The sequence below is a fragment of the Enterococcus sp. ZJ1622 genome (assembly GCF_011038845.1).
Lineage (GTDB): Bacteria > Bacillota > Bacilli > Lactobacillales > Enterococcaceae > Enterococcus_B.
In genome coordinates this window covers 1-57,671 of the sequence record NZ_JAAKDW010000012.1, presented here as the reverse complement: position 1 = coordinate 57,671, position 57,671 = coordinate 1, and the positions used below count along the sequence as shown (strand labels likewise).

Annotated in this window: 48 protein-coding genes, 3 tRNA genes, 1 rRNA gene, 4 pseudogenes and 1 other annotated feature (1 of these 57 running past the window's edge); of the genes and pseudogenes, 7 read left to right on the top strand and 49 right to left on the bottom strand. The window is 38.0% G+C overall.

Going from position 1 to position 57,671, the window contains the following annotated elements:
- The 19 genes and pseudogenes from G7Y42_RS11750 to G7Y42_RS15030 form a co-directional block, all read right to left on the bottom strand.
- Nucleotides 1–507: the beginning of a hypothetical protein gene (locus G7Y42_RS11750; protein WP_165038257.1), read on the bottom strand. The gene continues 609 nt to the left of window position 1, outside the view; only the first 507 of its 1,116 coding nucleotides appear in the window; it begins with the start codon at nt 505–507; its stop codon lies beyond the left edge, outside the window.
- Between the two features lie 17 nt (nt 508–524).
- Nucleotides 525–755 (bottom strand): hypothetical protein, encoded by a 231-nt coding sequence (locus G7Y42_RS11745; RefSeq protein WP_108145554.1) that lies wholly within the window; start codon nt 753–755, stop codon nt 525–527.
- Nucleotides 756–777: 22 nt separating this feature from the next.
- The gene (locus G7Y42_RS11740) at nt 778–1,584 is read right to left on the bottom strand and encodes a hypothetical protein (RefSeq protein ID WP_165038255.1); all 807 of its coding nucleotides are present in this window, start codon (nt 1,582–1,584) and stop codon (nt 778–780) included.
- 9 nt (nt 1,585–1,593) lie between these two features.
- The gene (locus tag G7Y42_RS11735) at nt 1,594–2,238 is read right to left on the bottom strand and encodes a hypothetical protein (protein ID WP_165038253.1); all 645 of its coding nucleotides are present in this window, start codon (nt 2,236–2,238) and stop codon (nt 1,594–1,596) included.
- Nucleotides 2,239–2,253: 15 nt separating this feature from the next.
- Nucleotides 2,254–2,943 (bottom strand): annotated as a pseudogene (locus G7Y42_RS11730) (M23 family metallopeptidase); the annotation flags it as partial.
- Nucleotides 2,944–3,056: 113 nt separating this feature from the next.
- On the bottom strand, nt 3,057–4,856 hold the full coding sequence (gene ltrA, locus G7Y42_RS11725) for a group II intron reverse transcriptase/maturase (RefSeq protein ID WP_165038251.1): 1,800 nt from the start codon (nt 4,854–4,856) through the stop codon (nt 3,057–3,059).
- Nucleotides 4,857–5,567: 711 nt separating this feature from the next.
- Nucleotides 5,568–6,083: pseudogene (locus G7Y42_RS11720) on the bottom strand (glucosaminidase domain-containing protein); the annotation flags it as partial.
- Nucleotides 6,083–8,107, bottom strand: a complete 2,025-nt coding sequence (locus G7Y42_RS11715; RefSeq protein ID WP_165038249.1) for an ATPase — start codon at nt 8,105–8,107, stop codon at nt 6,083–6,085. The gene G7Y42_RS11715 and the pseudogene G7Y42_RS11720, both read right to left, overlap by 1 nt.
- Nucleotides 8,107–8,280 carry a hypothetical protein gene (locus G7Y42_RS11710; protein ID WP_165038246.1) on the bottom strand — a complete coding sequence of 58 codons (174 nt, stop codon included), beginning with the start codon at nt 8,278–8,280 and terminating at the stop codon, nt 8,107–8,109. Before G7Y42_RS11710 ends, G7Y42_RS11715 begins: the two co-directional genes overlap by 1 nt.
- A 121-nt stretch (nt 8,281–8,401) precedes the next feature.
- A complete protein-coding gene (locus tag G7Y42_RS11705; protein WP_165038244.1) occupies nt 8,402–9,316 on the bottom strand; it encodes a hypothetical protein in 915 nt (304 codons plus the stop codon).
- Between the two features lie 17 nt (nt 9,317–9,333).
- Complete coding sequence (locus G7Y42_RS11700; protein ID WP_002332281.1) at nt 9,334–9,582, bottom strand: hypothetical protein; 249 nt, start codon at nt 9,580–9,582, stop codon at nt 9,334–9,336.
- A gap of 59 nt (nt 9,583–9,641) precedes the next feature.
- The gene (locus G7Y42_RS11695) at nt 9,642–10,235 is read right to left on the bottom strand and encodes a hypothetical protein (RefSeq protein WP_165038242.1); all 594 of its coding nucleotides are present in this window, start codon (nt 10,233–10,235) and stop codon (nt 9,642–9,644) included.
- Nucleotides 10,236–10,568: a hypothetical protein gene (locus G7Y42_RS11690; RefSeq protein ID WP_165038240.1), complete on the bottom strand. Its 333-nt coding sequence runs from the start codon at nt 10,566–10,568 to the stop codon at nt 10,236–10,238.
- Nucleotides 10,569–10,618: 50 nt separating this feature from the next.
- Complete coding sequence (locus tag G7Y42_RS11685; RefSeq protein ID WP_165038238.1) at nt 10,619–12,994, bottom strand: pLS20_p028 family conjugation system transmembrane protein; 2,376 nt, start codon at nt 12,992–12,994, stop codon at nt 10,619–10,621.
- Nucleotides 12,991–15,606 carry a VirD4-like conjugal transfer protein, CD1115 family gene (locus tag G7Y42_RS11680; protein ID WP_165038236.1) on the bottom strand — a complete coding sequence of 872 codons (2,616 nt, stop codon included), beginning with the start codon at nt 15,604–15,606 and terminating at the stop codon, nt 12,991–12,993. The genes G7Y42_RS11685 and G7Y42_RS11680 overlap by 4 nt, the downstream gene beginning before the upstream one ends.
- Entirely contained in the window at nt 15,606–17,669 is a 2,064-nt protein-coding gene (locus G7Y42_RS11675) for a hypothetical protein (RefSeq protein ID WP_165038234.1), read from the bottom strand. Before G7Y42_RS11675 ends, G7Y42_RS11680 begins: the two co-directional genes overlap by 1 nt.
- A 70-nt stretch (nt 17,670–17,739) precedes the next feature.
- The gene (locus G7Y42_RS11670; protein ID WP_165038232.1) at nt 17,740–18,042 is read right to left on the bottom strand and encodes a hypothetical protein; all 303 of its coding nucleotides are present in this window, start codon (nt 18,040–18,042) and stop codon (nt 17,740–17,742) included.
- A gap of 17 nt (nt 18,043–18,059) precedes the next feature.
- Nucleotides 18,060–18,260, bottom strand: a complete 201-nt coding sequence (locus G7Y42_RS11665; protein ID WP_165038230.1) for a DUF5415 family protein — start codon at nt 18,258–18,260, stop codon at nt 18,060–18,062.
- Between the two features lie 55 nt (nt 18,261–18,315).
- Nucleotides 18,316–18,516, bottom strand: a complete 201-nt coding sequence (locus G7Y42_RS15030) for a hypothetical protein (RefSeq protein WP_241161954.1) — start codon at nt 18,514–18,516, stop codon at nt 18,316–18,318.
- Nucleotides 18,517–18,848: 332 nt separating this feature from the next.
- On the opposite strand from G7Y42_RS15030, the gene tnpA reads away from it, so the two are divergent.
- Both tnpA and G7Y42_RS11655 read left to right on the top strand, forming a co-directional pair.
- The gene (gene tnpA, locus G7Y42_RS11660) at nt 18,849–19,292 is read left to right on the top strand and encodes an IS200/IS605 family transposase (protein WP_165038227.1); all 444 of its coding nucleotides are present in this window, start codon (nt 18,849–18,851) and stop codon (nt 19,290–19,292) included.
- Nucleotides 19,276–21,348: a CAP domain-containing protein gene (locus G7Y42_RS11655; RefSeq protein WP_165038225.1), complete on the top strand. Its 2,073-nt coding sequence runs from the start codon at nt 19,276–19,278 to the stop codon at nt 21,346–21,348. Before tnpA ends, G7Y42_RS11655 begins: the two co-directional genes overlap by 17 nt.
- 45 nt (nt 21,349–21,393) lie before the next feature.
- Here G7Y42_RS11655 and G7Y42_RS11650 read toward each other — a convergent pair whose 3' ends face one another.
- The 14 genes and pseudogenes from G7Y42_RS11650 to G7Y42_RS11585 all read right to left on the bottom strand — a co-directional run bounded on the left by G7Y42_RS11650 (nt 21,394) and on the right by G7Y42_RS11585 (nt 35,437).
- Nucleotides 21,394–21,630, bottom strand: a complete 237-nt coding sequence (locus G7Y42_RS11650) for a hypothetical protein (protein ID WP_165038223.1) — start codon at nt 21,628–21,630, stop codon at nt 21,394–21,396.
- 73 nt (nt 21,631–21,703) lie between these two features.
- Entirely contained in the window at nt 21,704–23,788 is a 2,085-nt protein-coding gene (locus G7Y42_RS11645) for an isopeptide-forming domain-containing fimbrial protein (protein WP_241161953.1), read from the bottom strand.
- 20 nt (nt 23,789–23,808) lie between these two features.
- The gene (locus G7Y42_RS11640) at nt 23,809–24,723 is read right to left on the bottom strand and encodes a hypothetical protein (RefSeq protein ID WP_165038219.1); all 915 of its coding nucleotides are present in this window, start codon (nt 24,721–24,723) and stop codon (nt 23,809–23,811) included.
- Nucleotides 24,724–24,748: 25 nt separating this feature from the next.
- Nucleotides 24,749–25,027, bottom strand: a complete 279-nt coding sequence (locus G7Y42_RS11635; protein WP_165038217.1) for a hypothetical protein — start codon at nt 25,025–25,027, stop codon at nt 24,749–24,751.
- Complete coding sequence (locus G7Y42_RS11630) at nt 25,020–25,787, bottom strand: pilin N-terminal domain-containing protein (RefSeq protein WP_165038215.1); 768 nt, start codon at nt 25,785–25,787, stop codon at nt 25,020–25,022. Before G7Y42_RS11630 ends, G7Y42_RS11635 begins: the two co-directional genes overlap by 8 nt.
- A gap of 15 nt (nt 25,788–25,802) precedes the next feature.
- On the bottom strand, nt 25,803–26,552 hold the full coding sequence (locus G7Y42_RS11625) for a class C sortase (RefSeq protein ID WP_165038213.1): 750 nt from the start codon (nt 26,550–26,552) through the stop codon (nt 25,803–25,805).
- A 6-nt stretch (nt 26,553–26,558) separates the two neighbouring features.
- On the bottom strand, nt 26,559–28,535 hold the full coding sequence (locus G7Y42_RS11620) for a SpaA isopeptide-forming pilin-related protein (RefSeq protein WP_165038211.1): 1,977 nt from the start codon (nt 28,533–28,535) through the stop codon (nt 26,559–26,561).
- A 52-nt stretch (nt 28,536–28,587) separates the two neighbouring features.
- A pseudogene (locus G7Y42_RS11615) lies at nt 28,588–29,129 on the bottom strand (class A sortase).
- A 77-nt stretch (nt 29,130–29,206) separates the two neighbouring features.
- Nucleotides 29,207–30,292, bottom strand: a complete 1,086-nt coding sequence (locus G7Y42_RS11610) for a toll/interleukin-1 receptor domain-containing protein (RefSeq protein ID WP_165038209.1) — start codon at nt 30,290–30,292, stop codon at nt 29,207–29,209.
- Between the two features lie 155 nt (nt 30,293–30,447).
- Nucleotides 30,448–31,137 (bottom strand): class A sortase, encoded by a 690-nt coding sequence (locus G7Y42_RS11605; RefSeq protein ID WP_165038284.1) that lies wholly within the window; start codon nt 31,135–31,137, stop codon nt 30,448–30,450.
- A 58-nt stretch (nt 31,138–31,195) separates the two neighbouring features.
- The gene (locus G7Y42_RS11600) at nt 31,196–31,468 is read right to left on the bottom strand and encodes a hypothetical protein (RefSeq protein WP_165038207.1); all 273 of its coding nucleotides are present in this window, start codon (nt 31,466–31,468) and stop codon (nt 31,196–31,198) included.
- Nucleotides 31,469–32,328: 860 nt separating this feature from the next.
- Nucleotides 32,329–32,625, bottom strand: coding sequence for a type III secretion system protein PrgR (locus G7Y42_RS11595; protein WP_165038205.1), 297 nt, complete (start codon nt 32,623–32,625; stop codon nt 32,329–32,331).
- 59 nt (nt 32,626–32,684) lie between these two features.
- Entirely contained in the window at nt 32,685–34,163 is a 1,479-nt protein-coding gene (locus G7Y42_RS11590; RefSeq protein WP_241161956.1) for a primase C-terminal domain-containing protein, read from the bottom strand.
- A gap of 104 nt (nt 34,164–34,267) precedes the next feature.
- The gene (locus G7Y42_RS11585; RefSeq protein WP_165038200.1) at nt 34,268–35,437 is read right to left on the bottom strand and encodes a glycerate kinase; all 1,170 of its coding nucleotides are present in this window, start codon (nt 35,435–35,437) and stop codon (nt 34,268–34,270) included.
- Nucleotides 35,438–35,572: 135 nt separating this feature from the next.
- Between G7Y42_RS11585 and G7Y42_RS11580 the strand changes: the two genes are divergently transcribed.
- Nucleotides 35,573–36,514, top strand: a complete 942-nt coding sequence (locus G7Y42_RS11580) for a 2-dehydropantoate 2-reductase (RefSeq protein WP_165003879.1) — start codon at nt 35,573–35,575, stop codon at nt 36,512–36,514.
- A gap of 235 nt (nt 36,515–36,749) precedes the next feature.
- Here G7Y42_RS11580 and G7Y42_RS11575 read toward each other — a convergent pair whose 3' ends face one another.
- Nucleotides 36,750–39,053, bottom strand: coding sequence for a glycosyl hydrolase family 18 protein (locus G7Y42_RS11575; RefSeq protein ID WP_165003881.1), 2,304 nt, complete (start codon nt 39,051–39,053; stop codon nt 36,750–36,752).
- A gap of 363 nt (nt 39,054–39,416) precedes the next feature.
- On the opposite strand from G7Y42_RS11575, the gene G7Y42_RS11570 reads away from it, so the two are divergent.
- Entirely contained in the window at nt 39,417–40,493 is a 1,077-nt protein-coding gene (locus G7Y42_RS11570) for a helix-turn-helix domain-containing protein (protein WP_165003883.1), read from the top strand.
- Complete coding sequence (locus tag G7Y42_RS11565) at nt 40,483–40,902, top strand: hypothetical protein (protein WP_165003885.1); 420 nt, start codon at nt 40,483–40,485, stop codon at nt 40,900–40,902. The genes G7Y42_RS11570 and G7Y42_RS11565 overlap by 11 nt, the downstream gene beginning before the upstream one ends.
- Nucleotides 40,903–40,926: 24 nt before the next feature.
- On the opposite strand, the gene G7Y42_RS11560 is transcribed toward G7Y42_RS11565, so the two are convergent.
- The 8 genes from G7Y42_RS11560 to G7Y42_RS11525 form a co-directional block, all read right to left on the bottom strand.
- Entirely contained in the window at nt 40,927–43,572 is a 2,646-nt protein-coding gene (locus G7Y42_RS11560) for a valine--tRNA ligase (protein WP_165003887.1), read from the bottom strand.
- Between the two features lie 47 nt (nt 43,573–43,619).
- Nucleotides 43,620–43,833, bottom strand: a binding site (T-box leader).
- 181 nt (nt 43,834–44,014) lie between these two features.
- Nucleotides 44,015–44,662, bottom strand: a complete 648-nt coding sequence (locus G7Y42_RS11555) for a redox-sensing transcriptional repressor Rex (protein WP_165003889.1) — start codon at nt 44,660–44,662, stop codon at nt 44,015–44,017.
- Nucleotides 44,663–44,957: 295 nt separating this feature from the next.
- Nucleotides 44,958–46,169, bottom strand: coding sequence for a tRNA uracil 4-sulfurtransferase ThiI (gene thiI / locus G7Y42_RS11550; RefSeq protein WP_165003891.1), 1,212 nt, complete (start codon nt 46,167–46,169; stop codon nt 44,958–44,960).
- Nucleotides 46,170–46,184: 15 nt separating this feature from the next.
- Nucleotides 46,185–47,327 (bottom strand): cysteine desulfurase family protein, encoded by a 1,143-nt coding sequence (locus G7Y42_RS11545; protein ID WP_165003893.1) that lies wholly within the window; start codon nt 47,325–47,327, stop codon nt 46,185–46,187.
- Nucleotides 47,328–47,501: 174 nt separating this feature from the next.
- A complete protein-coding gene (locus G7Y42_RS11540; protein WP_165003895.1) occupies nt 47,502–49,223 on the bottom strand; it encodes a septation ring formation regulator EzrA in 1,722 nt (573 codons plus the stop codon).
- 211 nt (nt 49,224–49,434) lie between these two features.
- Nucleotides 49,435–49,983 (bottom strand): HAD family hydrolase, encoded by a 549-nt coding sequence (locus G7Y42_RS11535; protein ID WP_165003897.1) that lies wholly within the window; start codon nt 49,981–49,983, stop codon nt 49,435–49,437.
- 27 nt (nt 49,984–50,010) lie between these two features.
- Complete coding sequence (locus G7Y42_RS11530) at nt 50,011–50,850, bottom strand: Cof-type HAD-IIB family hydrolase (protein ID WP_165003899.1); 840 nt, start codon at nt 50,848–50,850, stop codon at nt 50,011–50,013.
- Nucleotides 50,851–50,886: 36 nt separating this feature from the next.
- Nucleotides 50,887–51,720, bottom strand: a complete 834-nt coding sequence (locus tag G7Y42_RS11525) for a DUF72 domain-containing protein (protein WP_165003901.1) — start codon at nt 51,718–51,720, stop codon at nt 50,887–50,889.
- A 126-nt stretch (nt 51,721–51,846) separates the two neighbouring features.
- Between G7Y42_RS11525 and G7Y42_RS11520 the strand changes: the two genes are divergently transcribed.
- The gene (locus tag G7Y42_RS11520) at nt 51,847–52,815 is read left to right on the top strand and encodes an asparaginase (RefSeq protein ID WP_165003902.1); all 969 of its coding nucleotides are present in this window, start codon (nt 51,847–51,849) and stop codon (nt 52,813–52,815) included.
- A 91-nt stretch (nt 52,816–52,906) separates the two neighbouring features.
- Here the strand turns inward: G7Y42_RS11520 and G7Y42_RS11515 are convergent, their stop codons facing one another.
- The 4 genes and pseudogenes from G7Y42_RS11515 to G7Y42_RS11500 all read right to left on the bottom strand — a co-directional run bounded on the left by G7Y42_RS11515 (nt 52,907) and on the right by G7Y42_RS11500 (nt 56,444).
- Nucleotides 52,907–53,644 carry an acyl-ACP thioesterase domain-containing protein gene (locus G7Y42_RS11515; RefSeq protein WP_165003904.1) on the bottom strand — a complete coding sequence of 246 codons (738 nt, stop codon included), beginning with the start codon at nt 53,642–53,644 and terminating at the stop codon, nt 52,907–52,909.
- Nucleotides 53,645–53,659: 15 nt separating this feature from the next.
- Nucleotides 53,660–54,493: pseudogene (locus tag G7Y42_RS11510) on the bottom strand (fructosamine kinase family protein).
- Nucleotides 54,494–54,733: 240 nt separating this feature from the next.
- Nucleotides 54,734–56,062 (bottom strand): C1 family peptidase, encoded by a 1,329-nt coding sequence (locus G7Y42_RS11505; RefSeq protein WP_165003906.1) that lies wholly within the window; start codon nt 56,060–56,062, stop codon nt 54,734–54,736.
- Nucleotides 56,063–56,370: 308 nt separating this feature from the next.
- Nucleotides 56,371–56,444, bottom strand: a tRNA-Asn gene (locus G7Y42_RS11500).
- A 207-nt stretch (nt 56,445–56,651) separates the two neighbouring features.
- Between G7Y42_RS11500 and G7Y42_RS11495 the strand changes: the two genes are divergently transcribed.
- Nucleotides 56,652–56,724: transfer RNA gene (locus tag G7Y42_RS11495), tRNA-Thr, on the top strand.
- A gap of 243 nt (nt 56,725–56,967) precedes the next feature.
- Here G7Y42_RS11495 and G7Y42_RS11490 read toward each other — a convergent pair.
- The 3 genes from G7Y42_RS11490 to rrf all read right to left on the bottom strand — a co-directional run bounded on the left by G7Y42_RS11490 (nt 56,968) and on the right by rrf (nt 57,660).
- On the bottom strand, nt 56,968–57,345 hold the full coding sequence (locus G7Y42_RS11490) for an iron-sulfur cluster biosynthesis family protein (protein WP_165003908.1): 378 nt from the start codon (nt 57,343–57,345) through the stop codon (nt 56,968–56,970).
- Nucleotides 57,346–57,461: 116 nt separating this feature from the next.
- A tRNA-Asn gene (locus G7Y42_RS11485) sits at nt 57,462–57,535 on the bottom strand.
- A 9-nt stretch (nt 57,536–57,544) separates the two neighbouring features.
- Nucleotides 57,545–57,660, bottom strand: a 5S ribosomal RNA gene (gene rrf / locus G7Y42_RS11480).
- Nucleotides 57,661–57,671: the final 11 nt, after the last annotated feature.

The window sequence follows — 57,671 nt, the reverse complement described above, 5'->3', positions numbered from 1 at the left end:
ACTTAAAATAAACGCGAATACTATAACAATCGATGTCATTAGCACTGTAAAAATATCTGACGGCGAAATCCAATTTGGATCTCTTATCAGGTAATAGGTTGTTCCTAATATCCCAAACAAGTAAATAGCTAAATCGAAAACAAGACGAGCAACATAACTACAAATTTTTCCAAATGGCCATAATTGTAATGTCCAAAACTCTTTTCGCTTGATATTCGCTTTCAATGGAAACCAAGTGTGTTCCATCCAGTCATTGGATTTTATTTCGATTTCTTCTTTAATTTCCTTCTTCATTTCTTGCCAATGTGACGGCACAAATTTGCGGATCTTTAAAAATGAAAACATCAACACAATGCACGATAGGAAACTCATAAACAAAAATGACAAATCTTTATTGATAAACCAAAAGAAAATTGGGGCGACAATCACAGCGAGACTAAAGAAAAAAACAGCTATACCTACGGTGATATAGCTGATCCATAAACATTTTTGATATACTTTTTTCACATAAAACCCTCCTGTTTTTATTTACTGTCAGCTGTAAAATATTTTTTTGCAGCCAAATAAAGAGCCTCAAAAGATCTGAATTTTAAGGTATCTATATTTTTTCTACCGTTCTTCAACTCAGATATTGTCGTGTTTGATAAATTCACTTCCTGACATATTTCTTTAACATTTACTACTTTGAGATAGGCGTTAATCAATACTTTTTGCTCAATGAAAGTATCTTTGCCAACCAAGTTCGCTCGCTTCATTTCCTTCACTCCACCTGTTCTTCTAAATATTTTCTTTTGACATACGATCAATTTTTTCTTGAATCTTTTGAATGATCTCTTCTTGATCTTTCATTTGTGTTTTCGATGTTTCAATTTCTTGCTGGTAACCATTAATCTTGTTTTCAGTATTTTCCTGATCCTCTGCGATTTGATAAGGCAATTGATCTTTTAATTTCTTTACTAATTCTTCATTTAAATCAATGGTTGCTTGTAAGGTTTCCATCTGTTGTTGTGCTGCTTTTTGTTCTTTCTTGTATCCTTTCACTTTGTAATTGATCACATGTTGCTCGTAATCTTCATCTTTCACTTGATCCTTGACCTTATCTTCGTGAACATAATAAATCAGATCTTGCGGTTCTTGCATATCCACCTTTGGATCAATTTTTTCAGGAATAATCGTTAAGCGCATAGCGATATATTCTTCTGGTACATGCGTTAGCTTCACCGCAAAATAGTCATCAGACACCTTAATCACTTTGGCTTTTATTGCTTGATAATCGCCTTTGGCTGTCTTTACTTCTACTCGATAATTTAGATTAGCGAGTTCTTTTAACAAACTTTGATCGTCATCGTCGATCGCAAATTCAAAAACTAATTGTTGATTCGCTCCTTTTTCTTTTGAAACCATTGTCAGTTCTTTCGTGTTTAAAAATGCGTTTGTACTTACTTCATCGGGTACGTCTACTTTCTTATGCGTATAAATCGGACTCGCAAGGATTAAAAGGCCGAGAATCGTCAAAATTCCCAGCCATCGAAGATAACTTTTTCGTTTTTTAAACCGTTGTCTTGCTCCTTTTTTCTTACTCATTTTCTCCTCCTACCGAGTGAAATAACTAAAGTCTGTGACTTTCCATTGTCCATCTACTTGTTTTTCAGTCACAGTCACTCCACCTTTTATTTTTTGTGGTTTGACATCTTTGAATTGGGGATTGCCAATCGTATAGTCCACAAAGACCACAAAATTTTGTTCTTCATTCTCACTGCTTGTTTGAGCGTAAGTTTCCACATCACCTAATGTAAAAGAGTAACTGCCGTAGTCATCATGTTGGTGACCATCGTCTACAGGACTTAATTTGTCGATCACTTCTTGGGTTGCGACATCTTTTAGTTTCTCTGTTACTTCATTCTTGCTTAATGATTTATCAATGGCTAATTGACCAAATGTTTCAGCCGTCTTTCTTTGTGCTTCAGTGACTTCTTCTTTTCCTTTTGTGCCGTCTTGTTGCTTCAGCTGATCGATTTCTTGGTTTTTCTCATGAATGGTTTGATTTAACTTGTCGATCTTCGCCTGTGCCTCAGAGGAATTTTTTTTGAGCGTCTCAGACGCGTTTTTAGCCACTTCTTCTGTTTGATAGGTATTTGTTGCTTGTTCCTCTTTCAGCTGCCAAAACAACGCAATATTGCCGATTAAACTAATACTAATTGCGGCTGTTAAGACGATTTTTAACGTTTTATTTTCCATTGTTTTTCTCCTAAATTATTTTTTACTGCTGTTTAAAAATGGTAAGGGATCAATCCACGTCCCATCATCTATAAAGGCATGGCCTTGTGCTTGACGCCAATCCATTCGGGTAAATCCTAAGTGTAAGTGTTCCGTATCTCTAGTTTCGATGACTTGACCCACTTTCACTTGATCCCCCACTTTCACACGAGAGTTCCCTGTACTATTTGCAAATTCTTGATACACCATATTCAAGCCGTCGTAATTAATCACGATCACACACGCACCTAAACCTGAAATACCAGGATTGCCAACGTACACGACTTTCCCTCCATGCACCGCGTGAATTTCACTTCCTGGATGATCGACTGAACCAAAATCTAATCCGTCATGAAAACCATTTGGTCGGAACTCTCCCCCTGGATTCGTTCCAAATAATTGCCCACCGCTAAAGGAACTTTTATCTAAACTGCTACCAGGGAACGGGTTCGTCCATTCACCAGTAATTGGACCATTATTATTGCCACCTTCACCCCAATGTTTGATGGCGAATTCATCATATTCAGTTAATTGATTGGAATTAATAATCGACATACAATTTTTATAATACGCACTATCTTCCGTAATTCCCGCAGCGGCATACCCCCCTCGACCTAAGATCAATAGGCTCGCCCCAGGGCTTTTATTACCAACGCAAGCATTAAAATTGGACTGTGTGGCTACCAATAGCAATAGGTAAGTCTTTGAAATTCCAGTAGGAATTCTCCAACTTTTCCCCTGCTCCACACCGTACGTGAGACTTTCGCCTCATACGGCGTTCCAACTTGTTTTATTTCCAATTAAATGAATGTTAAATTACATTTCTCACGATATTTGTTTACTTTTTCAATTTGCTTTTTATTTAATTTGAGTAAGCACAAATACTTATCGATTGTCTTTGAATCATTTGAATGTATCAATTGGTGCACCCAGGGGTGTATAATTACTAGATTTGAAAATTCATCCGTTCCACCCAAGTATTTTGGGATTATATGGTGACAGTGAATCGTGTCTGCCTTCAAAAACTCCCCTGTAACCGCACATTTCCCATTTTGCATAGAATATTTAGAAATACGATTATCTGTAAATTCTAAATTATATCCTTGCTTAGATATAGTTAATAGTTTGCTCAATTCTACAGAAATCTTTTGTTTCAGTCTGTTAAAGGTTATTGACCGTCCGTTTTCTGTATAGTTACAGATTTCTTGATTAAACTGTGGAACCATTTGCCATTTAATATCTGCTATAGGATATAAATATTCTTTTCCAATTTTTATAGTTCTACATTTTCCACGATACAATTTTTGATAAGTTTTTGGAGGATCTCTTGGAACTCCGAATTTACCTACCTGACTTAATCGATTTTTGATCGTATATAAGAGTGAATAGGCTACTTTTGAGAAATCAACATTGACATGTGTTGCATATCTATAATAATTCTGAACGCCCAACACGTAAGTGTTGTAATCATAAATACTTCGTCTTATTGGGTTATATTGAATCTTTTTGATATAGATTTTTAGCTGATTTCTTATTCGTTTTATATTCTTCTTGGATACATGTGTATTTGCCACATATCTATTTCTTTTCGGAACAGCTTTTATTTCAAAACCTAAAAATTCCGAACTTCGTTTTCTCAAATTAGTAATTTTTGATTTTTCAGGTGATATGCTTAGCTTTAAATGATTTTCTAAATATTCTTTTACTGCATGATATACTTTTTTAGCTTGTTTGAAATCACGAGTAAATATTTTAAAATCGTCCGCATATCTGACTATATACATACGTTTTAGATTTGTTGTTGTTCGTAGAGTTCCTAATTTAGAGGATAAATTTCTAAATCTTTTACGTGTTCTAATTGTTTCCCATTGGCTACTTATCCACCAGTCTAAATCATTCAATACTACGTTAGACAATAAAGGAGATAAAATTCCTCCTTGTGGAGTACCCTTTGAAGGAATAGTTCCATTTGATAAAGGTGATTTTAATATTTTACTAATTACAGCAAGAACTCTTCTATCCATTACACCAATGGTGTATAGCTGACTCAATAACTTTGAATGATTAACGTTATCGAAAAATCCTTTAATATCCATATCTACAACGTGTTGATAACCTTGGTTAATTAGAAAATTACTACGAGCTATTGCATGATACGTAGCTCGATTTGGACGAAATCCATAGGAATGTTTATAAAACTTCGCTTCACAGATAGGTTCTATTACTTGAAGGATCATTTGTTGAATTAATCTATCTCGCATAGTCGGTATTCCTAATGGTCGTTTATCTCCATTTGGTTTAGGAATCATGACTCTTTTTACCTCATCTGGATGGTATTTTCGTAGATCCTCACGTATATCATTGATAAACTGGATTTTATTTTGATATTTGTAATTATCAATCGTAAGTTTGTCACAACCAGCTGTCTTTGAACCAGTATTAGTTTTGATTATCCTATATGCAAGTAAAATATTGTTTTCCGACAAAATAATGTCGTATAAATTAATACCTTTCGTTGCATTGCTTAAACTTCTTTGATACAACCAATCAAACGTACTTTGCATATTATAGTATTCGTTATATCGCAATCTTGTACTCACCGATGGTTTGTTTCTCCTATTCTAATAGTCCCATCATCTTACTCGACCCTGTGAGTTTCATTTAACTTAAAATTTAATTGTTCATACAAGTCTTGGGGCTATCCCTCCACGTTTATTAGACGTTTCATCGGTACTGTGCCCCTACTCTCACGAGAACTAAGGAATTTCGAATAATTCTATTATTCTTATATCCACCATTTCTGAAAATCAGTCAGTTTAATCAATGTTTCTCGCTTTCCACGTTCCGAATATCTTAGCTCTCCATATTTATCCTTAGGTGCTCACTTTAGGCCTGAATGCTACTATGAGGTCATTGTTCCTCATCCCGAATTTCATAGTTAAAATTCTTACTTTTCGGTGTCATTCGTTGCTTTTACAACCTTATATCCTTTCGGATAAGTCTACGTTTAGACCTGTACATTCGCAAGTTCGTCAGTTCTATCATGAACATTCTCACCATAGATAATTTATAGCGTCCCGGCATATCTGCATTCATATGAACTTAGAGTTCACTTAGAAATTATTCTGCCGACTTCACCTGGCTTCACACCCATCTGACCTGATCATCAGATACGCATGCAGGAGTCTTAGACCAGTTGTTTCAGTCAACATGACGACTTTCATTCCAACTGTCAGACATTCAGTTGTAGTTGTTAAGAAAACAACCCTCTCTTTTCGCGATTATTCACTTATAGAGAAACGCGTCACACTAAATCCGTAATATGAGAATGCGGCTTTTGAGTTGGGAAACTTCATGTACCAACCCCCTTCAATCCCGCCAACTCCACGTGCGGTTCCCTTGGGGAACAAGCACCCATCAAACCAAGTGATCCCAAAAAAATTCAAGTCGTTTTTAGCAGATAATGACGTGCCAAACGCTGATTCATACCCATATTGCGAGAGAATCACACTTGGTAATAATTTATATTTCACGGCTGCTCCTACGGCATATTGCGCAATCTCATCAGAAAAAGGACCTTTCCCTTTGATTTCTTTATAGATGGGTAAGCCTTCTGAGTATTCTCCTGTAAAAGCTTCACCACCACTACTTGAACCTGAATCAGAGTTATCAATCGACCCCGCCGCAAGGATTAGAAAAAGCGTCACAAACACAGTGATCAAGAGGGTAAGCAAACCTGCAGAAGTACCAAACAACCACAAAAATAAGCGTCGCTTTGTACGACGCTTAACATACTGCTTGATTAAACTTTCATTTTGGCTTTCCATTATTTTCCTCCATCAAACAATTTTAACTGTCGATTATTCGGACTAAAATGAACACGAATCGTCTCTTTCGAACCAAAATTAATGACAGCCTCTCCTTGTTCTTGTTGAGGAATCGATTCTAATTCTGAATTCGTCATTGATTTACCGACTAACCCTTCTATATGACGTAAAATAGATTCGTCCATACGCATGAAGATCTTCGTAGAAGAAAATTCAAAGACTTTCTTCAGTTTCGAGAAGTTATCAGAAGACATATTTTCTGGCACCATTTCTTGTGGCGATTGGGTAGCTAGAACCGTCATCGCTTCTACTTTACGCATTTCTCGTTGGAAGTTTGTCACATAATTGACCGTTTCAATGAAATCTGGATTTATTGCATTATGACACTCATCGATCATGGCCAAGAAACGTTTGAAGTCTTGTTCTTCCATCTGGTTTTCTTTAATCAAACGTCGTTGTCTTCGTCCTTGAATCAATGCTTGATTCCAAATCAACGTCATCGCCATGTACATTTGACATTGTTGTACCCCGCGATCTAAACCTGTAATAGAGTCAATATCAAAAAAGACCAACTGTTGTTGGTCAAGGTGGCGAATCGTACTATGGCCATCAAAAATCATGCCATACGTCTCACATAAGGATTCCACGATAGATTCCATTTCTTCTTTCCGATTCTTTTTCTCTTGGGAAGCACCTGGTAGTTCCAGTTGTCCTAAAAAGGCTAAAAATTCTTTGAACGTCGGATAAGCTTCTGGATCTTTCCCTGTGACTTGTGCCTCAGTATTTGAACGCGCATTGGAGGAAGTAAAGCCACGTGGCACTGTTCCATACTCTTCATAAAAACGATTCAAGTAGGTCTTGAATTCTGCTTTCATCGTTCCTGTTAATTGCGGACTAACAAGTTGTACTTGGTAAACCACTTTGTCTAAATGCGTTTGATAAGACGCTGCTTCATTGATCAGTAAATCTTTGACTGATCCATCCTCATACAGATTGGAAGCATCGTCATACGTCCGTGTCGCAAAGATCTCTAAAGGATTGATCATTCCGTCAGACCCATCTAATCGCACCATAATGCCATTATATTCTTTTAAAAAGGGAATAAAGTCTTTTCCCTTTTCAAATCCCCAAATGAAATCTCCTTTAGCTAAATGGGATTCCGCAATCATTTTAAGAACAGTTGATTTACCAGCCCCCATCATTCCTAGAAGCAAGGTGTTGGTAGACAAACGGACGCTATTTTTATACGTGGCATTCCAAACGAATGGGCCACCCGTCATGGTTTCGCCATACTGTGTCCCTCCTGGATCTTTTAGCGTTTGGTGGTGGAACGGGAACCCTCCGCCAATATTTAACGATGGTAGTGATTGCCCTTTGATATTTCCGAACCATTCAGCTTGTTCATCGAACATAGTGAACATCGATTGCCAGTCTCTTTTGGTTTTATGCAGATAGGTCACCCCACGGTAATCCATTCCTTTGAGATTTTCGATCAATTCCTGCGCTCGTTCGTCTACTTCTTGAATCGTGTTTCCGTAAACATGTACTCTCACTTTGACTTGTTTAGAAATTTCACCATTAGAAGTCAATTTTCGAGCATATTCCGATAATTCCAGGTATTCTTCCGCACTTTTATTTCGTTCAGTCGCTTTTCGCTCATTATCTGATCGATCATTTAATTCATCTAAGGCACGGTTGATTTGATCAATTACTTTTTGCTTTTCATCTGTGCTAACATCTAGTGTCGCCACTGTATGAGGATTATTCATCAAGTTGGCTAACCAAAAAAGAGTAGGATTTTTGGTATAGTGATAAACTGTGACACAACGTGAATAACCATTGCCATACGTCACATACTCTTCATCGAAATTTAATCCACCTTGTGGCATCACTTGTTTTAAAAAATCTAAATCATACCCTTTGGATTTTAAAATTTCTATTTCACGATTTCCTAGTTGCTTTAATGGATCAAGTACTTTTTGATCATTTTGTGGTGCAAAAACTGATTTGATTGTCTCTAGCATCAACGTTCACCTCGTTTGGATGGATTCATTCTTGAATTCACAGTGTTTCCTTTTCCTAATTTGCCTAGAATAAATACGTTTGAATATTTTTTATCCAATTCTTCTTTTGAATCGACTACTCTCCCACTAAATTTACAGTCTATTACATCTAACCATTGAAAATGATTATTCATCTACTTGCTTCCTCCATTCTTATTCATCACCTACCTAAAGAGGATGGGCAATGAACGCCTAGTTCAATTAAAAAAGAAGCCTATTTAAAATAGACTTCTAACTTTTTTTACTAATTATTATTTATTTTGCGACATACAAATGAATCATATTTTTTGCTAAATTTAATAACTCTTTATTTCGATTGTCTTCATATTTTTTAGATAAAGCTAAATTTGAAAAGTACACTGATTCAATAGGCAGAGTTTTACTAAATATTATGTCATCTTCTTCTAAACGATTCTCTCTAAAAACTAAAAAATCCATTGTTTCATGTATTTCTTCCTCTACAACGTATTTTTCATGGTTTAAAAAGGTAAAATACAGGGTAACAAACATTCCTTCCTGATTCTTTATTTGAACGTAATCAGAAGAAAAAGATGCAGGTACGAATTGAACTTCTGGACAATTTTCTTGAATTACCTGATGAAGCTCACTATTTTTTTGAATCATCCTTCCAAATAGAGGAATCGCAGGACTACATTGTCCAAAAATCCATGGAAGATTGTTTAAAGTTGCTTCCTTGTATAACCACCCTTCGTTTTTTAAGTAAGTGATAAGCATCTCTTTTGCTAATTTTTTGTTGATAAGAAGACCAGTTTGTTTTTTTAATATATAAATAATACGATCAAACTGTTCTTCTAATGTTAAAAGAATACGATTTGCTAGTGGGCTACTTGTACTTCTTCTTCCAGACGTTTTTTTCCACTTGGAGTTAGAAAATGGACATTCCAAATAGTCTTCTTCTGAATACTTAGCTAAATATGGAATTGTACCTTTATGATGCTTGCCATATGGTTTTCTTCCAGATTCCCGTGTTTCTTTATATAATCCAATAATTTGAATTGGATTATCGCACTCCGGACAAACGGCATAATAGGAATCCCTTCCTTCTCTTTCTAATACGTACGGTCTTCTTTTTTTTGTTTGTTTTTCATAGTTAGCAGGCGTTATCCTATACACTTTACTAAATCCTACTTTAGTTTTGAAAGAATCCATTCGATCTCCCTTTCCCATCAAATTTGACGAATTTGAAGCCACCAATCATCTGACAAAGGCGGAACATACCCTTCTTTTTCTGCAATTGCTAAACACTTTAAAACAGTTGATAATCCTAAAGAAAATTCATGATATTTATCTTTCATCATAAACATCAATTCCTCCACACATTCTTCACCTTGTGTATGATCCTCTACTTGCCACATTCCTTTTTCAATTTTAGGCATTGCTTTGTTATGATAGCTATTATTCATTTTATCTGACATGTTTTTCTCCATTTTATCACATCCATATAATTGTTGTTATTTTTATATTCAGTCAACTACTACTCATCATTCATATTGTTCATTCGATAAAGAATCTTGATCAATTCTTTTTTGTAGAGTGGTTTTAACCCTAAAATGCCACTAGATCGCATTAACTGACGATTTCTGGTTTGTAAATCCTTGATTGTCTTACCTTCAATAACGAAAAAGAAGCTTAGGTCAGGGCGTTCTTGTTCGGCGCGTTTCAATTCTTGAATTTCTTCTACTAATTTCTTTTCATATTTTCTTAACCGCTGTAGATTTCTTCCTAATGATTGTTCCATACGATTTTTGTCTAATAACTGCCTCTTTGATACGATTTGTTCCGTTAAATCCGTTTCCGTGGTCAAACTAACTAATTTAATCGTTGGCACATACGTACGCATGACAGTGGTTAACTGATTCATTCGTTCCAGTTTCTCTTGTTCATTTAATCCTTCCACATCAGTGGAAACCACACGATAATAACGCTGAAAACGATCTTCTTTAGTAATTAAGACGCCCTCTTCTGTACAAGATTTATAAGGAAATAAGTCCAAGATAGATCGTTCCTCTGGCTTTCCAAACTGCAAGATGGATTTCTTATCAACTAAATTTTGTCCTTTGACTCGCATTTATTCGTCCTCCTTATGCGTACCATGATAATTTCTGTTAGGATCTAAGGCATGGTAATGATTTTTATCCGTAAAAAAAATGGATTCTATAATCGCAAAAATCTGTCTTTGACCTGGATTGTTATAGGGACGCCAAACAATCACTAAGCCTATTGCAAGCCATAATCCATAATTCAAAAGGGCAAAAAAGAGTGGTAAATGGACAAGATTATTGACCATTTTTGCCCAAAAAAAGCAACTACCAAGTGTTAATAAATCGATAAAGAAAAATGCGAAAAACTTCCATTCTCCACTAAATCTTGGAGGATTTTTCATATTAATATATTTATCCATAAATTTTTCTCCTTTTCATACATAGAAAAAAGGCCTAACTCGTATGCCTTTTATGGTTTGATATCCTTCAATAGTTGTTCTTTCAATTCATTGTGTCTATTTTTTGTTTCTCTTGTTACATTTATTTTTGTTGGTGCAGTAAATGCCACGTTTGCTGGTTTGTAACCCGTATGAACTTTTTGAATAGGTTGTGGTGCAGCTTCTCCTGAAACGATATTTTGAACGGACGGATTTCCTGCCTCAGTGCTATCAGATAAATTATAAGAAACAGTTGTTAGATTCCCGTTTTCAGGTAATCGACTTGGTTTCATTTGAACATTACCTGCAGTTGATTGGTGAACAAAACTTCGATCATTCTCATTAAATTGATTCAAACGACTATCTTTCGTTGGTAAATTTTGTGTCTTAGGCAAATCAAATTTCGTTGATTTGCCAGATCCAACTTCGATTCCGTTATCATTTGGTAAATCGATCGAATCCTCATCCGTTTGTAATTCTTGATTTCGTTTTGGTAAATCTGAAATTCGTTTTTCGTTTTCAGGCTTAACAGATTTATAGCGATATTGCTCTGGATCTGTTTTAGGTAACAAGCCATCTTTCCCTTCTTCTGAATGTTTTTCTTCTAGTGAATTTCCATTAGAATGCAACGCTTCTTGGTGATCTTTGGCTGAAGGAATCGCTACACCTTCTTTATTTTCTTTTTCGGTTGTTGTATTAGCTTTTACTGCTGCATTGACTTGTCCTTCACCATACGCATCTTTCAATCCTTCTTTGATTTCTGAAGCTTTTTCTTTTTGTTTCTCTAGTGCTTCGGATGGATTTTTCACAGTTTCAGCCAATTCTTTGGCTCTCGTGCCATCTAATTTCTCTTCTAAGGTGTCTTTTGCTTTTTCTGTAAGATCTTCTGCCGTCCCCTTTAATCCACGTTCATTGACGTAACCAAGACCTTCTGCGGCTTTAGAAACACCATTTTTCGCTTTCCCAAACATTTCGGAAACTGTCTTCTTGCTGTTTGGCACAGTTGTAGCTTTATCGTCTGATTGTCCTTCTCCATTATCAGGAATCATCTCTTTTCGTTTGCCAAATCCATTTTTATGAATATCATTTAATTTGCTTAAACCATTCTTACTAGTACTTGCAAAGTTTTTTGCTCCACTACCTACATTTTTCGCAATGTTCCCAAAAGCAAACGCGCTAAGAAGAGAATTTTTGCCATTTTTCAGACTGGTATCAACGCCAAAAATTTTCGTAACAGATTGGGACCCTTTAAATAGCGCAATAGTTAGTACAATTAAAGCGACAACATATAAGAATCCATTGATTTTTCCTGCTGCATGTAAATCACCGATACCCGAAAGCATTAATGTATAGATTCGTAATTCTAAAATCGTAAACGCCAATAATAAGAAAGATTGAGAAATATCTTCTATCGCACTTTTCATTCGTTGCCCTGTCTCAAAGTCCGTTGACGCAGCAACCACTAAATAGAATTTTTTAAATACTAATTCAATAATACAAGTAACGATCGTAAAAAGGATAAATAAATAGGCCATCGTCAAAGAAGATTCACCAGCTAAAATAATTCCTGGTTTACTAATATATCGACGATAACCTGAAGTATAGGCAAACTTTGCTAACCCTTCATCACTAATTTTAACAGGAATTTCTTTTCCATTATCATCCAGTTCCAATCGGTATTGTAACGCGTTTAATCGATCCTTTTGTAAGTTTGATAACCCACTTTTATCATTATCCGCCATTGCAGCGGCTTGATCAGGAGTAATAACCCCATTGATATTCGCAGATTTAAAATTTTTAGCAGTCAAGGCATTTCTTTTGTCTGTTGGTAGAGATTCTACTTTATTTGGATCAGTTGCTAGTAATGTACTGACATCGATCACATTATTTTGAATAATTTGAAAAGCGGGGGAGCCGGTTTTATCTGCTTTATTTGCTGCAGTTACGTCTCCGTAAAAACTTTTACTGATATTTAACCCTTCATCGATTAAAGAACTACCCCCAAAAATCAAAATCATAGCCATAACTAAATTAACCAGGATATTTTTAGGTTTTGGTGGGTGTTTACTCATGAAAAATTTTAAGCCTAAATAGATTAATGTGACGACACAAAAAAGACCCAAAACCTTACTAATCAAACTTTGAAACAATTCATTCACACCAGCGGTGTTCAATAACCCTTTTAAATCAAAGCTTTGATAAATTGTTTTCTCTAGTAAAGTATTGAGTTTATACAATCCTTTGATCAAACCCCATAAAAAAGTATTACAGATCCAACCAAAGACATCTTGATATTGTAGATAATTTCCATAATCTTGTAATATTTTCGCAACCCCTTTGGCATCACCTTCTCCAAATAACTCTGACCACCAATTTCCTATATCTGAAAAAATACCTCCGATGATCATTCTTTCACCACCTTTTCTGCTTCCCACAACAAGCGTTTCCCAATCATTTCTGAAATCTCTTGATTCTTGACCAACTTTTCAACATATTCTTGAAAACGATCCGTCTCTTGTTCTTCATAAAATTGAATTAACAATTTTTTGGACGTCTCATTCTCAAGAGACTGAACGATTTTATAAAACATATTTTCTTCGTTTTTTTCTTCCAATTGTTCATGCAGTCCATGATAGAGATCTCTAGCATATTCATCTGATAAGAAATAATCATAATCAATCTGCAATTCATTCAAATCTAGATCTGCATGAGTACAATAAATATCGATATCATGAATGGTTCGCCCTAAGGTATCGAAATCTTCAAGATACTGATAAGCATAAGGACTATTTGTTTTTTCAGAATTAAAAATAGGATAGGGTCTTATTTTGTTCCCTTTCAAATCTTTTCTCTTTAATGGGGCGAGTACAATCGTTTCCCCTTCTAAGAAGGTTGAAATACGTTCAGGTGTTAAAATACGATCAGAATCAACATTGCGATTGATATGAGTATTCATACCTAACGCATTGATCGTACTATTTTCCTGTTCAACAGTTTTATTTCCAACCTTCTTAGAAAATTCTTCAATGGTATTATCGTCTGTCGACATAATATAGAGATGTGTCTGACAGTTTTCCTTGATAATCGCTGCATTTTGTTCCCCATATTTTGCAGTTAACTGTTGATAAGATTGAATAAACAGATCCCACAACATGTTTCGCCCAGCTGTAACCGTCATGATTCCTTCCATGTTGTCCATTGCAGGCATATTTCCGAATTCATCTAAAATGAAATGAATTCTACGGTGACATTTATCCCCTTTGGTCTTAACACATTGTGTAGATAATTCTTTATACAACTGACTAAGAAAAATACTCACAATGATATGGTTCGATGGATCATAATCAGGCGTTAACATAAAAATAGCCATTGGTTTATCGGTATAATGCATCCGAATAGCTTCTACTAGTAAGTTACTTTTCCTTTCATCCAGTGTGAGAACCGCTTCTTTTTCCCATTCTGGCAAATGCGTTTCTCCCCGTTTTTTTCGATAGACGATTTTGCCCGTTTCATCTTTCAATACTTTTTGAGAGAACTCATACCAGGCCACATATTCTTTTCCTTGGTGATCATATTTTAAACAAACATGATCCCCTTGCTCTAAATGACAATCAAAATTGATTTCACAAAATCCTTTATAACCTACCTTGACACGTTCTTCATGGAATTTCGTCCCCTTATGATAAAATTCTATGCTAATTCGTTGATTTAATAGACTTTCATGCAATTTGAGATCCAAATATTTTGGAAAGCCGACTGACTTATAGTCGATAGTTGATTGTGAAGTCATTTTCGCAATTTTTGTTAGGGTAAATGGATTCAATCCTGTGATAGCTGTCGATAAAATATTCCCCTTCGCTTTATCAGAGCCAATTTTCGTCGCTCCATATTGTTTTTTTGCTAAATTTCCAGGTGGCAACTGGTTCATAAATTCATCTAAGGCATTTAACTGTTTGAATTCATTGTCTGGATCTGGATAATAATTAAAACCGCCAATCTCAGAAAGAAGCTCAACGAGATTATTGGGGGTTAATTTGGAATAATCCCCTGTCTGATCTGCTTGTTCTAACAACGCAAAAATAAGCGCATTGACAGCTTTCTGCGCGTTTTCATTAAAGTATTTGTTGTCTGAAGCATTGGCGTCATAGTAAATCGTATTGGTAAATGTATTGGCTAGCTGCGTTGCGGTATCTACGTCACCTCGTTGCCAATATTTCACAATTAGAGCCAACGGATTATCACTCATTGACTGTAACGGTTCTGTCAGATTATAAGCATAAACATCATAGCCTCTTGCTTCCAATTCATCTTTGCTGGCTACATACAACTCATTTTTAGGATCATTGACAACCATTGAACTTTGTCTTTCTGCACGAGACAAATTATCAATAGTCGCTAAAACTTCAATCTGTCCTTTACCTGATCGAGAAGTACCAACAATACAAGTGTTAACAGTATCTGTTTGGATATACCAGTACTTTTTATAGTGAGTGATAGGAATACCACCATATCCAGGAAAAGAACCTTTCGTATTTGGTATCTGAGGATAGATCTGTTGGATTTCTTTTAGTGTCATTAACCGATTATCCCCTTTTTGTCCATCTGCTAACGGGCGAAACCACATATCCATTTTCAATCCCATAAGTACAGCTGGAACAACACAAATGGTGGAAACAACTAATCGTGTTCCTAAACTTGTTGTTGGGGTCAAAGGATTCCAAAAACCAGCTGAATCAAAATGAAAGAGCTGCGGCATTTCCTGTAACTGAAAAAGATTCGTGCCTTGTAGGCTTCCTTGAATGGTTTCAAATCGACTGAAAGCTTCAGGTATTCTTGTCACTAAATAATCTAAAGGAAGATAGATTAAACCACTATACATTAGTTTTTGTTTGACTCGCTTATCATGCTTACCTGGTAATCTTTCACCTGCTGGTGCATAGCGATAAAAATGTGAGAAATATTTCTTTTTTCCTAAATGAAAATGTTTGTCTTTTCGTTTCGTTGTTTCTCGAACGCGCATTATTTCACCTCATTTGGTTTTGAACTTTCGGAGGAATTTGATTGTGCCGTTGAATCGCTTGATCCTTCTTTCTTTTTACTAGAATCACGCTCTTTACTGCTTTCCTCACTTGAATCGATTATTGACTGATTGGTACGATTCAATAATTCTTCCAATTGTTGTTCATACTTTTTTCTTGCTTGTTCCTGAGCTTCTTCCTTTATTGACGCCGTTGTGGCTACAGAATCAGCCTGTGAAGATTGAGTGATATGATTAAAAGCAAATACGGTTCCTCCACCTAGAAGCAAGCTTAAACTTGCAATACATCCCACCATCCATCCGTTAAAGGAACGCTGTGGTGAAGAAGTTGAATTTGTTTGGTTGTTCACTGGCGTTTGAACAGTAGCTACTAAAGGCGTAGGTTGAGGTTGTGATAGATAATTTAACTGTGCTTGTCGCAATGTATCCATTTGTTCTTGACGTTCCTTACGAGCAGCTGCTTCTTTTTCCTTTTCTTGCTCTAACCGTTGTTTTTCTATTGCCATTTTTTGTTCAGCAAGATCCTGTTCACGTTTCTTTAATTCGAATTGTTTACGCTCTTTTTCTTTTTGCCGTTGTTTTTCTTCTTGTTCTTTCAATTTTTGTTGGTAAATTTCATACTCTTTTTTCCATTTTGGAATTTGTGTTTGTAATTCTTGCTGGATCTGTTCATGTTTTTCCGTAAGAACTTCTGTCGTTGTTTGATAGAGTTGATTCAATTGCTCATTTAATTCTTTGCTAATCTTTAACTTATCTGTACGCAAGCCTCGGTAAAATTCTTCTTTTCGTTCTCTTGTACGTTCTTTTAATAAGTTTTCTTTTTCTTTCGATAACGCTTCTTGATTCGTCTGAGTAAAGTGATTAATCTTTTCGACACACAAGGCATACGCATGATCGCGTTTCTTTTCGTAGCGGTCTTTAATTTTTTGTACTTCTTCTTCAATCACTCGCTCTTCTTCTCTAGTTAATTCCTCTTTGGCTTTCTCCCAATTCGACGACTGTTCCGTCGCATACTCATTAATTTCTTGATCTGTTTCCTGTTGGCGTTCTTCAAAGGTGGCTAATAAATCTTCTTGTGCAAGCTCATGCCAATTTATTGATTGGACAGACTCTAACTGTTCTAAAAGCGTGCCTTTTCCCTGTGAGATCAATTCTTCTTTACTCTCTAGAAAAGCTTGATAGGTTTGAGGTAATTGATACTTCGAATAAAGCTCATTTAAAAACAATTTATTTTTTTCTTTCATCCACTCATGTTCTGGTGGATATTGATCCAAAATATAATCAAACACTGTTGCCTTTTGTATCTCTATTTCATTTTTCTCTACTTCTTCACTAATAAGTGGCTCGATATACTCCTGAGAATCCCCTTCAGTCCATGTTGGCTCTTCAATAGCTTCAACTGGATCAATTTCTACTTTGGCCGTCTCTTCATCCTGCATTGTTTCTTCAAAAGGATCGCCATCCAATTGATTCCTCACTTCGTTCTCTTCCTCAAATATCAATTTCTGAGTCGGAATGTCAACCTCTTCGCTATCATTTACTAGCCCTTTTTCTTTTGGTTCATCTTTTGGAAAGATTGGCCGTTCCCATGGTGCTTCTTCATTTCCCTCGCTTTTACTTACTTGACTATCTTTCAGTTGGTCTCTCTCTAACTCTTCTTCTAAAACTTGTAAAAGTTTTTCGTTTCGATAAGACTCTTCTACACTCATGGTTTCATCCGTTTCTTTAAACACATCAAGACGGATTAAATCCATCAATGTAGGATAGAAACCTTCTGAGATTTGATAATCCATTGGGCCAAAAATGTATTCTGTACCAGCTTTCTCTATTTTTCCTTCTGTATCATGTAACGTGAGGCTCAAATTAACAGAAGACTGATTTTCTTGTTCCAGTACTTTTCCTAACACATGTAACTGTTCTTCTGTTTCAATGACAGAATATTTAATAGTTTTCGGTAAAAAAGAAGGACGCTTTCCTAGTTCCTTCATTGCTTTTTTCATTAACTCTTTCTCTCTTTTTGTATTCCCCACAATCGTAAAATACATTCATATTCGCACCTTTCATAAAAAAGGAGTAAAAAGTATGTAAGTACTTTTTACTCCTTCATTTTATTTTTTATAATCCTTGTGGCGTTTGTCCAAACATTGAGAACATTGAAAATACAATAGAACCAGCTGCTAAAATAACTCCTACCCCCAACAATACATAACCGACATGGGTTTTCCCGTTTTCAGCTCCTTTTCGGCCAAAGAAGAAGAAAATCCCCCCAAGAACAATAGAGGCAACAGCCGCAACAGCGGCAAAAATCATTAGATTGTTTTTTAAACTAGTGGCTGCACTTTGTAAGGCTCGAAAAATATCAACCGCCGCTACTACTTTCGGTTGAGTTAAAAATTTCATTGTGATTGATTCAAACATAAGATTGTTCGCTCCTTTTAATGTTTAATAATTTCATCGAATACAAGTTTTTCACGTTCACGTTGATAGATATATCCTTCTAAGTCCTTGTCTTTTCCCCGCAACAGATCAAATTGTGCTTTTTCAAGAACTTCTTGTTTCCATTGTGTATCAGAAATACCACGACGTTCTAAAATTTTAGATGCGGCCTTTTCAAATGGCGTTTTGGCTTTTGCCATGATGATTCCTCCTTGAACAAAAAAAGATCGATGATAATTCATCGATCCTTACTTTTTATTTGAATAGATTGATAAAAAATAATCCTACTATGAATTTCACCACTGAAACAACTAGAGAGAGTAGTAAACGCCAAAAAATGAAACATAGTGCCAAAATAACTAAAAACAAAAAAATATTTAAGTGAATCGTTCCTACATGTCTCATGAAAAGTTCTCCTACAAAAAGAACTAATAATAAAGGAATAATTTTATTCATAGTACCAATCTACCCCATTCATTTTTTGAGTTTAATATATCAAAAAACAAACATGATTTCGTCCTTATTTTTTCTCCTTCCTAATAATTTTTTGCTCTTTCCATTATGAAACGAAGAATCCGCTTCAAATTGATTTACTATATCCTTGCTCCACTAAAAACAGGGATCTCTAATCTGTATGTTTCCTTTCTTCTCTTCGAATCTTATCATTTGTTATTTTTCCTCCTTAATAACACAATTATTTTTTTTCTTTTTTCTTTTCTCGTTAACATGTTTTTACGGAATTTTACCTGTTTATTTAGCGATAAAATAAACACATGAACGATATATATATGAAAGATAAATTTGTCACTCATTTTATCCAGTTTCATTTTGCTTTTTCAACCAAAGTACGAAGAAAAGTATTTAAAAACGAAGAAGTGAAAAATCGTACAGCCGAATTGATCCGACAAACCTGTAAAAAACATGGTTTCCAGATCCGTTACCTTGAAATTTATCCAGAGCATATTCGTATCACCGTCGTTGTCTCTCCCAACCAAAGCCCACGCTTTATTATGGCAAAGTTAAAAAAAGAGACACAAATTTTACGAAAGGAGTTCAAACAATTTGCTAACATACGGAATTTCTGGACACAAGCATTTCTTGTATCAACAAAACAATCCTTTCCACATAAAGAAGCAGCAGAATTCATTTCCAACCTACCGAAACGCTTCGGTAATGTTGTAGATAAACCCGAAACACACCTAAAGGAGTATGTCAATGAAAAAGTTAAGTAAAATTTGTTTATTTTCATCATTATTAACCGGTTTTTTTATGAGTAGTGTCGCTTTGTCTACTCACGTAGACGCCGATTCCACAGTAGTCATGTATCGATTATATAATCCCAATAACCATGAACACTTTTATACTTCCAGTACCAAAGAACGAGATCACTTAGTTAAAATTCATTGGGGAAACTACGAAGGCCCTGCATGGAAAGCCCCAACTAATACAGGAAAATTAGTCTATCGTCTTTATAATAAAGGCTTGCGAGATCACCACTACACTGCAAGCTGGAACGAAGTCAAATGGTTAACCAAAAACTATGGCTGGACGTATGAAGGGCCTGCGTGGCGTTCTGCCAATAAAAACAATCATCCTGTCTATCGCCTTTTCCTAAAAGGTGTCACTAGCGGTTCTCACCACTACACTAGTAGTTGGAAAGAAGTACAATGGCTCACCAAAAACTACGGCTGGAAATACGAAGGTGTTGGGTGGTACGGAGCAGATGACGCTTCTACTCCTAAGGTAAACAAATCCGCTTTACAAGCGTTATACACCAGTGTCAGTCGCACGAAAAACAATAACTATACCAATGCTAGTTGGAAAAATTTCCAAAATGCACTTACAAATGCAAAACATGTGTTAGATAATTCAAAAGCTAATCAAAAACAAGTAGACACAGCAAAAAATCAGTTAGATTCAGCGTACAAAAACCTAAGGAAAAATCCAGCTCCAACAGTAAATAAAAACGCCTTGCAATCCCTTTACAATCAAGTCAAAGGAATCGCAAAAGGCGATTACACGGACGCTACTTGGACACCTTTCCAAACAGCTTTGAATCATGCGAAAACTGTCCTCGACAATACAAAAGCGACACAAAGCCAAGTCAATGACGCGAAAAATAAATTAGAAACAGCGTATAAAGGATTAACTCATAAACCTAAACCAGTGAATTATACCGTTACAGTGAACCACGTAGACGCACAAACGGGGCAAACGATCGCGACAGAGCAAGCAACGGTCAAAGCAGGTACTACTTATACTGCCCAAGCAAAAGCGTTTAAATACGACGATAATGATACTACCAATAATTTCAGTTACGAAATAACTGGAGCAACTACTCAAAGTAAAAAAATAGATACCAATACAACTATTACTTTTTCATACGATGAAGTTCATCAAGTCTTTATTCGCTGTACAGATAATTACACAAGTGATTATCTGATTAATAATCAACATAATCGAAATGTAGAAAATGTTCGGCATGGACAAAGTATCACAATCCAAGCTCCAGTATTTAATGGATATATTTTAGATCCAAGAGATACGCCAAACGCTACAGTCACATTAGATAATGTCACTTCAAATCAAGACGTTGGCTTTGGATATACACATCAATACACTGTCACTGTGAATCACGTAGACATAGATACGAACGCTGTGCTTTCAACAGAAGCCAAAAATGTTTACGAAGGTGAAAACTTCTCTACACCTTGGAAAAACATGTCCGACCAAAATTATTTTTTGTGTAGTAACGATGATCCAACTGTTTCTGATAATACAACTGACGGTTCTCGTTCTATTAGTGATATCCAGCAAAACAAAACCATTACGTTCAAATATAAACACATCACTTTGGAAGAACTAAACAATCAAGTGCGACAAAAAGAATTGGAATGGTTAAACAATTATCGCCAACAAAACGGCGTTGGACAAATGCAATTCAACGATATCGTCCAAAAAGCCGCAGATATCCGCGCACAGGAGATTCAAACAAACTTTAGTCATTATCGTCCAGAGGGGGGCACTTTCCAAGACCTTCTTGACAGTTTGGGCTGTTATGGCGGAACTGGGGAAAATATTACTGCATATTATTACTACGTCGATACTTTATTGAATAATAGTTCCTCTGTTGCCATGTTAGGTTGGAAAGATAGCCCCGGACACAACGCCAATCTATTATATGAAAAACAAACTTTAGCAGGTATCAGCCATGCTTTCACTCCATATACTAATGGTATGTTAGATACAACCAGTGTTTTCATTGGCGCAGAAAATATTTTTAAATAGTTTCAATTAATCACAACTTGGAGGAACATTAGGAAGGCATTTATTTCAATGAACACGTAATATACTTTCTGCCAAACTGAACAAACTAAATAAAATACACCATAAAGTGAAACTACCCATTAATCCTGTTAACAATAATTTTTTCTCATCACTAGACGATTTCGGAGTTACTTTTTCTAAAATCTTCTTCTGCACTCTATAATATTGTTCAGGCAAAAAAAATGACAAGCTCGGAACGCTTATCGGTAACACAACTGCTAAAATTTTCATGGTCATAACCATAATTATCTCTTCCTTTCACTAACAAGATAAAAAGGTCACTATCAAGAAGAAGGTGACCTTTTTATTTGTTGTTTTATTTCCATTTCACGGCTTTATATAAAGAGAAACTTGCGCCCAAAAATAAAATCATACACACCATACAACAAGTTAACACTCTTAATGAACCTGTTCTAGCAATTCTTGGAATTGGCAAATTTGGTTTTACACCAAATACTATTTGATTCGTTTGTGTTCCGATTCCATTAATATTTGTCTTTGCTTGATTAATTAACCCTACTTCTTTCTTTTTTGGTGTAACTGCTTTGAAAATCAACTTCACTATTCTCCCATCTAAAGTATTCGTATGGAGAAACTCCTTAGAAGCAGTCCATTTCAAAAGCCGATTATTATTATCATAGTTAAGAACACCTTGTTCAGTAATGTCCTTTCCCGTATTCTCATCAATGACTTTAGCTGAACCATCTTTATAGATCAATCTTTGTTCTAGCGGATCTTCTATGCTAAAACTCTCATAATACTGATCATTACTATTTACCCCTTGTTTATGCCATGGTTGAATAATTGTAAAATCCACTTCACTCCCTGCATTTAAATAATCGTTATCCTTCTCATTCGCTCCTCGTCCATTGATATCCACACCATTCTGTGTTCCTTGCTTTACTGGAGTTAAAGGAAAATAATTTTCAACAGTATTCGTTTTTTGTGTTCCTCTTCCAGTATCATTGTTAAAGGTGACTGTGGCTGTATTCGGCGCGATTCCACTCGCTTCATTTTTCGCTTTCATATGCAACTCTAGTACGTATTCTTTCCCATAATTCGCGGCATTATTGATAAAACTACTAGAAGCCGCATACACAACTTTATTACCTGATACAGACAACTCAGGAGAATCTACTTTTTTCCAAGTCCCGTTATTTTCTATACACCATAAAGCCCCATCCCATTTCTTTTTGCTGTCTTTTTGCATTATAAAATTCTTGTCATCAAACGTATCTGTAATCGTAAATGATTGATACTTGTTCATGGAATTAACTGTTAACGCATCAAATTTTTGGTGAATATGATAATACACGTCTGAGCCTTGAGGAATGATCTTTTTATCTACGTTGTTTTCTTTTGCTTCCGTTTCTGCCTGATTAAAGACTTCTTTTTTAGGTGTTTGAGGTTGTGGCGTCCACAACAACGCTGAATCAAAGCTGAACATCATGTTATTGGCATTCGCACCGATCATGAATGTCGGTGATTCACCTTGTACAGAAAAAGTCACCCCACTTCGGTGATAAGTGTCTGAACCCACCACGTCCGTAAAATGCCCATTGGAACTGTAACTCTTTTCCGCTCTTCCTCCGACTACCTTTGAACACAACTTGTTCGCTGATTGGGCAGGCGCATTGTATTCGCCACACGCCGTATCTTTCGTCACATAATAAGGGTGCTGCGCCATTTTCTCATAGCCGACAAATTCTTTCATGTCGATATTCCGTTCGCCCACCGACTGGTTATTATCATCGAACCAAGACACGCGCTGTTGGTATTGTCCATTTAAACTGTAGACGGAAAGAAAAGTATCCGCTAAATTGATTCGTTTATTCTTCAACTTAGATTGTATTTCTGTCTGTGGCAAAGCAAGTTTCACTTTCGTCTTTGTGCCTGCATAATTGAACCCCAATTGGACATTCATTGCATGAATGGACTGCATATAAAAACCGCGGTATACGTTTTTTTCCAATAATAAATAGTTATAATACTTCGTTCCATTTACCGTTTGATAAATCGACGGCTCATTGATTCCTGCTTGAGGAACAAATTGAGAGAAGGTCACGTCACAATCGATTTCTTTTCCTAAGTACGTGCCCACTTTCTCATAATGTGCCACAATCTTCGAGGTATTTTTCAGGTCTTTTACTTTTGACCAGCAGATTGCTTTTTGGTGCTTCTTTTGATAAGCATCATACACTTTGTAGCCATTGATTCCTGTGATTTGAATACTTTTTAGTGAATCACTATCGTGGTACAACGCTAAATTATTATTTTCTTTGATTGCGTACGGATCAACTGTTTCCAGCGCACTGACTCCTCTTCCTAAGAAAAAGAATCCGAAAAAAAAGAACGCTAAAATGAGCGTTCTTTGCTTACAAAATCTCTTATTTTCTTTCATCATTATTTTTCCCTTTCTATCTAGCTTATTCTTCCAATCATTCCGCCATCGCTAACTATTACACCTGTTTCTAAAATCGTTTGTTCATTGCTGAAAAAAATCCTGGCATTTAATGATAATCGCAACAAAATAGCTTCATCCGGTTTTACTTTCTTCAAATTATCTGTACCAAAAACTTGAAATACACCATAAGAAACCCAACGGCATAACTCTTCAGTGACGTCTTCTCCTTTCATTCGAACTTTTTTCTCTAGCAGTAACCGCTGAATTAACTGATAAACATCTTTATAACGTTCTCTTTCTATCATCAGTTGAGCAAATCGTTTATTTTCTGTTAACTGACTAAGGAAAATGAAATAATAAACGGTTAAAGTTGCTTCCAAAATAATCGTAAGAAACCCTAAAGGGACCATTACTTGCCTTGATAATTTTTCCCATTGAAAAATAAATTGATCATAAAAATAACTCACCAATACAGCAGTCAAAACATACCACAAAAAAAGATAATTGAAATCCTTCTCAGATAAATAAATCGAAATTTTTTTATCTGGTAGTTTAATCAGGGAAGTTTGTTGGATAACTACTTTTTTTCCTTTCATCCGCCAATATAGTAAAATAGCTAAAAGCAAATAGCTAAGCAAACTCAACAGACAATTTAGACGATCTGAATACACAAGTACTACACCCACAGCTTTTAATAGCGAAGTAAATATTAAAGGGAAAATCAACCACGTATCACTCTTACCACTCATATAAATCCCACCAAGCAAATCCATGGAGGACCATACTAAAATCATAGAAATATATAGCCCGGACTGCATTAAAAATAGATGACCATATTTATTTTTGAGTAATAAATCATACACTTTAATTCCTAAGGAAATCATAAAAATATTCACTCCTAATCGAATGATCAATTCACCATGCACATTCACATTTCTTTCCTCCATTTTACCATAATTATTTGTGCTTTTTTTGTTCTCTTCGAGCAAACCACAAAAACAGCCCCATTCCTAAGAAAAAGACACTTATCCAATAATATGGACACAAACTCATTTTTTTAATCACTGCTAAAGGCATGGTTCCTGGCATCACACCCAACCACTTTTTTAAGAATCCCTGTGTATTCGACACAATCGACAATTGCGAAAGGGTTAAACCGCTAAAAATACTCACCGTAGAAATGAAAGACGTCTGGAATAAAAAAACTTGCAACACTTTTTGAACAATTTTACTCATTCCACCATTCCTTAAAAGACTGAATGATTTTGGACCAAAAACTTTGTTTGATACCAGTCGAAACGACTTTTCTCTTCTCTATTTTAGGCATAGACGTTTGCGATTTTGGATAGATCCAACTATCTTTCATTAGCTCTCCTTCTTCGTTCGAAACCGGCAAAATTAAAAGAGTGGCTTCGCTATTTGAAACATTCTCCGGACTCGATTCATTGACAATATAATAGGCTTGTTTTTGATTAACAGATACCTCTACCGAAAATTCCAGAATCCCATCTTGTTGCGCTACTGTACTGGTTTTCCCTTCTGTTACTTTTTTTAACTGATCAAGCGCTAATTTTTTCACACGTTCTTTTAACAATGTTGTCACTTTATCTAAAGGTTTGTTCTTCCATTTTTCTTCTTGAATCATTTTCTGAAGAAACTCTGTTACATCATATATGACAAACTTCGCACCATTGACCCCTTCTTGTTTTTCAAACTTTTTTCCTTGGTTATCTAATTGTTCAGAAGAAATAATCTTTTGAACGTGAATGGTCTGTTTGACTACTTGATCGTCTTCTGCAGGTTTCGGTGCTTCTAAAGAATCAACTGTTGAAAAATCGACGGTTTCATCGCTATTTTGAATCATACTACTATCTGATGTTTGAATCGTTTGTTCTGTGCTATCCGTGCTTTCTTGACTGTCTGCAAACATCAGCTGTGTGTAAGTGAAAGAAAAAAGAGTCGCTACACAAACAAATAGCCATCTTCTATTTCTCATGTTAGTTCCCCTCCTTTATTTTTTTCTTTTATAAATAACTAGCAAACCAATGATCATGACTGAAAGAAAAATAATACTTCCTAAAAGCCATTTCCAAGACAATTTTTGTTTCTTGTATTCTTCATCTTTTATTTCTGATTTTGTAAAGGCTACTCGTTTTCCATACACCAAAAAACGGTGTGTATTGATTCCTTTTGGTGTACAAGTCATTAATGTTACGCGATCTTCTTTAGGATTCGGTGCTAAATACTTAGTAAAGTTCCGTTGTAATTCTTCTTTTGGGATTTCCTTGATTTGATCGATTTGATAGGCATGTTGCTCCTCATTTACTTTTAGATAGAATCTTTGATCTTTTTTCACAGAAGGCAAATCATCGAAAAGGCTATTTTTGTATAAGCCACTGTGACCAGCTAATAAAGGATTTTTGCCTTTGCCACCAATAATATTACCTGTTCCTTCCGTGATTCCTATGCCGTTTTCTAATACTTTCTCGGACGTCCCCTCATAAATGGGTAACTCTAAAGAAAGAACAGGAAATGTTAGAATCCCTACGGGATTCCCTAATTCCTGCTTAGCTACATCTATTGTCGCTTCATCGCCTTCTGATTCCCATTCCATGATTTCCTGCTTTTGGCGGTATCGCGCTACATTCGCTTCTACACTGGGCAATAAATAGACGCTCATCGCCATGATCACCCACAGTACACTACATAGAAGGAAAAGGCCTCTCATTCCGGCCTTTTCCTTCGGTTCTCTCACGATCATAATCTATTAAGCTTTCTTTTTCAGATAAACAGTGGCACTCATCGCGCCCAGACCTAATAATAAACAAGTAAACAACACAGATAATTGAAATCCTCGGCTTCCAGTCATCGGTATAGTTGCTTTTTGATTATTTTTGATTGTCAGTCGATTCGCTTCTTGATAAGAATCTTTGTCTACCTTGAAAGAAATCTCCTTCATTAATTTTTGATAATTATTTGGCGCTTTTACTTCTTTTAATGAGTAGGTACCTTCACATAATCCAGTTAGTTCAAAATGTCCATCTTTATCTGATTTCAAGCGAATCGCATTAGCCACATTGTCCACCCAACTCGCTTCTTTGACGCCATCTTTATCTGTATCAGTAAGACCACCGTAATACTTACCTGCTGCATTCTTAGCCACAAACTCTGCGCCCTCAAGCGGTGTTGCTTTGATTCCTGTGCCAAATAATCCACTATCGACTTTTAAAAATTTCGCACCATAAGTCACAACAATCGCTTTTGTTTTTTCATGGTGTTCTTCTTGCATAAAAGGATTATTGTTATAAACAAAATCCACATTATTTGATAAAGGAGTCGCAATTTTTGCTGCATCGTTGACAAACATGTCGTATGTTATAGAAAGATCTTGCCCATGAAGAGCAGCTAACGCATTGCTCACTTTTCCATTATTCACAATAAAATCAAGAACAAAACCATCCTTAGAAGAAATCAAACGATAATCTATGCTTTCTTTTAGAACAATGGATTTGTCTTTATTCGTCACTTTAATATGGGCTTTTTCCGCAACATACGAAAGTCCTTGTCCTGCCCTATCGCCCCATTTAAACACACTATAAGGTGAAGTAGCACTTTTCACTCCATTCACAACGATTCCGTCTGTCCCACCTGCAATATCTGTTGGAATATGAACTGTTCCTTGATAATTCACTGCGTCACCAATTTGGAAAGAATGTTCGTGCCCTGAACCATTCGTCACTCTTTTATCGATAGTGGGTGCTTTATAATTCACGTAAGAAGCCGTCAGATTGCTTTTCACTCCTGCATTCGTAATTTCAAAGGTTAACTTGTTATGTGCATCATTGCGCGCGTCAGCTCCTAACAGATACTGATCAGTCGTAGGCTCTTGCCCTGAACCCATCACCGACGTAGAAGGAATTTCGACAAAATAATATTTTCCGACCGTTAAATCGGTTACCATTAAATTCCCTTGCTCATCCGAAACAAGATCACCTAATTTTGTTCCTTTGCCAGGTTCACCTTTATACAATTCGAATTTAGCATCTTTTAAAGGAGATTGTTTACTTTGTGCTGTCCCATCCTCACTAAATTTTGTTAACTCAAAACGTAATTTTTGAACCACATTTTTAGGATACAAATGAATATTTTGTAAGAACCCTTGACCAGTACGATCTGTCATAGGGGCAATTACCACCATAGGCTTCGCTTTTTGTGTAACTAAGCCGTCAGCTGATTGGCTTTCATACAGCACATAGGCATTACTTTTTTCATTGACGTAAGCAGGTTGATTCGAGAAAGTCGTCTCACCGTTCTCATTCACTGCTTGTGTCACTTTATTGGACGCCTTTTTGATATATTCACTGTTCGCACCTTTGGTTTCGACATCATGAACAATTTCGTCAATTTTCGTATTCGTCAATTCGGAATCTGTTTTCGGTAACACTAAATTCGTGATATTAGCTAGTGTAAAAGCCACTTCGCCGTACTTACCTTTATCAAAGTTCGATACACCAGTCGGATATTTGCCATGCGTATATCCATCATTTTTAATTCCATCAATAGCAATGTTTACATTTGTTCCCTGATCGTACATTAATTTATGAACCGTGATATTGACCTTTTCTGGTGACGTTTTTTGCGTGACATCTTCTGCATATGCGCGATCCCCCTGAAAGCAGCCTGCTATGATTCCTAACATTCCAACAAGCATTCCAGCTTTTTTTACATACCGATTTATTGCCATTTTTTACTCTCCTCATTTCATATTTCAACGACTCGCGTTGATTAAAACCTTGTTATTGTAGCTCTCCCTGTACCACGTATCTTTCTTTTCCTTGTGACGTATAAACACAAGTAAACAACGTTAATAAGGATTTCTCTCCTTTCTTTAGCAAAGACAAGAAAGAGTTCTCTTCAGGAATGCCATCGATTAATTTAAAGTACTCAGGTACGATAAATTTACGCGTTACCTTGTAACGATAGACGCCATCGTTACTAACTAAGTCCATCACCTCCCCTAATGACAACTTTTGAATATCAGAAAATAAAACACCTGGCATTTCCATGTTATGACCTGCTAGGACATAGTTTCCTTTGCTCATTTCAGTTGCTTCTTTTTGTATGGACAACATTTACCACACAAACATATCATTATTGACGTTTTTTTCATCGTCCTTATAACTCTTCGCATGTGCATTGATTTGATCTACGGGCATCTTTTTTTCTATATTTTGCTTAGACACCTCTCCTTCATGTTTTTGATTGCTAACATAGCCAAACACCTGCAAAAGACGATTAAAGCAACACCTAAAAAAAATAACCATTTTTCTCCTTTCAAACAAAACAAAAAACACTTTTTCACAACGAAAAAGTGTTTTGTATTATATATATTTTTATTTCATTTTGCGTATGAAACTAAAATCTATAATTATTAGTTTTTTTTATTTTCCTTTCAATTGCCTGTGCAATTTCCTCAATGCAACTTTCAGAATAATCAATATACTTGAAGTCACCTAATCCAAAAACAATATCATTAGGGTTTACTTGATCTAGTTTAACAATAAACCAAGATTTCTTTGAAGATTGTTGATAAATAACCTTCGTAAAAAAGCTCAACAGCTCATGCTTTGCAAACATAGCATTTTTAGTAGATTCACTTAAAAATACAATTGGAATATCTGCTTGTCTAATGCCCTCATCAATTCGCTCCATTAACCTATCTCCAACATCTATTTGTTCTTCATCTATCCAGAAATCCAGACCATAATCTCGCAAATCGCTAATGATTTTTCGAACCACATTTTTATCATTATGCGAATAAGAAACAAATATTTTTTTCTTCGTGATAGTCTTTACGCTATAATTATTTTCTTCTATATTTTTTTTCGAGGGAAATGAAAAAAGTGGAGCCAGAGATAATTTTATTCCTTCTATATCATGACCAGCTCTCAAAATAACGTTATTATATTGTCTATGACTCATCCCAACTGTAAGTTCTTCTATTCCAAAAGAATAATCAACCTCCATTCCAGCACGTTCTGCTACTTGTTTTATTTGTTCAAAATTAGAATTCGTTTCAACAATAATTCCTGCCTCTAAACAATAATAAATATTATTAGCAAAAACTCCACATACCCCATCAACATCGACAAGGTCATTTATTTCTTTAATCACTTCGTAGTATGAATCATATTTTTCGTAAGGAAAGCGATAAGTAATTCTTTTTTTCATATGGATTTCTCCTATTTCTAATAAATTTTCTCGTCGATTCAATTGTACTAATATTGTTTTCGAAAATCTATATTCAAAAAAATTTTCAATTGCTTTCTTTACAAAATAAAACTCTCTATTATCTTGGATAATCCCTAATTCACTTATAGAAATATGAAATCGATGTTTTCTGTAATCGTCACTTGACTTCTTTAATAAAGATTCCAGAAATAATGGATTATAAATTCGAAAAATCCCCTCTATCTCAATCCCTTCTTTCTTCTTTAACATTCATGACAATCAATTGATTCTCGTATTATCATACAATCAAACATATTCCATCCATAAACTCCCTCTTCTCTTAGATATTTATCAAAAAAAAGACCACTTGGATAAACAGCCTTTATTGATTCCTTATTTCATAGACTTTCTCTTCCTTGTTAATATTAGATTAATTCTCCTTGAACAACATATCGTTCTTTCCCTTGCGCCGTATAGATACACGTAAACAGCGTTAATTTGGGTTTCTCACCTGATTCTGGCAAAGCTAAAAAAGATCCTGCTACTGGAAACCCATCTTCTAATGTATAATATTCTGGTACAACAAATTGGTTGGTCACCCGATACTGATAAACATGATCAATTCCTGTTAACTCCATCATGTCCCCTTTTTGTACATCTAACAAATCTGAAAAAAGAACACCTGGTTCTTCCATGTTATGTCCAGCAAGAACATAATTTCCTTTGCCCATTTCCGCATCGTCATAAAAATAAGTGGCAGCCCCCAAACTTAATGTATCGGAATTCGCCCCACAATAGATCGGTAAATCACAGTGGATACTAGGTATTTGAATATGTCCAGTTACTTGTTTTGTGATTCCTTTTTTTATTGCATGTTCTTGAATAGAGATCATATCTGACAGAGCTAAATCATTCGTTACTCCTTGTGCCTGATCTCCATAGTTTTTTACATTTTTATGAATAGATACTTTTTTTGCCATTTTAAGGTTTTGTTTGAATACTTCTGCTTTATGTTTTTGTTCTACCTTCAAACCAAATTCCCCACCTATAAGGACTAGCAGACTCATTCCTAGCAAAAAAAGCACGCAGAAAAAACATCGTTTCTCATTCACCATTTCACTTTTTCCTTTCATCAAAATCTGTGTATCCACCATCAGACTTCATCTATTTCTTCTATGCCATAATCAAATATTGACATAATACTCCAGCTTCCAAACAATAAGTAATCTTCACTCGCTTGAAATGTTTCAATAAACCCAAAAAACAACGTTTTTCTTTTAAAGAAAATCCAGTAGTATATTGCTTGATTGACAGTTTTTTATTTTGACTTTGTGAAATTTTATATAAAATATCTGATTCGTAATATTCAGTTAGTTGATTTACTTTTTTTAAATCTATTGTCTGGCTGGCTCTCTCTATTAATGGATTATATAGACTTTTTTGCATCGATTTCTCCCCCTACAATCAGTTCGGCTCATCACAGCGCACATATTTCAATGCGTGTTTAAAAAGTGTCATGTATGTCCTTGTTCGTTGTTTGTCTAATAACTCAATCAAAATATCATACGTTGAAATAAAAGTTAAAATTCCTTCTATCCGTTTGCTGTCCGTAGTCACAACAATTACTTTTTTATTTAAGAAAAAGTTTAGCCCTGACGGAGTTCGCTGAAGTCTTCGCTCATCCGTTTTAGTGTTCATTGGGCTTTTGCTTTTCATTTTGGGACATTGATTCCTGAGCGTTGTATTTTTATTTGACATAGTTTCTTTCCTTTCAATTTTTAGTCATTTTACTTTATTACACTAGCCTTTTTTCGTTTGCTAGTTTTTCCTTTTACCTGTTTTACAGAAAAAATGTCTGACTTCGCAAGGTTTCTAGCATTCGCAACCTCAAACTCGTAGAAAGAAAGAATCGCTCCCTTGAAAACGAGCGGACGATTTCTCGTCATCTTTTGTTTTCGTGCTAGCTGAGTCTTCGCAACTCTCCTTCCTAGTATGTGCCTCACCCATCCAAACGCACCGCTTTTTCTAGCCGTACTATTTTAGGCGTTTTATCCTTCCTAAGCCCCGAATAGGCACGCTGATCAACTTAGAAAGTTCTGTTGATATTCAGTTGTCAATGATCTGAAAAAAACACATCAAAAATCAGTTTACGTGTGTCGCTTCGGTTCAACTCTAGTTCAAGAGATTCCTTCCACCCACAAATAATTCCTATCTGCTTCGTGTCCGTGTGCTGCTCTCAATGGCTTTTCCTTTGCTAGTTTGAAGAAACTAACAAACGAAAAAAGGCTAGTTTGTTGGTTCAATGATTATTCTTTAGTTCCTGCTTTAATTTTTGCATAGTTTTCGCGTAAAATTTTTAAGGGGTGTTGTGGACAGCCACGACAAGCCACAATCTTTCCATCTCTAAAAATAGATTTGATCTGTGTAAAAAACAATTCCGCATCTTCATCGACCCCTAGCTCTCTTGTGACGATTTCTTGCTGCTTTCCTGAATCATCCACAATAATTCGTTGGATCTTTTGTTGAGAAATCCTCCATCGTTGGCGACTAAATAAAGTCACCTCACAACAGATTCTTTCTAAATGTAAATGCGTTAATTCCATTGAATGACTCCCTTCCTTATCATAGATATATTGTAAAAGGCAATTGGCGCATTTTACTTTTAGCCAATATCGGCTTCAAATAAATTCAGTTGTTCGCTTCTACAATGCTCTTCTAAAAAAAGCGCTACAATCATTCCTAGCTCTTTTTTCGTTAGCGAAAACAAGTCCTTCAAATGAGAAAGATAGGCTTGTTGCTTCTCACGTGTACGCCGTAAACACTGCTTTAAGAATGTTCGTACTGACATCAACAGAATTCCTCCTCCTTTACCACGCTTACTTCGGTAAAACACCTTATTTTCTTTTTTTAAGTCTTTTAAAAGTCGGTCAAGGCTACGTGTAGGAATACCAATTTTCTCCTGTAACTCTTTTCTTGTACTCTCTATGTATCCTTGTCCCTGAGCTTCTACTTGATTTAAGTAGCTCATAAGATCCGTTTTCCATTCTTGTTGGTGATTATATTTCCGCTGGTTTCTTGGCTTTTTGAACTTCCACCATCCCCGACGTTGGATAAACAGCTCTTTTTCTTGGATATCTGAAGCAATCCATTCCTGGCACAATTCCAAGATAAAATCTCGTCGGGCCGCTTGATAATTGCTGGAATACGCACTCTTTACGATCGTTTCAACTTCTTTTTCAGATAAAGGCTCTTTTAGACGTTCATTGAATTCAAACATGTTATATGCGCAGGTTTCTTGGCTATACCCCGAAGAAAAATAGGCAAGTGAAAGCGTAAAGATTACGTTGTTCCGCCCCAATCGTCCCTCTCCGCCGATAATATCGGCTTTTCTTAACAAGAGGTAAAACCAAGGTTCATCGACTTGTCGATACTCTTTTTTCTCTGGAAAAACAACCAACTTCGCTTTTGCCTCTATCTTTTGATCCACCGCTTGTTTCATCGACCAATTAATCCACTCTGAAAATGAATACCGATTCTCTGATTCGTAAAACACAATGTTTCTTTTATTTGGAAATCGAGCAATACCAAAATGGTTACAGCCAATATCTACACCTACTAACTGTTTCGCTAGCTGCGATCGAATAGCCATAGAAATCCGTTTCGCCACGTCGATTACTTTGAAATTGCTTTTGTTCGTCACATAAGCTGGTGTACTTAATACAAAATAGACTTGATAGCCAAAATCAGATTCTAAAATCAATGTCGGCATAAAACCTAGTTGGTCGATACATGCTAGAATGATCTCTCCTTGGTGGTTTTCTTTAGAATCGATATCAACGACAAAGGTATTGATTTGACGTAAGTTCTTCTCGAAATGGCCTTTAACAACTAGACGTTTCTCATCAGTATATTCTCCATATCGATAAACATTTGGCGTCCAATGCGTGATCACATCCGCTTGTTCCTCAATGGCTTCTATAGAAGTAATCACAACTCCTCTTGAAACAGCTAAGGCTTCTTTAGAATAGTAAATAAAGATTGAACCTTTCTTTTCTTCTTCAACAAAGCTTAACGGCTTCAGCTGACTATTTTTAAACTTGTAAGAACGTAATCCATTTTTCAAAAAAATCTGAAGCATTATTTTCCCCACCTTTCTATTTTGAAAAATTAGCAATCAAAAAAACTCTGAATAAGGTCGCTTACACAGAGTTTTTAATCATTGTTATTTAATTTTCCGAGAGAATTTCAATCATTAAAATTTTCTAATTTATTAATTGACATTCGGGTAAAAACTAGACACTTACAATCATTTGAGAGAAGCTGACTGAGTGTTTGTGCTAGCACTTTGGTATTTTCCAGCGTCCTTTGATGATCCATTGCTTCTTCCAAATTCGCTGGGCGAAGCTGGATACTGAAGACGACGGGTAAAAAACATGTCAGTTCCCCCAGTTCTTTTTCACGGCTTCCGCATATAGCGATGATCGGTTTCTGATATTTTTTAGCAAGGACAGCTATGCCATAAGGTACTTTTCCATGGATCGTCTGTTCGTCGATCCGTCCTTCCCCAGTCACGACTATGTCTGCTTGCTTCACTTGTTCTTCTAGCCCGATCATTTGGCTGACTAACTCGAACCCGGAACGCATCTGCGCGCCAAGCAGAAAAAGTGCACCGCCGATCCCACCTGCTGCGCCGCTTCCCGGGATTTCGTCCAAATCGATAGTTGTTTCTCTTTTGATTTGATCCGCGATCTTTTTTGCCTGCTGATCTAAAAATCCAAGTGTTTCTTCCGTACCGCCTTTTTGTCTGCCAAACTGTCGGGCAGCTCCCTTCTTTCCAGAGTAAGGGCTGGTGACATCAGCTGCAATGATCACTTCGATTCCTGCGAATATTTCCTGACAGTTGTTCAAATGGACTTCCTCTACAGACAAGAGCGGATTTCCTTCTGTGACACCTTCTAATGATGCTCCTAAAGACTGGAGTAATCCTAGTCCGCCATCTGAACAGCCACTTCCGCCAAGAGTGATGATGATTTGTTCCGGTTTTTCAGCCAGTACTGCTTTGATCAGTTCACCCAAAGCATAGCTTGAAGCCAAACGAATCGTCTGATTAGTCGGCTTATCGAGCAAATCGATCCCAATCACTTCTGCAGACTCAATCACTGCGATCTTTTTTTCCCGCCAATCCGTCAATAAATAACGACTTTCATGCTTTCGGAAAAGCAGATCGATCCCTTCGTTCTTTTTCCACACACCTCCGAGCGAATGATACAACGCCTCAGCTGTGCCTTCTCCGCCATCAGCGATTGGAACATTCGTTTTTTTCCCGTCTGTCAGCCACCCATCTAAAAATGCCTGATTCAATTCAAACGAAGACGCACTTCCTTTAAAGGAGTCGATAGCTGCTAATATATCCATTTTTCTCACCTGCTTTCTGATGTTTTCTTCTTAAGTAAGACACTTTTTTTTATTTTTTTCAAACAAAATCGTGCTTTTTTTTGGTGTTTTTCTATATACTGATAAAGAAGTCATTTAATAAAGGAGAGAACACAAATGAAAATTGCAATAGCTGGTGCCGGTGCGATGGGTAGCCGAATCGGACTGATGTTACATCAAAGCGGGAATGACGTGATCCTGATCGATCGCTGGCCTGCTCATATCGAAGCCATCCGTACAAACGGATTGATCGCTGATTTCAATGGGAACGAAGTCGTGGCGAAGCTTCCGATCTACTCCCCAGAAGAAATCATCGAAAGTCAAGAACAAGTAGACCTGATCGTTGCGCTGACAAAAGCGAATCAGCTGGATGGGATGTTCCAAGCGATCCAATCGATCATTACGGAAAAAACTTATGTCTTATGTTTATTGAATGGACTAGGTCATGAAGATGTGCTAGAAAAATATGTCCCTAGAAAAAATATTTTATTTGGGATCACGATGTGGACTGCCGGTCTAGATGGTCCTGGGAAAGTAACCTTATTAGGTGATGGCGAAATCGAACTTGAGAATTTGGAGCCGGAAGGTGAAGCTTTCGCACACGAAGTAGTTGAGGTATTCAAAAAAGCGGAACTCAATCCGATCTACAGCAGTAATGTCCGTTATTCGATTTGGCGCAAAGCCTGTGTGAATGGCACTTTGAATGGACTATGCACGATTTTAGACTGCAATATCGCTGAATTCGGTGCACAAGAAGCCGCTGACGGGATCGTCCAGACGATCGTTGCTGAATTTGCCTCAGTCGCTGAAAAAGAAGGCATCCATTTAGACCAGACAGAAGTCAACAAACATATCAGTGCGACTTACGATCCAGAAAATATCGGCTTACACTATCCTTCGATGTATCAAGATCTGATCAAAAACCACCGGATCACTGAAATCGACTATATCAATGGAGCCGTTTGGCGTAAAGGTCAAAAGTACGGGATCAGCACACCATATTGTGCTTTCTTGACACAATTGGTCCATGCAAAAGAAGGGATCCTTGGAGCCAAATAAGGATCGTACGATTGTTTTTGGGTGTTACAAAAAAGAAAGGTATGACAAAAATCTTGTCGTACCTTCTTTTTTGCTTACATATCGTTCTATCTGTTGCTACTCGGTGCTAAGCCACATTTGTACAAAGATATGAGAAACTGATCCCTGTTCAATTGGTCTTATTACTCAAAACAAAGCGCAGTTGTCATAACCTCTTCTGTCATGATCCGCATTTCAACGACTATGAGTGACTCGATCATTTCACAGTGATCGTATCATAAAGATTGTTTTGATGATTGTCACCAGCAAGGTACACTTCAAAAACATCTCCAGCTTTGACCGGCCGCGTGGTATTTCCTGTCCAGGTATAGATATCAGAACTTCGATTGATCCATGAATAGTAGACTATCCGATTACGACTTGACATCATATAGTTTCCGTTATGAGTAACAACATAGTGATTATTCGCTTCTTGAGCTTCTTTTTTTATATTCACCAGTACTCGATTGCCTACTACTTCAAAACCAGTAATATCTTCTTTTCGTTCATCAATAGTCGGAATCATTTCTTTTGTTACAATAATCTCTTGCAATAGCGTATGGTTTCGTTCTCCTTGTTTTCTAGCAGAGAGTGTGATCTTGTCCCCTTCTTTTAACGGGATGTCACTGCGATAAATCGCTGTATATCCGTCTTTTGCTGTGCGGTAAGAATAATAATTGATACCTCTCTCATTCGAAAATCTATAAGCTCCATTAACCTCTACTCGATAGTTCGTGTTAGCCGTTCTCAACTCTTCTTCTAGATCTAAAAAGATCGTATTGGCATTACTTGATTTTTCGATACGGATTCTTTCGATTGGCTTTCTTTCCTCTAATACTTTTGCTACGATTGTCGTCATTTCCGCCGTATCTGGCGTATCATGAGCTAATTCCCAAATGATCGCACCGCCATAGCCATTGTCGATCGTATAATTGACTTTTTTCGTGATCGTTTCGATATTATCGTACGTGTAAAGTTCTTTCTTCTTTGAATCATAGATGTATGGTGCTTGTGCTTCGTCGTCCCAATGATAAGAAAGGTGTTCGACTGTTTCGTCTTTTGCCTGTGCTTCAAATTCTTTGAGTTGGAACCAAGGCTTCAATCCAGCTAATTCATCCGGATCATCCCAAGTTCCGCCATTTGCTGGACCATTACTTGCTACACCGATCCCCGCTTCTTCCACATTGGCGAAACCTCTTGAATAGTAGCTCATCCCCACCATCAGTTTCTGTTTAGGAATGCCGTAGACTTCATGGTATTCTTTCATGGCTGCTGAGACATTGAACTTTTCGTCTGTATCACTAGCCTTTGGATACAAAGGAGAGTGATGTCCAGTCTGTGTATCGAATCCGCCTCTGAAGTCATAAGTCATCACATTGAAGTTATCTACATAGTCATTGGTGATTTCCGGTGCGATGAATGCCATTTTTTCATGGTTCGCTGTGACTGCGATACTCAATTGATAATAAAAGTCGTTTTCTTTTCCTGCTTTCGTCATTTTTTCACGTAATTGCTTGATCAATGCTACGAATTTTTCTTTCTCTTCCTCATTTTCAGGGTATTCCCAGTCAATATCGATACCATCAAACTGATACGTCAGCATAAATTCAACCAATTGATCCGTAAAGCGATTCATCCGCTCCGGCGTAGCTGTCGCATGGTCAAAACCGCGATCGTCCACTGAATTGGTCCATCCACCGATTGAAACCATGGAAGCAACATCATTTTCCTCCGCTAGCTGGACGATTTGATTGATATAGTTTCTTCCTCCGCCTTCATGTCCCTCGTCAAAATCAGCCCATGGATCATTTGAAACCAGATTCCCTTCGTCGTCAATCACCATAAATGCATAATTCACATGCGTAATTTTGTCAAAAGGAACATCAACAGGATCATATCCTTTTCCATCCAGCACACCTTGGCTATAGTTATAATCCGGTTTTTCCGGCTCGTAATCTGTCTTGTATCCATGCCAGTTTGCGAAATAGCCGATGACTTTCGTCTGGTTTTGCACTCTGTCAGCTTCTTCTTTTTGCAGCTGCTCTGCTTGTGCACCAGTGAAGCGATTGAATCTGAAAGTGTTCAATGGTGCAGGCAAGGGTTTGATCAATTGCCAAACAGCATCTTCTCCCGGTTTGTCCGAAGGCTCAGCCCAATAAGAATTCCGCCATATGTTGCCATTATGGAGGACATAAGTTCCGCCAGTATAGCTTTTTGACTGCCAAGCCTCACTATCTACAATGACCTGGTCGTATAAAGCGACTTGGACTTCTTGTGTTCCTCTAAATACTTGCCCTTCTCTTCCACGTGTCCAGCTCGCGCCACCGTTGTTCGACCACATATGCGTCTCGTTCAGGCCGTTGATCACATTTGACGAATCATCCATCGTTAATGCAGAAGCTGTCGTATTCTGCTCTTTGGCATAGACATTCAGCAGCTGAGGACTGAATAAAGATGCCCCAATGACTGACAGTGTCAAAAGTTGTTTCATGAATGTTTTTGTTTTGACTGTTTTTTTCATTACTAATCTCCTTTTACTTTCTTTTTTGTTGCAGCTGACAAATCAATATCCTTTTAAATAACCTGATTCCTCCTCTTGTTTTACGCCTTACAGTTTCAAATTAACGGATTCCTCTTCTATTTGAAATCTTTAGTATCTTTTTTTTAGCAAAGTTTCAGCTTGGTATCTCTTTTTTGTTTTTTTTAATTAAAAAACATCAAGGTATCTTATCTTCTAAATATTCAATAACAAAAAGTATGTATACTGATGTGTCCTGAAAACAAAAATTATTCATAAAGAAAAAAAAAGGACTCGCTCATACCGTGGCCGTTGTTATAATTTTCATGCAAGGAACATTCTTGTCTATACAAATGAAGAAAGGGGATGGATGATTTGAGGAAATTACTGTCAGCAAAGCATCAGAAACAGCTAGCGATCATGGAGTATCTTTTACAGCACACTTGCGCTTCGTTAGAACAATTGGAAAAAGTGACCAACTCATCAAAACGGACCCTGATCAGTTACCTGGAAGAATTAGAACGTCGAACCGATTTTTTTTCAATCGAGAAAAAAAAGAACAGTTATGTACTTTTAAAAAATAAATCGATGAGCTACAGCACCATTTATCATTACCTTTATCAAGAATCGATACAATTGAATGTGCTCGAGTATATTTTTCTCCATCCGTTTGCTACAACAAATGAGATTCTTCAAGTCTTTGGTTTAAGCAGCTCTCAGTTTAGACGGATCAAGAACAGGTTGATCTGTTGTTTGGAGAGTCATCAGATCTATCTCAGCACTTCTCCGTTTCATTTTCTCGGAGAATTCAAAAAGCTGTCTTGTTTTTTTCTTTTATTTCATATTGAGAAGTATCATTTTCTTGAATGTTTTACGACTCGCAAGGAGCTAACTGTCATTAATCAATTTGTTTCAAGCTTCTCGCATCTTAATGTAAGTTTCTGTGAACATTACAAAGAACACCTGAAGATCCATATTTGGGTTACCATCAAGCTGAGTGGCCATTTTCCAGGAATGTTGACTGTCTCTTCTTTTTCATCATTCGACTCTGCGCTCTTTTTTGTTGACTATCTCTTGTTTGAAAAAGTGTTCAAAGTTTCTTATTCAAGGTTTCTTCATTCTAAGCTTTCAGAATTATATCTGACGTTGTCCCAGAATGTACAATCAGATGAAAAAAAGAAGCAAAAGGAAGCCTTCGCTCATTTTCGTACGAGTATCTATCATCTTTTAGGTGAAGACACAGTGACTGAATTTCCTTTGTTCATTGATCCAGTGTTCGAACAATTCCATGGAAAATATTATATTTTGAATAATAGCAAACAGCGCTTTGTAACTGAATTTTTTAGACAGTACAGTTGTTTTCCTGCGGTTCTTTCACAGCAGTTGATGGGAATCATCTTGAATTTCAAAAAAAAAATTGAAGGACATGCCCTTGTTTTTTGAATTGTTTTATCTTTTTCTCCTCCATGATCCCAAGATTGTTGAGTTGATCAGGCGTAATCAGGAGATGAAGCGGATCGGCGTTTTTTATACTTATGGGACAAAACATACCCAATTAGTCGCACAGCATTTAACCCAATCATCTGATGACACGTTTCTTTTTCACCCTGTCCAAGTCGCATCGGATAACCGTTTACTCGAATTAAGCGCAAATTTTGATTTTTTTCTTACTGATCTTCCAATTGCTCAATCAAAAAATTGGATCATTATAGATGGGTTTCCATCTGAAGTAGAAAAATGCTTCTTCGATGAGTTTTTCAAAAAATCGATCTTCTCTGATTTTTTTGAGAAACTGGACGAAACGCCGCCCTCCAAAAAAAGAAACCCGGATCAGCAGGATCACTCCTTTTGATCTGGGTTTCTTAATGCGTGGTTATTACTGTATGGTACGCAAACTTTCAATGCGTTCTTTCACTGCTGCTTGTTTTTCCAAGTAATCTTTTTCTTTCGCACGTTCTGCTTCGACTACCTCAGCAGGTGCATTTGAAACAAAGCGTTCGTTTCCAAGTTTTCCTTGGACACGTTTGACTTCGCTTGTCCATTTATCCAATTCTTTTTCCAAACGTTTGATTTCTTCTTCGATATTGATGAGGCCAGCTAATGGCAAGAAGATCTCAGCACCTGTCAGAACAGCTGACATTGCCAGATCAGGAGCGGCGATGTCACTTGCGATCGTCAATTCTTCAGGATTACAGAAACGTTCGATATAACTTGTATTTTCGATTAAGAACTGGTCAATTTTAGGATCGTTGGTCTTGATCAGCAAAGTAATCGGTTTGGATAACGGTGTATTGACTTCTGAACGAATATTCCGGACTGCCCGAATCAATTCTTTCAAGACTTCCATTCCTTTAGAAGCTGTTTCATCATCAAATTCCGGGCGGACAACTGGATATTTTGCTACAACTAAAGAGTCGCCTTGATGAGGGATGTGCTGCCAGATTTCTTCAGTCACGAATGGCATGATTGGATGCAACAGGCGCAAGATCTGATCCAGTGTGTGCACTAAGATACTACGCGTCGTTTGTTTCGAGACAGCATCTTGACCATACAATACTTCTTTACTCATCTCGATATACCAGTCACAGAAATCATCCCAGATAAAGTTATAAAGCTGACGTCCTGCTTCTCCGAATTCAAAATGGTCGAAGAGGTCGGTGACTTTTTCGATCGTTTCGTTCAAACGAGTCAGGATCCAGCGGTCTGCCACATTTTTTTCACCAGACAAATCGATATCTTCAACCTTCATACCTTCAACGTTCATAATGACAAAACGTGACGCATTCCAGATTTTATTGATAAAGTTCCAGGCTGCATCCATTTTTTCATAGCTGAAACGTACGTCCTGACCAGGAGCAGAACCATTTGACAAGAACCAACGCAAAGCATCAGCCCCGTATTTTTCAATGACTTCCATTGGATCGATCCCATTGCCTAAAGATTTACTCATCTTGCGGCCTTGTTCGTCGCGAATCAATCCATGGATCAATACATTTTCAAATGGGCGTTCGCCTGTGAATTCCAGACTTTGGAAAATCATCCGACTGACCCAGAAGAAAATAATATCATACCCTGTCACTAATGTGCTTGTTGGGAAATAACGTTTGTAATCTTCATTTTCTGTATCCGGCCAGCCCATTGTTGAAAACGGCCATAAAGCCGAGCTGAACCAAGTATCTAGAACATCCGGGTCTTGTACCCAGTTTTCACTGTCTTCAGGTGCTTCCATTCCCACATACATCTCGCCGGTTTCTTTATGATACCAGGCAGGAATCTGATGTCCCCACCATAGCTGACGGGAAATCACCCAGTCATGGACATTGTCCATCCAGCGCAAGAACGTTTGATTGAATCTTGGCGGGAAGAATTCGACTGCTCCGTCTGTTTCTTGATTTTCGATCGATTTTTTCGCTAATGGAGCCATTTTAACAAACCATTGTGTAGACAATCTTGGTTCAACAACTACGCCTGTACGTTCAGAATGTCCGACGCTATGGATCATCGTTTCGATTTTGATCAACCGACCGATTGCCTTCAGGTCCTCAACAATTGCTTTTCGTGCTTCGAAACGGTCCATGCCCGCGTATTTCCCTGCTAGGTCATTCATCGTGCCAGCTTCATTCATGACATTGACACGTGGCAGATCATGGCGATTACCCACCTCAAAGTCATTCGGATCATGGGCAGGCGTGATTTTTACGACCCCTGTTCCGAAGTCCATATCTACGTATTCGTCCGCAACGATTGGGATTTCTTTGTTGACTAGAGGAAGGATCACTTTTTTCCCAATCAGTGCCTGATAACGCTCATCATCAGGATGAACGGCGATTGCTGTATCTCCTAGCATGGTTTCTGGACGAGTCGTAGCAATTTCCACTACGCCAGAACCGTCTGCTAATTCATAGCTCATGTGATAAAATGCGCCTTCGATGTCTTTGTGGATCACTTCGATATCTGAGAGCGCTGTTCTTGCTTGCGGGTCCCAATTGATGATATATTCGCCACGATAGATCAGCCCTTTTTCGTACAATGTAACAAATACTTTACGTACTGCTTCAGACAATCCATCATCCAATGTGAAACGTTCGCGACTGTAATCCAGTGACAAGCCCATTTTCGCCCATTGTTCGCGAATATGGCTCGCATACTCCTCTTTCCATTCCCAAACCTGATCGATGAATTTTTCACGACCTAGATCGTAACGAGAGATCCCTTGCTCACGAAGTTTCGCTTCTACTTTTGCCTGCGTAGCGATTCCGGCATGGTCCATCCCAGGAAGCCATAACGTATCATAGCCCTGCATTCTCTTTTGGCGAATCAGCATATCTTGCAAAGTCGTATCCCACGCATGGCCTAAATGCAGCTTACCTGTCACATTTGGCGGCGGGATCACGATTGAATAGGGTTTTGCTTTTTTATCGCCGCTTGGTTTGAACAGATCTTGGTCTAACCAGTTCTGATAACGGCCAGCTTCGACTTCTTGCGGATTGTATTTCGTTGATAGATTTTTTTCTTCCGTCATACTGATTTCCTCCTTTAAACTAAAAAACGTCCTAAAATACTTTCGTATTTTAGGACGTATGATTACGCGGTACCACCTAATTTGCAATAGCACGACTATTGCCTCTCGAGTGAGATAACGATCACGACTCGTTTGTCTCTACTTGATTCAAGACAAAAACTCCCAAGCTACCTTCACCGGATACCATTGAGAACCTCTCAGCATACAGTTCTCTCTCTTGAAATGGATCTCCCAGCTACTCCTCTTGATCAGCGTCATGCTTCATTCTACAATGGAATTTTTTTTTAGTCAATAAAAGGTAAAGAAAAAACAATTCTCTCACCCACTTCCGTTCATACACCAAGTAGGTTTGTTGCCTGAAGAATCCTTCATGCTCTTCATATGTTCACGAGCGGCACAGACTCAAGTAAAAACATGAATATCTCAAACGCTTTCAATTCTATTAAAAAAAGACTTCTGAATAATTCTCATCAAAATAAATAAGCGTTTGTAATTCGGTCGTCAAATCAATATACTGGACTTTCACATGCGGAGGGACGTTCACGCGATCTGGCGCAAAATTCAAGATCGCCGTTATCCCGGCTTTTACGATCTCATTGATCGCCTCTTGTGAATACTTACTTGGCACAGTCGATATCGCGACGGTGATATGTTCTTCTTCTGCGACTTCTGCAAAACGCTCAATAGGGTAAATCATCTGTCCGTCGATCACTTGATTGACTAGTTTAGGATCATTATCGAAGACACAGACGATGTTCAAGTTTTCATTTCGGCGGAAATTATTGTGCTTCAGGGCTTTTCCAAGATTACCGTAGCCCACTAGTGCGATTCGTTTTTCTTCTTTTGTATTTAAAATATTATTGAATACTTCGATAAGAAACGGCACGTCATAACCATAGCCACTGCGTCCCAGCTCACCCAGATGAGAGAAATCTCTGCGGATCGTGGCAGATGGGATTTGTGTAAGTTCGCTGAATTCGTTTGATTTGATACGTATGACTCCTGAGTCATCCAGCATTTTCAAGTAACGCAGGTACACAGGTAATCGTTTGGCTGTCGCTTTTGGCAATATTTCTGATTTATCTCGCATAGTCGATACTCCTTGTTAATTTTTTCACATATTCAGTGTACCATGAGTGACAACGAAGTGACAACCTACAATCCAAAAAAGAGTTTGAAACAAAAACAAAACCAGCTTTTGTCTCAAACTCTTCGTCTTCTGCCATAACCTATGGATTCAAAAATGGAGGAAGCCATTTTCACAAAATTTTTCTTACCACTCAAAGATGAATGGCACTAAGCCCAATCAGCTGAAAAATATGAAAATCTATTTTTAGCTGATCGTTCTTACTGCTTGATGCAGAACAGCTTTTTCACGACTTCTTTTACAACAATTCAGAAAACTCTGCGATTTCTTCTACGGATGTCTCTGCATGGATAGTTTCCATTTTCAATCCTTCCAATGCACGCTCGATCATTTCATCGATTGGCAACCGTTCTTCATATTGATGGACTTTGTCAAGTTGTGGTCGGGTTTTTGGCTGTGGCGGTGCAAAAATCGTACAGCAGTCCTCAAATGGTTGGATCGATAAATCGAATGTGTCGATCTGTTCTGCTACTTCGATGATTTCTAGCTTATCCATCGTTGCTACCGGACGAATGATCGGTGTATTCGTCACTTCATTGATCGCAACCATGCTTTGCAATGTTTGAGAAGCAACTTGGCCAAGGGATTCACCATTTAAAATGATCAGTCCATGTCGGATACGGCGGATCTTGTCGGTCAGACGAAGCATCATCCTTCGTGTGATCGTCATCCAGTAACCTTGAGGGACACTTTTTTTGATTTCCTCTTGGATTTCAGTGAATGGTACTTCGATAAATTCGATTTTTCCTACATACGGGGTCAACTTTGCCGTGAGGTCTTTTGCTTTTTGCAATGCTTGTTCACTCGTGTAAGGTGGGCTAGCAAAATGAACGGCTTCGATTTCTACACCGCGTTTCATTGCAAAATATCCTGCAACTGGTGAATCGATCCCGCCAGAAAGCATCAGCATGCCTTTCCCACTCGTACCTACAGGAAGACCGCCAGCTCCTTTTATCGTCTCATAGGACAAATAAGCACCGTCTCTGCGGATTTCTACACGCAAAGGAATATCAGGTCTCCGCATTTGTACTTGTATCTCAGGAAAAATGTCAAAGACAGCATTTCCTAACGTCTGATTCAACTCATTACTAGTCAATTCAAAATCATGATCGCTGCGCTTAGCGATGATCTTGAATGTTTGTTCGCCGGTATAGATCTCTCTCATGATCTCTTGTACAGTCTCTTTCAGTACTTCCACATTTTTTTCCACACGTATACTTGGTGAAAAATTCTGGATACCGAAAATCTTTTCTAACAAAGGGATCACAAGATGTCCATCTGCGCCATTCAACAACAGATGCATCCGATCGCGGTCAGCATGGATCTTGATTTCCGGAAAGTCTTTCAATGCCTGTCTGACATTTTGAGCAAGTTGCATGATGAAACTTTTCCGGTTTTTCCCTTTTGTAGAAAGTTCCCCATAACGAACCATGATTTCACTGTAATTCACAAAAACACTCCTCTTTTAATTGATAACAGAAAATTTCTTATAAAGCTGCTTGAAAATAATCATGAACTGTTCCACCTCGGCTAGCGAATTGCTTTCGTCCAAGCTGATCCGCACAGCTGATGTCGCCAGTTCATTCGGTACATGCATCGCATGCAATGTACTGCTTGCCATGTGTTTGCGAGAAGAGCAAGCACTTGTAGTCGAGATGAAAATCTGTTTTTCCTCTAACGCATGGACGAGGACTTCTCCTCGTATCCCTTTTAAAGAGAAACATAGGATGTGCGGCGCATAGTCTTTCCCATCTGAAAAGATCGTTACTTTCTCATAGGTCTGTAAGGCATGGATCAGTGCTTCTTTTAAATGACCTGTATGATCTGGTTTACGGTCTTTTATTTCAAGAGCCAAACGCAAAGCCTTTGCCATGGCTACGATCCCAGGTACATTTTCTGTTCCGCTTCGCTGATTCTTTTCTTGTCCGCCTCCCGTCAATAGAGGTGCTAAACGTCTCCCTTTTTTCCAGTAGATGAATCCTGTACCACGAGGCCCGTGGAATTTATGGGCAGAAAATGTCGCAAAATCCACTCTTTCGGTCAGCCAGTAAGAACGTGGGACTTTACCGATTGCTTGGACTGCATCGACATGAAAATGGATCTTAGGAAATTCATTCAACACGTCACTGATTTCTCTGATAGGCTGGATCGATCCTACTTCATTGTTGACAGCCATGATGGAGACAAGGACTGTTTCTTTCCTTATCAGTTTTTTCAGTTCGTCTACTAGGACAAATCCTCGTTTGTCTACAGGTGCCACACTCACTTCTATCCCTAATGCTTTTAGCTGTTCCGCTGTTTCACTCACAGCAGGGTGCTCGATGCCGGAGATGATCATATGATTGCCGTATTCGCGTTTTTCGATCATCGTTCCTTTCACGACCCAGTTGTCACCTTCTGTTCCTCCAGAAGTGAAGTAGATCTCTTCTGGTACTGCTTCGATCAGTTCTGCGATCTGTTTCCTTGCTTGCTGCAGCAGACGATTTGCCTGGTTCCCTAAATCGTGCAGACTAGATGGATTCCCAATAATCCGCTGACTTGTTTTTACATAAGCATCTAAGCTTTGCGGAAAGATTGGGGTCGTCGCGCTATTATCAAAATATATCATAAGAAACCCCTCTTTTTTGAAATTCTTTTCTATTATAACGGTTGTCCTATCTGCTTTCAAGAGCCGTTGAGATTTTCAGACGATTGATCACATATGCAAAAAAAGAAACAGCTCAAGGAAACAAATGTTTCAGTGCGCTGTCTCTTTTATTATTCCATTAGATAATGGCTACAATCAAACCAAATCCGGATTATTGAAATAAAAATCTTCGATCCGTTTGAATGCACCTGGTTCCACGCGTTCTAGCGCTGTACCGATTTCGTCCAAAGCTTCTTGATAATGATATTCTTTATTGAAGAGATAGTAGCTTTTCTCGATCGCTTCTTTTATCTCTTCGTGTGTATGACGATAGCGATTTGCGTATTGCAGCATCTGTTCAGTGAGTGCTGCGGCGTCAACTAGATCATGCGTCTTCTTGTCCAATAATTCTAAATCTTCTTCGCACAGTGCAACGAGACGGTTGACTTCTTCCATATTCACTCGGATCTTATTCAACACAACACTGAGTTCTTCGATACGATCCGTTGCGACAAAAAAGAATTCCAGATAATCATTAGGCAATCCAGGCAAACGCTGTTTCTCAACAAAACGTTTCAAGCTGCGCAATTTGAATTCGAATGTATCGATTTTTTCCTGCGCTTCTTTTTCGCCTTTTCTCAATTCATGTAAAGAGTCGTCGATTTCGACTTGCTGGGTCTCGATATCTTCTAAAACTTTGAAGATGTTCTTATAAAATACACGTACTTCTGAATACGGTACCTGATGCTGTTGAAGCTGCGGTTTCATTTGTTCGTTTTGACGCTCGATTTCTTCCACTTCTGTCTGGAAGCCGCGAACTCGACCGATTTCATTATGATTCAGGGCGTAGCTTTGTGCGGTGTGATCTAATTCGATCAATAGCTGACGATTGTTTTTAGCAGCATGCTTGATATAAGCTTCGATCGTCGACTGGTTCGACTGCACGTAACTCTTTGCGTCCATTTCCCGCTCTAAGATATCATATAATGATTCGATCAGATCTGCTGTTTCACGATTTTCAAATTCAACCGTTTCGATTTCCGTTTTTTCAAGGTTCGCCAACGAATTTTCGATTCGTCTGCTTACTTTTTCGATATCACCAGCAAGGTCTTCTTCTGGAAAAACATATTGTTCTCTCGTCAATTTGACATAAGTCTCATTGATCTCTTCAAGCTGTTCGGGAAAAGTCGTATGCAGATCTTCATATAACGGCGGGATCTTTTTCATCAAAGCTTCCACTTCATACGTATGTTTTTCTGCTTTATCCAACACTTCGCGTGCTTCTACGGGATCACCTGAGGTATTCAGTGTGACAAATTGCGTAAATTCGTTTTCGATCGTTTTGACCTGCTTTTGCAACTCAAAAAGAGCAGGGCCGTATTCCTGTTCGTCCTCTTTGATTTTTCCTTTCAATTCTTCATAGACATCCAATGCCTTTTGTACAGCCAATGAATTGCGTTCTTCTGTTTCTCGCAATTCTTTCAGGCCTTCACGGATCTCAGCGACTTCTTTTTCCATCTGATCCATCGTACTTTCGGCTTCTGCTACAGCATTTTTGCCTTTTAAGAATCGGAAACTTTCATTGAGGTTTTCCACTTCGAAGATCTGGCTCTCCAACTCAGCGAACGAAGAGGTAGATATGTCGTTCCATTTTTGACTCCATTCACGAAAGGTATTTTGGCTTTGCCCTACCAGATGCATTTTTTTAACATCATCAACTTCTTCAATCACAGGCAAGTCGAATAACTCTTCTTTGCGTTTTTCCAAAGCGTCCAATCGGTCTTGATTTTTTTTCTTCATCCAGTAACTAACCAAAAAGACGACAATGGCGACTATAATGATTGCAATGACGATTCCGATGATAACATTATTTCCCATTTAAGGTTCCTCCGTTTTCAATATGCATCTATTTACACACAGATGAAAGATCTGCTCTGCATAAATCCAAATAAATACGTCTTTCGTGTAAAAGACATCTATTATAGATTATAGCATACTATTTTCAAGCATTCACTAACTTCATCGAAAATCTTTTGTTTTCCAAACATCGATAGATAACAAAATCTATAAACTGCTGTTCCACTTCTTTTTACTCCGACTGCACCTTTGTTTTCTGGGAATTATCTGCGGCACGCTGGATTTGTCTTTGGATTTCTGCGGCTATTAGCGGCTCAGGCGCATAGTCTTCCTGCCAATTATCTGGTTTGAGGACTTTGTTCGTCACAGGATCATAATGTGGTTTGCCATCTGGAAAAAGTTTCCCCATATTCGCCTGGTGGACGATATCGAAAATCACTGTCGGGTCTACTCCCAATAACGAAAACGAGCCGTACGTAAAATAAAGGATATCCGTCAAGGCATCGACTTGTTCGATCAATGGCTGTTCTCCCCACCCGCTTTTTTTCAGCATTTTCTCTTCTGCCTGATCGAGTGCCTGATGCAGCTTTGTCACCGAAGTATGTAACTGCTCTTTTTGACCATTACTGGTTGCTGCTATAAGCTCTACTAACTCTTCGATCTTGAAAGCCGCGCGGTAGACAGCTTCCTGTTCTGAAAAAGCGGTGGGCATTTCTGGTATGCGGGGATCAAATCGTTTATGAAAATCTTCTACTTTCTGGAAAGGTGTTTCTTCTGTCATTTTCTTCTTCCTTTTTTATACATAGATTCAATAGATCAATCCGAAGTGCTTCAAGCCTTCGTATATTCCATTTTCTTCATTCGACTGTGTCACAAAATCTGCGGCTTTTTTCACTTCTGACTGCGCGTTCCCCATCGCTACACCGATCCCTACTCCTTCAAGCATCGCGATATCATTATAATGATCGCCAAATGCCATGATCTCTGACATATCTATCCCTGTATCCTCAGCAAAAGCTTTGATGCCCAAAAGTTTGGAGCCGCCTTTTGGAATGATGTCGACCGTATAAGAATTCGAACGTTGGAATGTACAGTCTGGAAATTGCCGGTCAAGTTTCGTCTGTTCCGATTCTGCACTCAATAAAATACATTGATAGATCGGTTCGTTCAATATATCCAAGGTTTCATACCGATCTTTCTGACGATGTGGACTGAATAGCTGCAGCATTTTTTTCATTAACCGTACAGGGAACTTCTCTGGAAGCAAACTGACGAGTCTCTTGATGAAAATCGATTGTCCTAAACGCATCGTCATGGACCCATCAAGACGGTCTCTCCCACCAAAAATGATCTGCCGATGGTTTTCATCTGAAAAATCAACGATTCTCTGGAGCGTTGCGTGATCGAATGGATGGTCGACGATCGTTCGATCAGCCGTAAAAACAAGCTGTCCATTATAGACCACATACATGTCCAATTCCAGATCATCAATGATCTCTTTGATCCTAACGGGGCTTCGACCGGTAGCTACGCCGCATAAGATACCGTTTTTTCTTGCATAGCTGATTGCCTGCTTCGTTGATTTCAGCGCTTTGGAACGATTTGTAACTAATGTCCCGTCAATGTCGAAAAATATTGCTTTGATCACATCTCCTGCCTCCTTTCTTCCTCTCTTATTTATATCTTAAAATAGATTGATCTGTTTTGGATTGAGTCCCTGAGGTTCGATCTGCAGGATTTTCTGCAGAGCCAAGGCATTCTCTGCAGCGTCTCCTCCTGAATTATTATTGAAAATCACACCAATCTCTCGCGTCTGTTTTTCGATGGATCTGATCTCTTTTGCCAATTGCTGCAGCTCCTCTTCTGAATAGCGATACAATGTCCGTTTTTTCCGCCAGTCCTGATCATTTGCCAGCCAACCTTGGGTATTCCTACCGTGAAACCGAAATAAAGTAAAAGACGGATTCGTTACAAATGGGTCAAAAGGAATCGTTGTATTGAGCAGCTGCGGCTCGTCAATAACAGCTAATGAAAAACCTGCACGCTGCATAAAACTTCGTGTACGTTCCAAGAATTCACTGCTATACCAAGAATAATCGCGAAGTTCGATAGCGACCGGATAACCGTCAAACCATTTTCTCAACTTTCTCAAATACTGTACATTTTCTTGCGTACATTTAAATGAAGAAGGAAATTGTACTAAAAAACAGAAAAGTTTCCCCTTTTCGGTCATGGGCGCCATGACTTCTAAAAAATGCTGGATCATCTCTTCTTCTGTCTGGTAATATGTATGCCAGTCTGCTTGCCCGCTGATGCCCTGATAGACCTTGACGACAAAACGAAAAGTATCCGGTACTTCACTGATCCAGTTTTCGACAGATGTCTTTCGGGGGATTCCATAGTAGGCGGTATCTAGTTCTACTAGCGGCAAGAATCCCGCATATTCGTAGAGTGTGTTATTCTTTTTTCCAGTTAACTTATCATGTTCGTTAAACGAAGTCAGTCCGATTCTAATCATCCTTGTCACCCTTGTTCGATATAGTTGGTTACGCTATCTCTTGTCTCGCTAATAGCAAAACTCTTTCATATAGTATACAATAAGCTTTAAAGTCTATGCAAAATTATTAGTGAGGAAGTCCGTAAAATGAAAAAAATTCTGATATTACACACTGGCGGGACCATTGCTATGAAAGAAAACATGCTAACTGGTGGTGTCAGTCCCGATGTAGTAAATCCATTGTTAGATGCAGAAGTAGATATCCCAGAGAATGTGGAGCTACTTGTGGAAGACATTTTCAATCTTCCTTCGCCTCATATCATGCCAGAACATATGTTGATCTTGAAAAAAAGGATCTTGGAAGCATACGATTCTGGTATCATGGGTGTAGTCATCACTCACGGTACAGACACATTGGAAGAAACAGCCTTCTTTTTAGATACAACGATCGATAATCAATTTCCTATCGTATTGACTGGTGCTATGCGTTCAAGTAACGAACTGGGGAGTGACGGCCTGTACAATTTTGAAAGTGCGATCCGTGTAGCTAGCTGTGATGAAGCAGTCGGCAAGGGCGTCTTAGTTGTGATGAACGAAGAGATCCATACCGCGCGTTATGTAACGAAAACACATACGACCAATGTGGCTACTTTCCGTACGCCAACGTTAGGGCCGATCGGTTTAGTCACGAAAAACCGCATCTTGTTCATGCAAGAACTCCTTGAAACACAGCATCTCGATATCTCTTCTGTTGACGGGACCATCCCGATCGTTAAAGCTTATGCAGGAATGCAAGGCGACTTGCTCGAAGCGATTGCGCATACTAAGGTGGATGGTCTGGTTATCGAAGCATTGGGTGCAGGGAATCTTCCGCCGAAAGCTCTGGCTGCCTTAGAAAAATTACTCGTACAGAAAATCCCGGTCGTTCTTGTTTCCCGTTGCTTCAACGGCATTGCAGAACCGGTCTACGACTATGAAGGTGGCGGCAAAGAGCTGGAAGAAATGGGGATCATTTTCTGCAACAGTATCAATAGTCAAAAGGCACGGTTGAAATTACTGATTGCTTTGAATTATGGCTTGTCTGGCGAAGAACTGATCTCGTTTATCCAAAAGTAAGTAAATTGAAACAAGCAAAACCACCGAATGGAAAGACTGAAGAACTTTCCATTCGGTGGTTTTGCTAACGCAGCTACTATCGTTTACTTCTCTATTTCTCTTTCCACAAAATATTGGCTTCACAGTACAATTGTTCCTGCATCCGGATCTCATGTCTTGTTTTTACGCCATTTTCAGTCGTTACTTGCTCAAAATGACTTTCGATCTCATTTCCGTATTCCACTTCTTTGTCAAAACGGATGATGACCTTCTCCGGCACATGAGTAGTCAGAAAATCATATCCCAATACATCGATGATCCAATTAAAGTACATCGCATTATTCACATGCTGATTGCTGTCGATATCATAAAAACGTACGCGATACGGCAGCATCACACCTGATTCGATCTTTTCTATTTTTTCTTGTCGCTTGATTCTTTTGATTTTTTCACTTTCAAATGGTGCGATGATCTCTTCATTCACACTGCTCATTTTCCGGTTCACGAAATCCATAAGGACAAAAACCGATTCGATTTTTACAAGCTCTTCTCCTTGTTCATCATGGATCCAAAAGTTCCGATAGCAGAAAAATTTGTTGTATTCCATTGCTTGCGTAGTCACAGAAATCGTCTCACCGACTTTTGGTAGTCGATTGATGTGCATCGTGTAATTTGTGATCACCCATGTCAATCCAAAACTATTGACGAACTCGCTGCCGCGACCAAGATCGTCACTTTGATCTTCTGAGGTTTTGATCACAACTCCCAGCATAGATGGAAATGTCATCGTCTGATTGATATCGCATTCGTAATATGAAACTTCATGTTTTTTGGTATATTTTTTTGCCAAAAAAATACCCTCCTCTTAATTTTTCTCTAATAACTGGTCAACCTGCGAGCCGTAGCTTTCGCCAAACATGTTGAGGTGCGCAAGTAAATAATACAGCTGATATACAGGAAGACGTTCGCTCCACCCATCCTCTAAAGGAAAGCTGTCCTGATAAGCTGTGAGAAATTCTGGTCGAAACCCTCCAAATAGCTGACTCATTGCTATATCCTGCTCCCGATTCCCATATGAAACAGCAGGATCGATAAAAACTGGTCGTCCCTGTTGGTCAAAGAACACATTACCACTCCATAAGTCTCCGTGCAAGAGGCTCGGCACATTCTTTTGCTGATCTGTTATTTGAAGAACGTGTTTTTTGAATAACAAGTACTTTTCCTGCCGGCGTCCGCCCCATCGATTGCTTTTTTCGGCTAACGTGATTTGGCTTTCTAAACGGTTTTTGAAGAAAAATGTCCACCAGTTCTCTTCATACGTATTGATTTGAGGAAGGATGCCTAAATAATTATCTTTTCGAAATCCGAATTGAGGGGCAGTCACTTGGTGTAGTTTAGCCAAAGCTGTTCCCAGTTCCCGCTGGTCTCCATTCCCTGGCTCGATCCATTCCATCAGCAAATAAGCCCCTTCCTCCGTTTCTCCAAGCATATATGTCTCCGGAACACGAACATGAGGGGCCAGTTATTTCAGTCCATCTGTCTCCGCCTCAAAAAATTCTTTGCCTACCCCAGGATGGATCTTCAGAAAATAAGATTGCTGCTGTGCATCGATGCGATATGTCTGGTTGACGTCCCCGCCTGCAATCGGAACGACTTTCCCGCTTAATTTCAAATCGGCCAATACTGTTTGGATATCCATTTCATAACTCCTCCTCACTATGCCTGTCTTATCTGCAAGAAATCAGCTGTCTGTCCGTACTTACCGGATAGCTGATCCAACTTTTCTCTATTTATAAAAAGTATAACACAGCTTCGAGAGAAAGAAGGAAAACAGGCTGCAGCCTTCTCATCTGTCGTTTCACTCACCTGAAAAAAATAGACCGAGACGACGAATGTCCCGGTCTTTCTCTAAATAATGTGCGATTCTCTTGCTTTCCTTTTATGCAAGTGCGCCCATTGGATCCCAAGGAGCTAAAACAGTAGGTTCTGCATTGAACGCGTCCAGCTGTTCTTTTGTCAAAAGATCTTTTCTCACAACGATCTGGTACGTATATTCGTCCATCCATTCGTCACTCATAACGAAGAAACCTTTATCACCGACTTTTTCGCCCCAGCTGTTTTCGACTTTCCATTTTGTGGATTTTCCATCGATCAGATCCACACCAGTCAAGACCATCGCATGAGTCATCAAGCTTTCTCCATAATCCAAACGCTGTGCCTTTGTCATTGTAAAATCAACATCGAATAAATCATCCATGTCATATACATCTAACGCCATGATTCCACTGTCTCTTGTAGAAGATTGTCCCACATCACAGCCGAACCAGACAGATTCGCCTTGTTCCAGCTGCGCAATCGCCAGTTTCTTGAATGTTTCCATATCCACATTCAGATATCTCACTTCTTTTCCGCCCACGACATTTCCCAGCATTTCTACCGTGTAAGAACGATCAAAAGGCTTATCTGCTGTTGGGGCATTGATGATGCTGACATAATCGTCTAATTTCACACCAATATATTTGTCGTAGAACATTTGCGGAGTCAATCCGCGATCAATATGATAATTTTTTTCTTCATCCCGGTATTCGAAATCAAATTCTTGAGGAGGTGTTCCTAACGAAATCGTCAAAAAGTGATAAACACCTTCCAGCATTTTTTCTTTTTCCTCTTGGATCGTTTCGGCAGATTCTCCTTTTGCAACCATCTCCCGCAAAGCAACTGCATCTTTACGCAGTAACTTATTCAAATAATTATTCAATTCACGAGAATTAGAGCTGTTTGCACTTTCCGGCATCACCGCTTTTGGCACGACACCATATTTCTGGAATAAAGAAACGATCATATCCCACTGTCCACCATCTTGCTGAGGAGTAGTAAGCAAGAATGCGACTTTTCTGCTACTGAGATCTTCTTTACCAGTTGCAATAATGTTTTCATAGAAATAATTTGCTTTTTCGTATTTATCCCAGAAAAAAGTATAATTTTGTGATAATTCAAATTCTTTTAAATGGAATTGGTTCAGCATTTTATGACGGAACGTATTTAATGCCGCAAACATCCAGCAGCGCCCTGATTGTTTTTGATTTGCTACTTTTCCTGTAGCTAAATCAATGGAGAATACAGGGGTATTTTCAACATGTGCAGAAACATTTTCTGCAGAAGCAGTGATTCCGTTCTTTACTACTGCACGTTGCAGCGCCTGCTGTTTGTTGTTTGCCTGAAACTGTTTCTCAAATCTTTTGGTCATATCCGGTGTAATAGCTTTCATTCAATCATCCTTCCAAATCCAAGTTATACTCTGTATTTTACTCTTAAGGTGTGGGAAAAACAATCTTCCTCATTACAGATTTTTTTCTAAATTACAAGAACCAGACAGATATTAATAGGTTCGTATGTTCTTATCTATCTTATGAGCAAGAGAATGGATGTCGACAAAATGGGACGAGGAGCTGGAAAACGCATCTTTACCGACCAAGAAAGCCACAACGAAAAACCGAGATTTTTGATCTCTGGTAAGAGAACGTAAAAAAAGAGGCCCAAATCATTGGACCTCTTTTTTAAGAGTTTGATTTATTACTCCGGCAGTAGGACTCGAACCTACGACATCATGATTAACAGTCATGCGCTACTACCAACTGAGCTATGCCGGAATCAAGTACATGAATATAATATCAAGTTATTTCAAATAACGCAATACTTTTTTCTCAATTTTTTACAAGAAAACGTTAGCAAATTTTTGTTATTTTAAAGCAATGAATCGTTTCTTAGGTCGCGTAGATCCTCAAAAAAGTTTCTCGCAAAAATATATTGACAAAACAGTTTATATTCGTTATCCTATTAAATGTATTAATTATCCTGCCGCTTTAGCTCAGTTGGTAGAGCGCTTCCATGGTAAGGAAGAGGTCGCCGGTTCAAGCCCGGCAAGTGGCTTTCATAAAAAGCATCGACATGTTTTTTTAACAATATGTCGATGCTTTTTTATTTCTTTCAACAAAAATAACACCACACCATTTTCTACTAGTTTCAAGAACCTCCTGCCCTGTTCTTGCATAATGAAAACCATTCATGCATGTACTCTTTTCCTAAATCTCTTTTGTCCTAAGGTCTAAAAAGATAGGTGAAAAAAACAACTTCGCGCACAATTTATCTTCCACGAGGTTGTTTTTTCCCATATTATCCTAATGTCGGTTCAGAAAAGTTTTTGGGACGTAAGTCTACTAATTGTACATGACTATCTAAAGAGCCGCTTGGACTTTCCAATCTAAAGACTCCTAAACGAGGATCTAACGTCAAAGTCATGCTTTCATCCATATACATTTTAGAATAATCTTTAATATAGATCTCACCAATGTCACTATCTAAAGATAATTGATAATCTTTTTTCCCTTGCTTTTTATCTAGAAGCAGCAGGCGGAAACTCGTGTCTAAAGAGCAGACACCCATTTTAGAAAATTCTCCGACCCCATCATCAAGATCAAGGATCACCGTGGCACCCTCATCAATATACTTTTGTAATCTTTCTTGAGCTTTTTCAGAGACTTTTAAATACATAACTAAATAACCTCCTTTTATTAAAGAAGATTAGCACATAAAACCTAAATTTGCGAAAAACTTGCTCAAAAAAAAAACACAAGAAATATCATTACGATACTTCTTGTGCAAAAATACTCCGGCAGTAGGACTCGAACCTACGACATCATGATTAACAGTCATGCGCTACTACCAACTGAGCTATGCCGGAATAATACCCGCGTGGCGACGTCCTACTCTCACAAGGGGCAACCCCTCACTACAATCGGCGCTAAGAAGCTTAACTTCTGTGTTCGGCATGGTTACAGGTGTATCCTTCTCGCTATCGCCACCACACTGTGGTGTTA

What these genes read in the sequence shown, in the direction of transcription:
- G7Y42_RS11745 (WP_108145554.1), bottom strand. Translation starts at nt 755, where the DNA reads ATGAAGCGAGCGAACTTGGTTGGCAAAGATACTTTCATTGAGCAAAAA.
- G7Y42_RS11740 (WP_165038255.1), bottom strand. Translation starts at nt 1,584, where the DNA reads ATGAGTAAGAAAAAAGGAGCAAGACAACGGTTTAAAAAACGAAAAAGT.
- G7Y42_RS11735 (WP_165038253.1), bottom strand. Translation starts at nt 2,238, where the DNA reads ATGGAAAATAAAACGTTAAAAATCGTCTTAACAGCCGCAATTAGTATT.
- G7Y42_RS11715 (WP_165038249.1), bottom strand. Translation starts at nt 8,107, where the DNA reads ATGCTAGAGACAATCAAATCAGTTTTTGCACCACAAAATGATCAAAAA.
- G7Y42_RS11710 (WP_165038246.1), bottom strand. Translation starts at nt 8,280, where the DNA reads ATGAATAATCATTTTCAATGGTTAGATGTAATAGACTGTAAATTTAGT.
- G7Y42_RS11705 (WP_165038244.1), bottom strand. Translation starts at nt 9,316, where the DNA reads ATGGATTCTTTCAAAACTAAAGTAGGATTTAGTAAAGTGTATAGGATA.
- G7Y42_RS11700 (WP_002332281.1), bottom strand. Translation starts at nt 9,582, where the DNA reads ATGTCAGATAAAATGAATAATAGCTATCATAACAAAGCAATGCCTAAA.
- G7Y42_RS11695 (WP_165038242.1), bottom strand. Translation starts at nt 10,235, where the DNA reads ATGCGAGTCAAAGGACAAAATTTAGTTGATAAGAAATCCATCTTGCAG.
- G7Y42_RS11690 (WP_165038240.1), bottom strand. Translation starts at nt 10,568, where the DNA reads ATGGATAAATATATTAATATGAAAAATCCTCCAAGATTTAGTGGAGAA.
- G7Y42_RS11685 (WP_165038238.1), bottom strand. Translation starts at nt 12,994, where the DNA reads ATGATCATCGGAGGTATTTTTTCAGATATAGGAAATTGGTGGTCAGAG.
- G7Y42_RS11680 (WP_165038236.1), bottom strand. Translation starts at nt 15,606, where the DNA reads ATGCGCGTTCGAGAAACAACGAAACGAAAAGACAAACATTTTCATTTA.
- G7Y42_RS11675 (WP_165038234.1), bottom strand. Translation starts at nt 17,669, where the DNA reads ATGTATTTTACGATTGTGGGGAATACAAAAAGAGAGAAAGAGTTAATG.
- G7Y42_RS11670 (WP_165038232.1), bottom strand. Translation starts at nt 18,042, where the DNA reads ATGTTTGAATCAATCACAATGAAATTTTTAACTCAACCGAAAGTAGTA.
- G7Y42_RS11665 (WP_165038230.1), bottom strand. Translation starts at nt 18,260, where the DNA reads ATGGCAAAAGCCAAAACGCCATTTGAAAAGGCCGCATCTAAAATTTTA.
- G7Y42_RS15030 (WP_241161954.1), bottom strand. Translation starts at nt 18,516, where the DNA reads ATGAATAAAATTATTCCTTTATTATTAGTTCTTTTTGTAGGAGAACTT.
- tnpA (WP_165038227.1), top strand. Translation starts at nt 18,849, where the DNA reads ATGAAAGATAAATTTGTCACTCATTTTATCCAGTTTCATTTTGCTTTT.
- G7Y42_RS11655 (WP_165038225.1), top strand. Translation starts at nt 19,276, where the DNA reads ATGAAAAAGTTAAGTAAAATTTGTTTATTTTCATCATTATTAACCGGT.
- G7Y42_RS11650 (WP_165038223.1), bottom strand. Translation starts at nt 21,630, where the DNA reads ATGGTTATGACCATGAAAATTTTAGCAGTTGTGTTACCGATAAGCGTT.
- G7Y42_RS11645 (WP_241161953.1), bottom strand. Translation starts at nt 23,788, where the DNA reads ATGAAAGAAAATAAGAGATTTTGTAAGCAAAGAACGCTCATTTTAGCG.
- G7Y42_RS11635 (WP_165038217.1), bottom strand. Translation starts at nt 25,027, where the DNA reads ATGAGTAAAATTGTTCAAAAAGTGTTGCAAGTTTTTTTATTCCAGACG.
- G7Y42_RS11630 (WP_165038215.1), bottom strand. Translation starts at nt 25,787, where the DNA reads ATGAGAAATAGAAGATGGCTATTTGTTTGTGTAGCGACTCTTTTTTCT.
- G7Y42_RS11625 (WP_165038213.1), bottom strand. Translation starts at nt 26,552, where the DNA reads ATGATCGTGAGAGAACCGAAGGAAAAGGCCGGAATGAGAGGCCTTTTC.
- G7Y42_RS11620 (WP_165038211.1), bottom strand. Translation starts at nt 28,535, where the DNA reads ATGGCAATAAATCGGTATGTAAAAAAAGCTGGAATGCTTGTTGGAATG.
- G7Y42_RS11610 (WP_165038209.1), bottom strand. Translation starts at nt 30,292, where the DNA reads ATGTTAAAGAAGAAAGAAGGGATTGAGATAGAGGGGATTTTTCGAATT.
- G7Y42_RS11605 (WP_165038284.1), bottom strand. Translation starts at nt 31,137, where the DNA reads ATGGTGAATGAGAAACGATGTTTTTTCTGCGTGCTTTTTTTGCTAGGA.
- G7Y42_RS11600 (WP_165038207.1), bottom strand. Translation starts at nt 31,468, where the DNA reads ATGCAAAAAAGTCTATATAATCCATTAATAGAGAGAGCCAGCCAGACA.
- G7Y42_RS11595 (WP_165038205.1), bottom strand. Translation starts at nt 32,625, where the DNA reads ATGGAATTAACGCATTTACATTTAGAAAGAATCTGTTGTGAGGTGACT.
- G7Y42_RS11585 (WP_165038200.1), bottom strand. Translation starts at nt 35,437, where the DNA reads ATGGATATATTAGCAGCTATCGACTCCTTTAAAGGAAGTGCGTCTTCG.
- G7Y42_RS11580 (WP_165003879.1), top strand. Translation starts at nt 35,573, where the DNA reads ATGAAAATTGCAATAGCTGGTGCCGGTGCGATGGGTAGCCGAATCGGA.
- G7Y42_RS11575 (WP_165003881.1), bottom strand. Translation starts at nt 39,053, where the DNA reads ATGAAAAAAACAGTCAAAACAAAAACATTCATGAAACAACTTTTGACA.
- G7Y42_RS11570 (WP_165003883.1), top strand. Translation starts at nt 39,417, where the DNA reads ATGGATGATTTGAGGAAATTACTGTCAGCAAAGCATCAGAAACAGCTA.
- G7Y42_RS11560 (WP_165003887.1), bottom strand. Translation starts at nt 43,572, where the DNA reads ATGACGGAAGAAAAAAATCTATCAACGAAATACAATCCGCAAGAAGTC.
- G7Y42_RS11555 (WP_165003889.1), bottom strand. Translation starts at nt 44,662, where the DNA reads ATGCGAGATAAATCAGAAATATTGCCAAAAGCGACAGCCAAACGATTA.
- G7Y42_RS11545 (WP_165003893.1), bottom strand. Translation starts at nt 47,327, where the DNA reads ATGATATATTTTGATAATAGCGCGACGACCCCAATCTTTCCGCAAAGC.
- G7Y42_RS11540 (WP_165003895.1), bottom strand. Translation starts at nt 49,223, where the DNA reads ATGGGAAATAATGTTATCATCGGAATCGTCATTGCAATCATTATAGTC.
- G7Y42_RS11535 (WP_165003897.1), bottom strand. Translation starts at nt 49,983, where the DNA reads ATGACAGAAGAAACACCTTTCCAGAAAGTAGAAGATTTTCATAAACGA.
- G7Y42_RS11525 (WP_165003901.1), bottom strand. Translation starts at nt 51,720, where the DNA reads ATGATTAGAATCGGACTGACTTCGTTTAACGAACATGATAAGTTAACT.
- G7Y42_RS11520 (WP_165003902.1), top strand. Translation starts at nt 51,847, where the DNA reads ATGAAAAAAATTCTGATATTACACACTGGCGGGACCATTGCTATGAAA.
- G7Y42_RS11505 (WP_165003906.1), bottom strand. Translation starts at nt 56,062, where the DNA reads ATGAAAGCTATTACACCGGATATGACCAAAAGATTTGAGAAACAGTTT.
- G7Y42_RS11490 (WP_165003908.1), bottom strand. Translation starts at nt 57,345, where the DNA reads ATGTATTTAAAAGTCTCTGAAAAAGCTCAAGAAAGATTACAAAAGTAT.